The sequence below is a fragment of the Poseidonocella sp. HB161398 genome (genome assembly GCF_005870025.1).
Lineage (GTDB): Bacteria > Pseudomonadota > Alphaproteobacteria > Rhodobacterales > Rhodobacteraceae > Mangrovicoccus.
Genome location: NZ_VATA01000020.1, coordinates 1 through 51,071, shown reverse-complemented (window position 1 = coordinate 51,071; position 51,071 = coordinate 1). Strand labels below are relative to the sequence as shown.

Here is a 51,071-nt window from a genome sequence, read left to right as displayed (position 1 = left end):
TAGGCCTCTTCGCCGGTGGCGCAGCCGGCCACCCAGACGCGGACCGGCCCCGCAACCGAAGACAAGGTGACCGACGAAATCGTGATCTCTCCCGTCCCGGCCCCGACCTTGGTCGAATGGCCCCGGCGCCGCGCCGCGTGCAGCCTGCCGCCATGATCCGGGCAGCGACCATAGCATTCCTCACCTGGCTGGCCTGCCTGCATCCAGGCCCCGCCCGCGCTTTCGAGCCGCTCTCCCCGGACCAGCTCGCCGCCCGGATCATGCCGCCCTATTCGCTGGGACACCCGGTCGGCGGAAAGGGCGTCCACGAGCTGCTGAATTCCGGAGGCGCGCTTGCCGGCTATGTCTTCGAGACCGAGCCGCTGGCGTCGCTCCCCGGCTTCTCCGGCGCGCCGATCGACCTTCTCGCCGTGATCGACCTCGAGGGCCGGTTTCTCGATGTCCAGCTCATCCGCCATAACGAGCCGATCTTCGTCTCGGGCCTCGGCGAGGCCCCGTTCCACGCCTTCTTCGAGCAGTATCGCGGCCTCTCGATCAGCACTCCGATGGTGGTCGGCACGCCCTATGGCGAAGGCTCGGGGCCGCTCACCTATCTCGACGGGGTGACCAAGGCCACGGCCAGCGTGCGCATCGCCCATGAGAGCTTGCTGGCCGCCACCCGCGCCGTGGCACAGGACAAGATGAAGGGCATCGCCGCCGCCCCGCCCGCGCATCCCGACATGGCGCATGACGAGGCGCTCGACTGGGAGGAGATGATCGCCGAGGGCATCGTCGGACGGCTCGAGGTGACGAATGCCGGGATCGAGGCCCGCTTCGCCGGAACCCTCTGGGCGGAGGACGATCCCGAGGCCGCCGCCGATCCAGAGGGGGCCTATCTCGACCTCTACCTGGTCGATCTCGGCCCGCCCGCCATCGCCCGCGCCGTGCTGGGCGAGGACACGGCGGCGGAGCTCGAGGCCTTCCGCGCGATCTCGCCCGAGGACGAGCCGATCCTGGTGATCGATGCCGGGCGGCACGGGCTCGTCAGCGCGGATTTCGTCCGCAACACCGCGCCCGACCGGCTGACGGCCGAGCAGGACGGGCTGCCGGTTGCGCTGCGCGACGCCGATCTCTCCGTGACCCTCTCGGACGACCTGCCCGCCGCACTGTCGGACGCCACCGCGATGATCCTGCGCACCGACCGGCGGCTCGGCTTCGACCCGGCCCGCCCCTGGACCCTGACCGTCGAGGCCGAGCGCGCCCATGGCGTCTTCCGCCCAGAGACCGGCACGGTCGAGCTGCCGCTCGAGCACCGCACCCCCGCCCGCTTCTTCACCCGCCCCGCACAGGCGCGCGAGCTGCCGCCCTGGCGCGTCGCGGCGGCAAACCGGCAGGGCGACCTGATCGCGCTCGGCCTCGGCCTCGCGGTCCTCCTGCCGCTTCTCGGCGCCGGGCAGAGCCGCCTGGCCGCCCATCCCCGCTTCGGCGCGATCCGGCTCGGCATCCTGGCGGCGGTGCTCGGCTTTGCCGGCTGGTGGGGCCAGGGCCAGCTCTCCATCGTCACGCCGCTGGCGGTGCTCTCGGCCACGCTGCGCCAGGGCAGCCTCGCCTTCCTCGCCTATGACCCGTTCTCGCTCCTCCTCTGGGCGGCGGCGCTGCTCGGGCTCGTGCTCTGGGGGCGCGGGCTCTTCTGCGGATGGCTCTGCCCCTTCGGCGCGCTGCAGGAATTCGCCGACCGGCTCGGCCGCCTGCTGCGCCTGCCGCAGCTCGAGCCCTCCGCCCGCTGGGACCGCCGCCTGAAGGGCGTGAAATACGTCCTTCTCGCAGCGCTCGCAGCAACGGCGGTGCTGGCGCCCGGCCAGATCGACAAGGCCGCCGAAATCGAGCCCTTCAAGACCGCGATCACCACCTATTTCCTGCGCGACTGGCCCTATGCCGCCTATGCTCTCTTCTGGCTGGCGCTCGGCATGGTCACTTTCAAGGGCTTCTGCCGCTATGCCTGCCCGCTCGGCGCGCTGATGGCCCTCGGCGGGCTTTTGCGGATCCGCCGCTGGATCCCCCGCCGCGCCGACTGCGGATCGCCCTGCCAGCTCTGCCGGGTGCGCTGCCGCTACGGGGCCATCGAGAAGACCGGCCGCATCGCCTATGACGAGTGCTTCCAGTGCCTCGACTGCGTCACCATCCATGACGACCCGCGGCAATGCGTGCCGCTGGTGCTGGCCGCGAAGCGCCAGGCGACGAGGACCGCCGCCGAATGACCCTGACCCGCCGCCGCTTCCTCTCGATCGCCGCCGCCGCGGCCGTCCTTCCGGCAGGAGCGCGGGCCGCCGCCTGGCAGGGCCGGGCCTTCGGCGCCGAGATCGCCCTCACCCTGCGCGGCGGCCCGGAACGCACCGGCCCCGCATTAAAGGCCGCGCTCAAAGAGATCCGCGCGCTCGAGCGCCGCTTCAGCCTCTACGATCCCGGCTCGGACCTCTCGCGGCTGAATGCGGCGGGACGGCTCGACGCCCCGGATCCGGACATGGTGGCGCTGCTCGCGACCTGCGGCCGGCTCCACCGCCTGACCGGGGGCCGCTTCGACCCGACGGTGCAGTCGCTCTGGACCTCGCCGCCCGGGATCCCGGGCTGGGAGCAGGTCGCCCTCGGACCCGGAAGCATCCGCCTCGGCCCGGGCCAGGCGCTGACCCTGAACGGCATCGCCCAGGGCCATGCCGCCGACCGGATCAGCGCGCTTCTCGCGGCCCATGGCTTCACCGACACGCTGGTCGATCTGGGAGAGTTCCGCAGCCGCGGCGGCCCCTGGCGGATCGGCATCGCCGACCCCGCCGCCGGGCTCCTGGGACAGCGCAGCCTGGGCGACGGCGCGCTCGCCACGTCCTCGCCCGACGCGATGCAGCTCGCCGACGGGACGGGCCATATCCGCGATCCGCGCGATCCGGGCCGCCGCCCGGCCTGGTCGACCGTCAGCGTCGAGGCCGCGAGTGCCACGCTCGCCGACGGGCTCTCCACCGCCTTCTGCCTGATGGCGCGCGCCGAGATCGCGGCGCTCCTGCCCGATCTGCCCGAGGTCGCGCGGGTGGTGCTGGTCGATGCCGAGGGCAGCCTCTCCACGATCGCGCCGCCGGGCTGAGACCGGCCGCTGCCGCGCGCGGACGCGGCTCCCGGAGGGAGGCGCCAGGATCGTGCCGCGGGCGCAGCGCGCCCGCGTCCGCTGGATCACCTTTCCGGCGCGGTCCAGGTCAGGCCGTACTCGGCGAAGACCGCCGCGATCCGCCCGTCCTCCAGCGCCGCTGCAATCGCGTCATCGACCGCATAGGCCAGCGGCCGGTAGGCGAAATGCACGCCGACCCCCACGGTCCAGCGCCCGGCGCCGAAGCCCGGCAGCGGCGGCACATGCACCGCGACGCCCGCGGGCGCGGCATATTCCAGCTCGCCCATCGGCCCCATCGCCGCCTTCACCTCTCCCGTGCCGATCGCCGCCACCGCATCGAGCGTCGAGGGATAGCGGTGGATCTGGTTCAGGAGCTGCCCGCCCGCCAGCGAGGACAGGTAGAAATCCGAGATCGTGTCATTCTCCACTCCCACCGGATCGTAGCGGAAATAGGCCGTGCCCGGCAGCTCGTCGGGATAGGCCGCCTGCGAATAGGCGATGGCGATCTGCTGGCGGTAGGCCTGGCCGGTGAAGACCACCTGCTCCACCCGGCAAGTGAAGTCGCGGTTGACCGGCACATGCAGCATCACATTGGCGACCTTGCCGCCCGTCACCGGCCCTTTCCACAGCCAGTTCCGCAGATCCGCCTCCAGGTTCTCCCCCGCGGCCACCAGGCGGAAGCGCGGCTCGACGCCCAGATCGGCGGCGATGATCCGGCCGATCTCGATATCCACGCCGCGGATCTCGCCCTTCTCCTCGAAGGACCAGGGGGCGAAATCCTCGAAGGCGGCGAATTCGATGAAGCCCTGTTCCAGGATCGCATCCAGATCCCGGCCGACGATGTCGCGGCTGGCATTCTGCGGCTTCGGCTGGGGGACATAGTCCCCGCAACGGCTCCAGGCGGCGGTCGCCATCGCAACCGCCGCCCCGGAGAGGACCGCGCCCAGCCAGGCGCGGCGCCCTATATGTCTCCTCCCCATGGCGGGCCTAATGCGCCGCCGACAGGCCGACCGTCAGGATCTCCACCGCCCTGTGGGTGTTCTCCGGATGGCTGGCCAGCGACATCTGCGCCTTGCGTGCCACGCTGTCGGCCACCGGCGCGCCCGAGAGCGTCTCGATCTGCCCGGCGATGTCGCCGAGCTGCGCGGAAATCGCCGGGATGTCCGGGGCCTCGCCCTCGAGCTGGCCCTTCAGCGCCATCAGCTCCGGCGTCAGTTCGGTGACCATCGCGTCGTCGGGCCGGGTCTCGATATAGGTGCGGATCGCCCAGGCCGCCTTCTGGCCCAAGAGCTCGCCGAAGGCCGGCATCTTGGTGGTGCCGTTCTGGGTGTAGCCGTGGCGGAACCGCTCGACGAACCACTCGTCGCCATACTCCTCGGCCTCGAGGAAGCGCAGGTCGGGCGCCAGCCCGCCGGAGATGACCTCCAGCCCGTGGCAGCGCGCGCAGTTCTGGGTATAGCCCGAGGAGCCGATCTCGATCGCCTTCTGGTAGACCTCGTCGCCCATGCCGCGATAGGGGTTCTCGGTCATCCACTCCTCCGGATCCGCGAGATCGGGCAGCGCATCGGTATTCACCGGCTGCGGCGCGACATCGCCGTGGGCCAGGGCCAGCGAGGTCGTGGCAGCAAGAATGGTCGCGCCAAGCGCGGTCAGTCGGAACAGCATCCGGGGGTCTCCTCCACAAGCGGTCTTGTCTTGTTCGCTGCCCGGAACGCTACCGGCCGGGGCGCGCCGCCACCATTCGACCTTTGGCGATAAGCCCCCCCGGGGGCGCTCCGACCATGGTCTAGTATCGGCCCGCGCAGGGCCTCCCTACTCTCGGGGAGCCTTGAGGGAGGAGACCATGAGGCTGGCTTTCGCATCGATCCTGCTCGGCCTCTGGGCGGGCAGCGCGCCCGCGCTGGAACTGGGCGTGACCTGGCTGCACCGCGTGGTGCCGCCGCCCCCGACCCTGTCCAATCTCGACCCCGTTCCCGGGGATCTGGGCCGCGCCGGGGCAGAGCTGGGGCTGCGCGACAACCGCACCACCGGCCAGTTCCTCGGCCATGGCTACGCGCTTTCCGCCGCCGACGTGCCCGCGGAGGGCGACATCCTCGCCGTGGCGCGCGACGCGCTGGCCGCCTCGCCCTTCCTGATCGTCGACGCCCCCGCCGCCGACCTCCTGGCCATCGCCGACCTGCCCGAAGCGCAGGGCGCGCTCCTCTTCAACGCCGCCGCGCCCGAGACCGCGCTGCGCTCGCAGGACTGCCGCGCCAACCTGTTCCACACCCTGCCCTCGCGCGCGATGCTCGCCGATGCGCTGATGCAGGGGCTCGCCTCGAAGCGCTGGACCGATCTGGCGCTGATCACCGGGCCGCGTCCCGGCGACCAGGCCTGGGCCGCGGCGCTGAAGGCCTCCGCCGCCAAGTTCCGCCTGCGCCCGCGCGGCGAGGCGGTCTGGGACGAGGCCGCCGACATGCGCCGCAACGCCGCCCAGGAAGTGCCGCTCTTCACCCAGGAGCTGCGCGACCATGACGTGCTGCTCGTCGCCGACGAAGCCCGTGATTTCGCCCGCTACATCGCCTACAACACCTGGCTGCCGCGCCCCGTGGCCGGATCGGCGGGGATGATGCCCGTCGCCTGGTCGCGCGTGGTCGAGCAATGGGGCGCCGCCCAGCTGCAGTCCCGCTTCGAAGATATGGCCGGCCGGCCGATGCAGGACCGCGACTATGCCGCCTGGGCCGCCTTCCGCGCGCTCGGCGAGGCGGTCACCCGCACCGGATCGGCCGATCCCGCCACCCTGCGCGCCTACCTGCTGGGCGGGGAATTCGAGCTGGCGGGTTTCAAGGGCAGCCCGCTGTCCTTCCGCCCCTGGAACGGCCAGCTGCGCCAGCCGATCCCGCTGGTGACCGACACCGCCGTGGTCGCCACCGCGCCGATGGAGGGGTTCCTGCACCAGGGCAACGAGCTCGACACGCTGGGGCTCGACCGCCCCGACAGCGCCTGCACTGCCTTCGACTGATACCGGGCAGGCAAGACCGCCCCCCCTGAAAGGACCGCCGCCATGACCCGCTGCCTGACCGCGCTCTGCCTGATTCTCGGCCTGCCCGCCTTCGCCGGCGGCGAGATCTGGGTGACGAATGAAAAGGACAACACGATCAGCGTGATCGACATCGACAGCCTGGAAGTGACCCGCACGATCCCCACCGGCGAGCGGCCTCGCGGCATCACCTTCAGCCACGATTACAGCCGCGTCTATATCTGCGCCTCCGACAGCGACACGGTGCAGGTGATGGATCCGCAGACCGGCGAGATCCTCCACGACCTGCCCTCGGGCGAAGACCCCGAGCAGTTCATCCTGCATCCCGACGATCGCCACCTGTGGATCGCCAACGAGGACGACGCGGTGACGACCGTGGTCGATGTCGACAGCCGCACCGTGGTCGCCCAGATCAATGTCGGCATCGAGCCCGAGGGCATGGCGGTCAACGAGGCCGGAAGCATCGTCATCACAACCTCGGAAACCACCAACATGGCGCATTGGATCGACACCGCGACCCACGGGATCATCGCCAACACGCTGGTCGATTCGCGCCCGCGCCACGCCGAATTCGTCAAGGACGACACCGAGCTCTGGGTCAGCTCCGAGATCGGCGGCACGGTCACGGTCTTCGGCACCGAATCGAAGGAGGAGCGCGCGAAGATCACCTTCGAGATCCAGGGCGTCCATCCCGACCGGATCCAGCCCGTGGGATTCGAGTTCACCCCCGACGGCAGGACCGCCTTCGTCGCGCTCGGGCCCGCCAACCATGTCGCCGTGGTCAATGCCGAGACCTACGAGGTCGAGGAGTACATCCTGACCGGCCGCCGGGTCTGGCACATGGCCTTCTCGCCCGACCACAGCCAGCTTTTCACCACGAACGGCGTCTCGGGCGACGTGACGGTGATCGACGTCGCCTCGCGCAAGCCCTTGAAGTCCATCAAGGTCGGCCGCTTCCCCTGGGGCGCGGCGATGCGGCCCGGCGCCTCTTGAACTCCCGCCCCGGCCCGGCGACAGTGGCCCCGGAGCTTTGGGAGGAGCGCATGAGACATCACCGGGGCGGGGCCGCATGAGCCTCGCCGTCACCGACCTGACCTATGCTTTCGGGGCGAAGACCGCGCTCGACCATGTCAGCTTCTCCGTCGGGCGCGGCCAGTTCTGTGCGCTCCTGGGCCCGAACGGCGCGGGGAAATCGACGCTCTTCAACCTGCTCACGCGGCTCTACACCACCCGCGGCGGGCGGATCGAGATCGCGGGCCATGACATGGGCCGCGCGCCGCGCCAGGCGCTGGCGCGGATGGGCGTGGTGTTCCAGAGCCAGACGCTGGATCTGGACCTGACCGTGCTGCAGAACCTGCGCTATTTCGCGGCCCTGCAGGGGATTTCCGGGGCGGAGGCCACGCGCCGCTGCGAGGCGGCGATGGACCGGCTCGACATTGCCGACCGCGCGAAGCAGAAGGCGCGCGACCTAAATGGCGGCCACCGGCGGCGGCTGGAACTGGCCCGCGCGCTGCTCCACGACCCGGCGGTGCTGCTTCTCGACGAGCCGACGGTGGGGCTCGATGCGGCGGCGCGCGCGGCGCTGACCGGCCATGTCCACGATCTGGCGGCGGATCAGGGGCTGACCGTGCTCTGGGCGACGCATCTGACCGACGAGGTGCGGCCCGAGGACCGGCTGGTCATCCTGCACCAGGGCCGGATCCTGGCCGACGGGATCGCGGGCGAGATTGCCGGGCCGCGCCCGCTGGCCCAGACCTTCCTGTCGCTGACCTCGCCGGAGGCCGCGGCATGACCCGTCCCGCCCCCACCCCGGCGCCTTCCGCCGACGGCGCCCCGCCGGTTGCCGGGCTGACCGCCCGCGCCTGGGGCATCGCGCTTTCCGCCATCGTCCGGCGCGAGGCCTACCGGTTCTGGCAGCAGCGCGCGCGGCTGCTCTCGGCGCTGGTCCGGCCGCTGGTGTGGCTCCTGGTCTTCGCCGCCGGGTTCCGCGCCGCGCTTGGCCTGTCGATCATCCCGCCCTACCAGACCTACATCACCTACGAGACCTACATCATCCCCGGGCTCTGCGGGATGATCCTGCTCTTCAACGGCATGCAGTCCTCGCTGAGCCTGGTCTATGACCGCGAGATGGGCTCGATGCGGCTCCTGCTGACGGCGCCGCTGCCGCGCTGGTGGCTGCTCTTCGCCAAGCTGGTGGCGGGCACGGCGATCTCGGTGATCCAGGCCTATGCCTTCCTCGCCGTGGCGGCGGCCTTCGGCATCACGATGCCCTGGTACGGCTACATCTTCGTGCTGCCTGCGCTGGTCGTCACCGGGCTGATGCTGGGCGCGCTGGGGCTGGCGCTGAGCTCCACCGTCAAGCAGCTGGAGAATTTCGCCGGGGTGATGAATTTCGTCATCTTCCCCTGCTTCTTCCTGTCGACCGCGCTCTACCCGCTCTGGCGCATGGCCGAAAGCTCGCGGCTCCTGCGGGACATCTGCGCGGTGAACCCGTTCAGCCACGGGGTGGAGCTGATCCGCTTCGCGCTCTACGGACAGATGAACTGGGCCGCCCTCGGCTGGACCTGCCTGGCCTTCGCGGTCTTCGGCGCGCTGGCCGTCTGGGGCTACGATCCGGCCCGCGGCATGGTGCGGCGGAAGGGCTGACGGCGGCTCAGGCCGCCGCCGCCACCTTGCCGGTGATCTGCGCCAGGCTCGCCAGCTCGGCCTCGCCCCAGGCGGCGGTCAGCGAGCGGAACAGGTTGGCCTGGCTGGCATGGATCGGATCCTCGCCGAGGATCTTCAGGTGGTTTGCGCGCAGGGTCTCGCCGGTCGAGGTGATGTCGGCGATCGCCTCGGCGGTGCCGTTCTTCACGGTGCCCTCGGTCGCGCCCTGGCTGTCGACCAGCTGGTAGTCGGCCACGCCGTGATGGCGCAGGTAGTCGCGCACCAGCCGGTGGTACTTGGTCGCGATCCGCAGCCGGTGGCCATGCGCGGCGCGGAAGGCCGCGGCCGCCGCGTCGAGATCCGACAGCGTCTCCACGTCCAGCCAGAATTTCGGCACGGCGAGGATCAGGTCGGCATGGCCGAAGCCCATCAGCGCCAGGCTCTCGACCTTGGTCTGCCAGGCGGCCAGCTTCTCGCGCACCAGATCCGAGCCGGTGACGCCCAGATGGATGCGCCCGGCGGCCAGCTCGCGCGGGATCTCGCCCGCGGAAAGCAGCACCAGCTCCACCCCGTCGACCCCGGTCACCGCGCCCGCGTATTCGCGGTCGGACCCGGTCCGCGCCAGCGAGATGCCGCGATCGGCGAACCAGTCGAAGGTCTGCTCCATCAGCCGGCCCTTGGAGGGCACTCCGAGCTTCAGCATTGGGCTTCCCTCAGCTTCAGGACCTGTTCGGGACGGATCACGCCGCCTACGGCCGGCGCGCCGCGGCCATTGCCAAGCACCCGGGTCATCGCGTCATAGCGCCCGCCCGAGGCCACCGGCGGCCAGTTGTCCGGGCGCTGCCCGTCGACCAGGAAGCCGAAGACGAACCCGTCATAGTATTCCAGCGTGGTGCGGCCGAAGCTGCCCTCGAATTCCAGCGTGTCGAGATCGATGCCGCGCGCCTCCAGCGCCGCCAGCCGCGCTTCCATCCGGGCTGCCGCCTCGGCCAGGGACGGGATCACGCCGGCCAGCTCGCGCAGCGGCGCCGCCATCGCCCAGGCCGCCCCGCGCAGGCGCAGGATGCGGTCGAGCAGCGCCACCTGTTCCGCCGGGATCGGCGGTTCGGCGGCATCGGCGACCAGCCGGTCGAGCCGCGCCATGACCTCGGCCTGCGAGCGCAGCCCGATCTCGGGACCGGCACCGGCCAGCACGTCCTCGCCCGCCCGGACCCGCGCCAGCAGCCCGCCGCGCAGCGCGTCGAGATCGGTCCCGGCCGAATAGCGCGCCAGCAGCGCCTTGAACCGCTCGGGCCGCCAGAGGTGGCGGCGCAGCGCGGCCTTGCGGATCGCCGAGGTTTCCAGCCCCTCCACCGCGGCGATCAGCACGCCGATATCGCCGGTGACGGCGCGGACCGGCAGCCCGTCGAGCTGGGCGGAAATCGCGGCGAAGACCTCGGCATCGGCCTCGGCCGGATCGCCGCCGAAGATCTCCAGTCCGGTCTGGAAGTACTCGCTCGGCCGTTCGGGATGCTCGTCCTGCTGGCGGAAGATCAGCCCGGAATAGGCATAGCGGCCGGTGTCGCGGCCGCTTTCCATATGCGCCTGCACGACCGACACGGTGAAGTCCGGCCGCAGCATCTGCTCGCCCCGGAGCGGATCGGCGGTCACATAGGCGCGGCCGCGGATATCCTCGCCATAGAGGTCCAGAAGCGTGTCCGCCGGCTGCAGGATCGCGCCCTCGAAGGGCTCGGCCCCGGCCGCCTCGAAGACGCGGCGGATGCGGTGCGCCTCGTCGCGGATCGCCGCGCGGTCAGGCATTGCCGCCCCCGAGGATCCTGCGGACCTCCGCCACCAGGTCGGCCCGGCTGATCTCGAACTGCGCGGGCTGGGACTTCCACTCTTCGAGCGACGCCTCCTGCGCGATCTTCGCGCCGAGGATCAGGTCCTTGATCTGCACCACGCCGCGATCGGCCTCGTCCGAGCCCTGGATGACGGCGACGGGCGAGTTGCGCTTGTCCGCGTATTTCAGCTGGTTGCCGAAGTTCTTCGGGTTGCCCAGATAGACCTCGGCGCGGATGCCCGCATTTCTCAGCTCGGCCACCATCTCCTGGTAGGCGCCCATCCGGTCGCGGTCCATCACGGTGACAATCACCGGCCCCGTGGTCTCGCCGCCCATCCGGCCCTTGGCGCGCAGCGCCGCCAGCAGCCGGTCGACGCCGATCGAGACGCCGGTCGCCGGGACCTCCTGGCCGGTGAAGCGCTTGACCAGGTCGTCATAGCGCCCGCCGCCCGAGACCGAGCCGAACTGGCGCGGCCGGCCCTTCTCGTCGAGGATCTCGAAGGTCAGCTCGGCCTCGAAGACCGGGCCGGTGTAATATCCGAGGCCGCGCACCACCGAAGGGTCGATCTCGATCCGGTCGGCGCCATAGCCCTGCGCATCAAGCAGCTCGGCCATGGTCTCGAGCTCGCCCACGCCCTCGGCGCCGATCTGCGACGCGCCGATCGCGTCGCGCAGATTGGAAAGCGTCTTGGCGGCATCCGCGCCCTTCGAGGTCAGGAAGGCCAGCACCGGTGCTGCCTGGCCGTCCGACAGGCCCACGCCGTCGATATAGGCGCCCGAGGCATCGAGGCGGCCCTTGCCCAGCAGCTCGCGCACGCCCGCCTCGCCGACCTTGTCGAACTTGTCGATGGTCCGCAGGACTGCGTCGCGCTGCGCGTCATCGGCCAGGCCCATGGTCTCCAGCACGCCGTTCAGCACCTTGCGGTTGTTGACCCGCACCTGGTAGTCGCCGCGCGGAATGCCGACGACCTCCAGCACGTCCGAGAGCATTGCGCAGATCTCCGCATCCGCGGCGACGGTCGGCGCGCCCACGGTATCGGCATCGCACTGGTAGAACTGGCGGAAGCGGCCCGGACCCGGCTTCTCGTTGCGCCAGACCGGCCCCATCGCGTAGCGGCGGTAGGGGGTCGGCAGGTCGTTGCGGTGCTGGGCATAGACCCGCGCCAGCGGCGCCGTCAGGTCGTAGCGCAGCGCCACCCAGCCGGAATCCTCTTCCTGCCAGGCGAAGACGCCCTCGTTCGGCCGGTCCACATCGGGAAGGAACTTGCCGAGCGCCTCGACCGTCTCGACCGCCGAGCTTTCCAGCGCCTCGAAGCCGTAGAGATGGTAAACCTCGGCAATCTTGTCGAGCATGGCCTTGCGCTCGGCCACGTCCGCACCGAAATAGTCGCGGAATCCCTTGGGGGTCTCGGCCTTCGGCCGGGGAGCTTTCTTTTGCTTGGCAGCCATGACGCACCTCACCCTTGTCTCGCGCGCCGCTCTAGCCCAAGGGGGCGTGAGGGGCAAGGCGCGCCCGGGACACGGAGACAGCTATGACCGATACTCAGGCACTGGAAGAGAAGATCGCCCATCTGGAGCGGATGGTGACGGACCTGTCCGACGAGGTCGCCCGGCGCGGGCTCGAGATCGACCGGCTGTCGCGGCTCGTCGGCATGCTGGCCGAACGCGAGGCCGCCCGAGAGGCGGATGCCTCGGATTCGATCCCGCTGGCGGACCAGCGCCCGCCGCACTGGTAGGCGCCGCTCACGCCCGGCGGATGCGGATATCGATGGCAAAGAGCCGCTCGGGCGCCTCTTCGGCCGCCAGCTTCCGCAGATTGGCGGTGCCGGTCCAGGGATCGCGCAGGGTCAGCACCCCGCGGCGCATCGGCGCGAAGGGCGCGTCCGAGAAGCGCATCTCGGTCAGCACCATGGAATGCCCGGTCACGCCGACGATCAGCGGACGGCGGCGCAGCGTGTCGACCAGCGGCTGGATCGCGCCCGCCGCGCCGCCGCTGCGGCGGATGTCGCCGAGCCGCCGCACCGAGAGCCAGAAGCGCCGCCCGGCATCGTCGGTCCAGTAACCCGCCGCCGCCATGATCGCCCGGGCATCCCCGCCCGTCCCGGCCCGCTCCATCCGGCGGAGCACGGACGCGGCCGAGATCCGGGCCCCGTAGCCCTCCAGCACATAGGCGAGGCAGCCGGCCCAGCAGTCGGCCCGGCTCTCCAGCGCCGCAATCTCGGGCGCGTCGGGGAAGCCCACCGCGCAGCTGACCTCGCCCGCCCGGCCCTGGTAGCAGCCAAGCGCAGCCCCGGCCCGCGCCAGCCCCGGCCCGAACCCTGCCATCACCGCGGCAGCCCCGCTGCGCAGAATGTCACGTCTCTTCATCAGGCCCCTCCCTCCGGAGAAGCCCCCACACAATCCCTGACTAGCATCCGCCGCTTAACCCCCGGTTTGCGCAACCCGGCCCGGGTTGGCGAAATAGGCGCAACTTGAGGGGCTTTCGCGCCAAACCCGCCGCATCCCCGGCCACCGGTCCGGCAGTGCCCCCGGTCACGGCCCTCCGCAGGTACTGGCAGCCAATGACGCGCAGGCGCCGCGGCAAGCTTCCAAGGGCGCATATCGGTCGCGGCGGAACGCGATGCCCTGCCTTGATCTGCAATCCCGTCCGGGAGGGACGCGGGGCAGCGCAGCATGCAGGAGCGGAACAGCCCCACCGCCGCAGGCCGCCACGGGCCAACACGGGCCAACACGGGCCAACACGGGCCAACACGGCGATGTTGGCGATATGACCCGGGTCTGCAACCCGGAGCCCTTCGCACCAACCGCATCTTGCGCGATCGCCGCCTTTCTCTGGCTGAGTTGCCCGACGGTGGAGCTGCCGCGGAGACCCCGTCCCCACTGGGGCCCGCGTCCATGCGGAAGCCCGCACGGCCTCCGCGTCGCCTCCATGCCGGACATCTGGCCGGGCCGCCGGCCTCCCGCACGCCATGGACGAGCACCATCACCGCGCAACGGCCCATCAACGTCCTAGACTTCGGGCGCGGCTGACCCGACACCCGAAGTCCACCGCAGACACCGCCAGACGCATCGCCAGCGCCAGGTCGGCCCCAACGCCCGGATGGACTCGCGCGCCATGCAGTGCTTGCGCGAGAGGATGACCTGAGCGTCTTCGAAGCCGTCTGCGGCCCCTGTCGCAAACCTTGCCGACCGCGACCCGCCCACTGCCCGGAGCAATCCCCGCAGCGCCGGGGAGTCACGCGCATCACCGGCGCGCAGGCCAGGACCGTCCGGGTCGGCACCTGTATCCTGGCCTGGACGCCGCTGCACCTGCGGCTGGCAATCAGAACGCCCGTCGGTCCCGCCCGGCTCCGGAACGCCGATCTTCCGCGCAGCCAAACGCCGTTGGCCGCGATCTCCGCGATGATCGCGGGCCTGCACGCCCTGCGGCGTCAAAGGAACCAGCTCGGCCCGATCCGGCAACCTGGGTGCCGGGTGCCGGGTGCCGGGTGCCGGGTGCCGGGTGCCGGGTGCCGGGTGCCGGGTGCCGGGTGCCGGGTGCCGGGTGCCGGGTGCCGGGAAGAACTGGCCTCGCCGAGGGCGCCTGCCAAGAGGCCGGACATGGAAGCGGCCGGGCCCGCGCGTCGGGATGCGAGGGCGCGCGCCTTCGCCAGCTGGATCGGCCGGCCATCCCGCGCCGCCCCTCCGCGGACACGGGCGCAGCGGGGCCTTCAGCCCTAGCAGCCTCGCACCAGCTCCGCCCTTCGCAGTCCCGGGCCGCGGAAGTTCGGACCGGCCGTGAGAAGAGCCCGAACGTTCGTCTGCCTTTCGCAAAAGGGGGGCGACCAGCTTGGCCACTGCCGCACCGGGCCCAGTCGAAGCCGAGATGGATCGCGCCGGGGCGGCGCTCCAGACCCGCGCGGGTGCCATGTCGGGGCAGGTTCGCTGGTCCCGGCCCCGGGCCTCGACCCGGCCATGGAGCCAGGGCGGGTTGATATTCGTCAGCCGGTCCCCGGTGCCGCTCTTGCAGGCGACCCTTCCGCCAAATCGGAGCTTCGCATCGCGGAGCCGCTGCCGTTCGGCAAACAGGAACCGTTCTCGGCGGGACCGGACTGAACCCGGCATTGCCGAGCCGCGATCCCGTTGCGCGGCAACCGGGCCGCAGGCACGTCCCCCGGCGAATGCCGGGCTCCGGACGAGTGCCGCGAACGAGCAGGTTCGCCCCTGCCACCGACCAGAGACCCGCATGCGCCATGGACGTTCGGAGCGATGGTGCGACATCGCTCATTCGACTTTGACATGGCCGGGCGGACTCGCGTTTCCGCCTGGTCGCGCCGCCGCCGGGGGAACCGGCTGATGCTTTCTCCTTCGGGCGCGGACCAATGGCGCCTTGATGCCTGATCCTCGCAGGCACCGGTGCCGGGACGCGCAGATCGAAGCGAGGATCGAGGGCCCGAGCGCAAAAGGGCCGCAGGGCATTGCGCAGAAGCGCCAGCGCCGCGGCCGCCGCCTCCGGTGCCGCCCGGGCATCCCGATCCGCGCCCGATTGGCCATGACCGCGCCATCGCAGGGGGCTGAAACAGCCCGCTCGGCCAGGGAGGTTGCAGGAAAACCGGGATGGTGGACCTGAAGGCGGATAGACTCGCTCAAATCCGGCGGCAGTCCTGGCCAAATCCGGAACGACCTCCGACACGACAACGCCCTGGAATCTTTTCCGGCACCTTGCTGGATGCCGGGCTTCCGGTTCAGCGCCGCGTTCGGAGCATTCGCAACCGACAGGGGCGCCCCGGAAACGCGCCGGGCCGTGGCACCGCCGGGAAGAACGTCTCCCGCAGGGCATCCGTCAGGCGGTCGCGGAATGGCGGACCGCGACACGCCGGGACCGTGCGGCTAGAGGTCCTCGACCAGCTCGACCCCGGGCAGCGACTTCACCGCGCCCTTGATCTGCGGCGTCACCACGAACTCGCCGAGCTCCACCACGCCGTCGCCCTGGTAGCCCTCGCGGTTCATCCGCAGCAGGAGCTGCACCGGCGCGCGGCGCTGGCGGCGGGCCTCTTCGGTGGCGCGGCGCAGCAGGTCGGCGATGGTCATGGCCGGTCCGCCCGGATCGGCCTCGGCATCGAGATAGACGCGCATGCCCACCGGCCCGGCCTGGGCGGCAACGTCGTCGACCGGCGTCACCGAACGGCAGAGCAGCTTCAGCTGGTCCGACTCGCTCTCCGCCTCGACGGTCAGCACCACGTTCTGCCCCGGTTCCAGCAGGTCGCGGCTCTGCTCCAGCGTGTCGGAGAAGACCGTCACCTCGTAGAGACCCGTCGGGTCGGAGAGCTGGACGAAGGCGAAGCGGTTGCCACGGCTCGATTTCCGTTCCTGCCGCGCCGAGACCGCGCCCGCCAGCTTGGCGATGGCCTTGCCGTCGCGGCGGGCAAGCTGGGCGACCTCGGCCAGGGTCTGCACCTTCTGGCGGCGCAGCGGCGCCATGTAGTCGTCGAGCGGATGACCCGAAAGGTAGAAGCCGATCGCCTTGTGCTCCTCGCCCAGCCGCTCGGTCGGCAGCCAGTCGGAGACGTCGCGCAGCCGCGGCTCGGGCAGATCCTCGCCGGCCTCGCCGAAGAGCGAGACCTGGGCGGAGGCGCGCTGCTCGTGGATGGCGGCGGAATAGGCGACGAGCTGGTCGAGCGCGGCGAAGACGCGGTGGCGGTTGCGGTCGAGCTGGTCGAAGGCGCCGGCCCGGGCGAGCATCTCCAGCGGGCGCTTGCCGATCTGCTTCATATCCACCCGGCGGGCGAAGTCGAAGAGCGTGGCAAAGGGTTTCCCCGTCCCGCCCCGGGCTTGACCCGGGGCCTCCTGGCTGTCGGGGAGGTCCCGGGTCAAGCCCGGGACGCCGCGGGCTTCGGTGATCAGCCGCATCGCCTCGAGACCCACGTTCTTCAGCGCGCCGAGTCCGTAGATGATCTTTCCGTCCTTCACAGTGAAGGTCTCGGCCGAGCGGTTGACGCAGGGCGGCACGATCTCGATCTCCAGCCGCCGCCGCGCCTCCTCGGCATAGGTCGAGAGCTTGTCGGTCAGGTGGATATCGCAGTTCATGACGCCGGCCATGAACTCGACCGGGTGGTTCGCCTTCAACCAGGCCGTCTGGTAGGAGACAACCGCATAGGCGGCGGCGTGGGACTTGTTGAAGCCGTAATTGGCGAATTTCTCCAGAAGGTCGAAGACCTCGGTGGCCTTGCGCTTGTCGACGCCGTTCTTCGCCGCGCCCGACTCGAATTTCGGCCGCTCGGCATCCATCGCCTCCTTGATCTTCTTGCCCATGGCGCGGCGCAGAAGGTCGGCGCCGCCCAGGGAATAGCCCGCCATCTCCTGGGCGATCTGCATCACCTGCTCCTGGTAGACGATGATGCCCTGGGTCTCGGCCAGGATATGGTCGATCAGCGGGTGGATCGAGGTGATCTCGCGCAGCCCGTTCTTGACCTCGCAATAGACCGGGATGTTCTCCATCGGGCCGGGGCGGTAGAGCGCCACGAGCGCGACGATGTCCTCGATGCAGGTGGGCTTCATGCGCCGGAGCGCATCCATCATGCCCGAGCTTTCCACCTGGAACACCGCCACCGTCTTGGCATCGGCATAAAGACGGTAGGTCTTCGCGTCGTCGAGCGGGATGGCGTTGATCTGCCCCTCGGTCCCGGGCTCGGGCACGTAGAGCGGACTGCCGTCGGCGGCGACATGCAGCACCCTCCCCTGCCCCTCGATCAGGTCGATGGCGTTCTGGATCACCGTCAGCGTCTTGAGCCCGAGGAAGTCGAACTTCACCAGGCCCGCCTGCTCCACCCATTTCATGTTGAACTGGGTCGCGGGCATGTCCGAGCGCGGATCCTGGTAGAGCGGCACCAGCGCATCCAGCGGCCGGTCGCCGATCACCACGCCCGCCGCGTGGGTCGAGGCGTTGCGCAGGAGCCCCTCGACCTGCTGGCCGTAGGTCAGCAGCCGGTCGACCACCTCCTCGGATTTCGCCGCCTCGGCGAGCCGCGGCTCGTCCTTCAGCGCCTGCTCGATCGAGACCGGCTTCACCCCCTCGACCGGGATCATCTTCGACAGCCGGTCGACCTGGCCGAAGGGCATCTGCAGCACCCGGCCGACATCGCGCACCGCCGCCTTCGACAGGAGCGCGCCGAAGGTGATGATCTGGCCGACCTTGTCGCGGCCGTACTTCTCCTGCACGTAGCGGATCACCTCCTCGCGGCGGTCCATGCAGAAGTCGATGTCGAAGTCGGGCATCGAGACCCGTTCGGGGTTGAGGAACCGCTCGAAGAGCAGGCTGTAGCGCAGCGGATCGAGGTCGGTGATGGTCAGCGCATAGGCCACGAGGCTGCCCGCGCCCGAGCCCCGGCCCGGCCCGACCGGGATGTCGTGGTCCTTGGCCCATTTGATGAAGTCGGCCACGATCAGGAAGTAGCCGGGGAAGCCCATCCCCTCGATGATGCCCAGCTCGAATTCCAGCCGCTTCTCGTACTCCTCGACGCTGACCGCGTGGGGAATGACGGCAAGGCGGGCTTCCAGCCCGGCCTTGGCCTGGCGGCGCAGTTCCTCGACCTCGTCATCGGCGAATTTCGGCAGGATCGGCGCGCGGGTCGAGGCGGCGAAGGCGCAGCGGCGGGCGATCTCGACGGTATTCTCGATCGCCTCGGGCAGGTCGGCAAAAAGCGCGGCCATCTCGGCCGGCGATTTCAGGTAGTGCTGCGGCGTCAGCCGGCGGCGCGGCTGCGACTGGTCGACATAGGCGCCCTCGGCGATGCAGATCAGCGCGTCATGCGCCTCGTACATCGCCGGTTTCGGGAAATAGACGTCATTGGTCGCGACCAGCGGCAGGTTCATCGCATAGGCCAGCTCGACATGGCCGCGCTCGGTCAGCCGCTCCGCCTCGGGCTGGCCGTCCTCGCCGGGATGGCGCTGCAGCTCGACATAGAGCCGGTCGGGATAGGTCCGCGCCAGGACGCCGAGGAAGGCCTCGGCCTTCGGGCGGTGCCCGGCCTGCAGGAGCCGCCCCACCGGCCCGTCCGGTCCGCCGGAGAGGCAGATCAGTCCCTCGGCATGCGCGGCGAGCTCCGCGGGGGTGACGTGCGGCTCCTCGCCCGGGCGCGCGAGGTAGAGCGCCGAGTTCAGCTTCATCAGGTTTTCGTAGCCGGTCTCGTTCTGCGCCAGGAGCACGACCGGCGCGGGCGGCAGCACCCTCTCGCCGGGCACTTTCGGCGCGTATTCGACGGAGACCTGGCAGCCGATGATCGGCTGCACCCCGGATTTCGCCGCCCCGATCGAGAATTCCAGCGCGGCGAACATGTTGTTCGTGTCGGTCACCGCGACGGCGGGCATGTCCATCGCGGCGATCTGGTCCGGCAGCTTCTTGGTGCGCATCGCGCCTTCGAGAAGCGAGTATTCGGTATGGAGGCGGAGATGGATGAATCGGGGGGCACTGCTCATGCCGCGAAGCTACGCCCTGCGCGGTCCGGGGAAAAGGCCCAAGGCCCGACGCGGGGCCGCAGGCGGGGGCGCCGCCGCCATCCGCCTCTGCCGCAGCGGAAACCGTGCCGCGGCCCGCCCTGCGGCACGGGCGGCAGCCTGCCGCCCGGCGCGGGGCGCTCCTTTTACCGCTTCCCTTCCGGCAGCGCCCGCGGATATACAGCCTGCGATGTGCAGATGCCGGGCCCGCGCCCGTCCATGCGAGCGAGGTCCGCGTGTCCAGTAACAGCTTCCCGCCGGGTGTTCCGGCGGATCACGAAGATCGGCTCAAGGATCCCGACCGCCTGACCGCGCTGGAACGCAGCGCGCTTCTCGACACCCTTCCCGAGGAGGCCTTCGACCGTGCCGTGCGGCTCGCCACCAGCGTGATCGGCGCGCCGGTCGGACTGCTGTCGCTGGTCGACAGCGAGCGGCAGTTCTTCAAGGCGCAGACCGGCCTGCCCGAGGCGGTGGCCTGCAACCGCGGCACGCCGCTGTCGCAGAGCTTCTGCCAGTATGTCGTCACCTCCGGCCGGCCGCTTTCCGTCTCCGATGCGCGCATCCATCCGCTGCTGTCGAAGAACGGCGCGGTCTCCGGGCTGGGCGTGGTCGCCTATATGGGCGTGCCGATCCGCGGGCCGGACGGCCAGGTGCTGGGCTCGTTCTGCGGCATCGACAGCCAGCCCCGCCAATGGGGCGCGCGCGAACTGGCCGTGCTCGAGGATCTGGGCGCCATCATCGAGAGCGAGATCCGCCTGCGCCAGGAGATCTCCACCCGCCAGCTGCTGGTCGGCGAGCTGAACCACCGGGTGAAGAACCTGTTCTCGGTCGTCTCCGGCATGATCGGCATGACCGCGCGCGGCGCCGAGAGCCCCGCCGAGATGTCCGAGGCGCTGCGCGGGCGGATCAACGCCCTGGCGCGCGCCCATGACCTGATCCGCCCGGTGGTCACGCAGCAATCCGAAGGCCGCGCCGATGTCTCGCTGCAGGCGCTGGTGGTGACGCTGCTGGAACCGCACCTGATGCGCCAGGACGACCATGTCACCGTCACCGGCCCGACCCTGTCGCTGGGCGCGGGCGGGGCGACGAACCTGGCGCTGGTGCTGCACGAATTCGCCACCAATGCCGCGAAATACGGCGCGCTCTCGGTCCCCGAGGGCCATCTGGCAGTGACCTGGACGACCGAGGGCGGGCGGCTGCTGCTCGACTGGACCGAGACCGGCGGCCCGGCGGTCGAAGTGCCGGCCGCGGCGGGCTTCGGCTCGCGGCTGGTCGACATGACCGTGCGCGGCCATTTCCGCGGCTCGATGGAGACCGACTGGCGCCCCGACGGGCTGCACCGCCAGCTGGTCCTGCCGCTGGGCCGCGTCGAGATCTGAGCCCCGCCCGCGGGCGCCCAAATCGCAGGCATCCGCCCGGAAAAAAGCCGCTCCGCGGCGCCGGGCGCTTGCATTGAGCGGCAATTCCGACAAGCTGGGACACGGAGATTTCAACGCCGCCCGGGCTTTCCGCCGCATCGGGCCCGGACGGCGCGGGCCCTGCCCTCTTGCAGAGAAAGCGGCGACAGGACGACCATGGCCGACATCTCGTTTCTCCTCAACGGAGAGATCGTGCGCCTCGAGACCACCGACCCTACCGTGACATTGCTGGACTGGCTGCGCGAGACCCGCGGACTGACAGGCACCAAGGAAGGCTGCAACGAGGGCGATTGCGGCGCCTGCACCGTGATGGTGACCGATGGCGACGGACCCAGGGCGCTCAATGCCTGCATCCTCTTCCTGCCGCAGCTCCATGGCAAGGCGGTGCGCACGGTCGAGGGCATCGCCGGTCCGGATGGCAGCCTGCATCCGGTGCAGCAGGCGATGGTCGATCTGCACGGCTCGCAATGCGGCTTCTGCACGCCGGGCTTCGTCGCCTCGATGGCGGTCGCCCATACCGCCGGGGCCACCGACTACAATGACCGGCTGGCGGGCAATCTGTGCCGATGCACCGGCTATGCGCCGATCATCCGCGCCGCCGAAGCCGCGGCGGAGGCACCGGTGCCCGGCTGGATGGCGGAGGACCTGTCGGCGCTCGGCCCGCTCGCCTCGGACATGCCCGCGACCGCCGACGCGCTGGCCGAATGGTATCTCGCCCATCCCGAGGGCACGCTGATCGCCGGGGCGACCGATGTCGGGCTCTGGGTGACGAAGCAGTTCCGTTCCCTCGGCCCCGTCGCCTTCCTCAACCGCATCCCCGAGTTGTCCGGCATCTCCATGACCGGAGAGGCGATCCGCATCGGCGCCATGACCACCGTGACCGAGTTCGGCGCCTTCATCGCCGGTCATCATCCCGGGCTGGCGGCGATGATCCGCCGCTACGGCTCGGTGCAGGTGCGCAATGCCGCCACGATCGGCGGCAATATCGCCAATGGCTCGCCGATCGGCGACAGCCCGCCCGCGCTGATCGCGCTCGGGGCGCGGCTGCATCTGCGCCGCGGCGAGGCGCGGCGGGAGATCGCGCTGGAGGACTTCTTTCTCGATTACGGCAAGCAGGACCGGCAGCCCGGCGAATTCGTCGAGGCGGTCAGCATTCCGCGCCAGCCCGACCGGCTGCGCTGCTACAAGCTGTCGAAGCGCTTCGACCAGGACATTTCCGCGGTGATGGGCGGGCTGTCGGTCACCGTCGAGGACGGCACCGTCACCGCCGCCCGCATCGCCTTCGGCGGCATGGCGGGCATCCCGAAGCGCGCCGCAGCGGTCGAGGCCGCGCTGGCGGGCCGGCCCTGGACGCTGGAGACGGCCACCGCGGCCGCCGCCCAGATGGGCAGGGATTTCGAGCCGCTCACCGATATGCGCGCCTCCTCGGCCTACCGGCTGAAGGCGGCCGAGAACATGGTGATCCGCTATTTCCACGAGGACCAGGGCGTCGCCGCCAATGTGCTGGAGGTCTCGGCATGAGCGTGCAGAAACCCCTGCCCCACGATGCCGCCGCGCTCCATGTCACCGGCCGCGCGCGCTATGTCGACGACATCCCTGTCCCGGCGAACTGCCTGCACCTGGCCTTCGGCCTGTCGAAGATCGCAAAGGGGCGGCTCCTGTCGCTCGACCTGGAGGCGGTGCGCGCCGCGCCGGGCGTGGTGATGGTGCTGACGGCGGCGGATTTCGACCATGTCCCCGACTGCTCGCCCTCGGCCCATGACGAGCCGCTGCTCTGTACCGGCGACATCCATTTCGCCGGCCAGCCGCTCTTCCTCGTCGCCGCGACCAGCCATGGCGCGGCGCGGCGCGCGGCAGCGCTGGGACAGGCGGAGGTGGCCGAGGAGCCCGCGATCCTGAGCATCGACGAGGCGCTGGCCGCCGACAGCCGCTTCGAGGACGGGCCGCTGGTCTGGGGCCAGGGCGATCCCGACGCCGCCATGGCAAGCGCGGCGATGACCGCGACGGGCTCAATGGAGATCGGCGGGCAGGAGCATTTCTACCTCGAGGGCCAGGCCGCGCTGTCGGTGCCGCAGGAGGGCGGCGACATGCTGGTGCATTCCTCGACCCAGCATCCCAGCGAGATCCAGCACAAGGTCGCCGACGCGCTGGGAACCGGCATGCATGCCGTCCGGGTGGAGACCCGGCGGATGGGCGGCGGCTTCGGCGGCAAGGAGAGCCAGGGCAACTGGCTGGCCATTGCCACCGCCATCGTGGCGGCGCGGACCGGACGGCCCGCGAAGATGCGCTATGACCGCGACGACGACATGGTCATCACCGGCAAGCGCCATGACTTCCGCATCGACTACCAGGTCGGCTTCAGCCCCGAGGGACGGATCGAGGCGCTGGAATTCTGGCAGTACTGCCGCTGCGGCTGGGCGCTGGATCTGAGCCTCGCCATCGCCGACCGGGCGATGCTGCATGCCGACAATGCCTATCACCTGCCGGACGTCCGGATCACCTCGCACCGGCTGAAGACCAACACGGTCAGCGCCACCGCCTTCCGCGGCTTCGGCGGGCCGCAGGGCATGGTGGCGGTCGAGCGGGTCATCGACCATGTCGCCCATGCCACCGGGCGCGATCCGCTGGAGGTGCGGCGGGCGAACTACTACGCCGCCGCCCCGGCCGTGGCGCAGACCACGCCCTATGGCATGGCGATCGAGGATTTCGAGCTGCACGGCATGACCGACGCGCTGGCGGAAAGCTGCGGCTATGCCGCGCGCCGCGCCGCGATCCGCGACTGGAACGCCGGCAGCCCGGTGCTGAAGCGCGGCATCGCGCTGACCCCGGTCAAGTTCGGCATCAGCTTCACCCTCACCCATCTCAACCAGGCCGGCGCGCTGGTGCATCTCTACCAAGACGGCACGATCGCGATGAACCATGGCGGCACCGAGATGGGACAGGGGCTGTTCCAGAAGGTCGCGCAGGTCGCGGCCAGCCGCTTCGGCGTCGGCATGGGCCGGGTGAAGATCACCGCGACGGACACCGCCAAGGTCCCCAACACCTCGGCCACCGCCGCCTCCTCGGGCTCGGACCTGAACGGCATGGCGGTCAGGGCGGCCTGCGACACGATCGTCGCCCGGCTGGCCGAGTTCCTGGCCGAGCGCCACCAGGCCAGCCCGCGCGACGTGGTCTTCGCGGAGGACCGCGTGACCGTGGGCGGCGAAAGCTACGCCTTCGAGGAGGTCGCCAAGGCCGCCTACGAGGCGCGGATCAGCCTCTCGGCCACCGGCTTCTACAAGACCCCGAAGATCGAGTGGGACCGGATCGCGGGCAAGGGCCGGCCCTTCTACTACTTCGCCTATGGCGCGGCCTGCACCGAGGTGGTGCTTGACACGCTGACCGGCGAGAACCGCATCCTGCGGACCGACATCCTGCATGACTGCGGCCATTCGCTGAACCCGGCGCTCGATACCGGCCAGATCGAGGGCGCCTTCGTGCAGGGTGCGGGCTGGCTGACGATGGAGGAGCTGGTCTGGGACGCCAAGGGGCGGCTCAGGACGCATGCGCCCTCGACCTACAAGATCCCGGCCTGCTCGGACCGGCCGCCGGTCTTCAACGTGGCGCTCTGGGACCAGCCGAACCGCGAGGAGACGATCTACCGCTCGAAGGCGGTGGGCGAGCCGCCCTTCATGCTGGGCATCTCGAATTTCCTGGCGCTGTCGGACGCGGTGGCGGCCTGCGGCGGGGCCTATCCGGCGCTCGACGCCCCGGCCACGCCCGAACGGCTGCTCTGGGCGGTGGAGCGCGTCCGGTCATGAGCTTCGATCTGGAGGAACTGGCCCGCGCCGTGGACCGCCACGGCCGCGTGGCCCGCATCGTCGTGGCCGAGGCCCGGGGCTCGGCCCCGCGCGAGGCGGGGACCGCGATGCTGGTCTGGCAGGACGGCCAGTCCGGCACGATCGGCGGCGGCGCGCTGGAATACCGTGCGGCCGAAGCCGCGCGCGGGATGCTGGCGGCCGGCGGCACGCGGGTCACCCGCCAGGCGCTGGGACCGGCGCTGAACCAGTGCTGCGGCGGCGCCGTGACGCTGGTCACCGAGGTCTATGACGCGGCTGCTCTGCCCGCCGAAGGGCCGGTGCTGCGCCGGGTCGAGGGCCGCGCCGAGCTGCCCTTGGCGCTGCGGCACGACATGAAGGCGGCGCGCGGCCAGGGGCTGGCGCCGCGGCTGCGCCTGCTCGAGGGCTGGCTGATCGAGCCGGGCACGGCGCCGCGTCATCCGCTGTGGATCTTCGGCGCGGGCCATGTCGGCCGCGCGCTGGCCGAGGTGCTGGCGCCGCTGCCGGATTTCGCCCTGACCTGGGTCGATACCGGGCCCGGGCGCTTTCCCGACGCGATCCCCGCGGGCGTCACCGCCCTGCCCGCCCCCGACCCGGTCCGCGCCCTGGCGCTGGCCCCCGCAGAGGCGCAGATCCTGATCCTGACCTATTCGCACGAGCTCGACCTGGCGCTCTGCCATGCCGCGCTTTCCCGCGGGATGGGGCGGATCGGGCTGATCGGATCGGCGACGAAATGGGCACGTTTCCGCACAAGGCTTGGGCAGCTGGGCCATTCGCAGGCAGAAATCGCGAAAATTGCCTGCCCGATCGGCACGCCTGCCGCAGGGAAGCATCCGCAGGCGATTGCCGTCAGCACCGCTGCCGCGCTACTCCAGTCGCGGGTTCGTGAAGACACAGCAAGACAGGACCGCACGGGGTGAATTCGACAGACGACCTTCTGGTCATCGACGGGGTGACCAAGGCCTATCCCGGCGTGGTGGCCAATTCCGACGTGTCCTTCCGCATCAGGAAGGGCGAGGTGCATGCGCTTCTCGGCGAGAACGGCGCCGGGAAATCGACGCTGGTCAAGACGATCTACGGGCTGGTGACGCCCGATGCCGGGACCATGACGCTCGACGGACAGGCCTATGCGCCCGCCGAGCCCTCGGCCGCGCGCCAGGCCGGCGTGGCGATGGTGTTCCAGCATTTCTCGCTCTTCGACGCGCTCAGCGTGGCCGAGAACATCGCGCTCGGCATGGAGACCCCGCCGAAGCGCCGCGTGCTGGCCCGCCAGATCCGCGAGGTCTCCGAGGCCTACGGGTTGCCGCTCTCGCCGAACCGGCGGGTGGGCGACCTGTCCGCGGGCGAGCGCCAGCGGGTGGAGATCGTCCGCTGCCTGCTGCAGAACCCGCGGCTTCTCATCATGGACGAGCCGACCTCGGTGCTGACGCCTCAGGAGGTCGAGATCCTCTTCCGCACCTTGCGCCAGCTCTCCGCCGAGGGGACGGCGATCCTCTACATCTCGCACAAGCTCGACGAGATCCGCGCGCTCTGCGACACCGCGACGATCCTGCGCCACGGCAAGGTGGTCGGCGATTGCGTGCCGCGCGACACCTCGGCGCGGGACATGGCCGAGATGATGGTCGCCGCCAAGCTCGACACGCCGGTCAAGCATCCCGGCACCCGCGGCGAGGAGGTCTTCGCCGTCGACGGGCTGTCCCTGCCCGCCGCCAGCCAGTTCGGCACCGCGCTGAAGGACATCGCGTTCTCCGTCAGGAAGGGCGAGATCCTCGGCATCGGCGGCGTCGCGGGCAACGGCCAGGACGAGCTGTTCGCCGTGCTCTCGGGCGAGACCCGCACCGCGCCCGGCAGCGTCGCCTTCCAGGGCGCCCCGGTCGGCCGACTCGGCCCGCATGAACGGCGCGCCATCGGCATCCTCTCCGCCCCCGAAGAGCGGCTCGGCCATGCCGCCGCCCCGGACATGAGCCTGGCCGACAACGCGCTGATGACCGCCGCACTCCGGATGAAGCTGGCGCCGGGCGGCTGGATCGACTGGAAGGGCGTCCGCGCCTATGCCGAGAAAGTCATCAAGGGCTTCGACGTGCGCACGCCGGGCGCCCATACCGCCGCGGGCGCGCTTTCGGGCGGCAATCTGCAGAAATTCGTCGTCGGCCGCGAGGTGATGCAGGATCCTGCGCTGCTGATCGTCAACCAGCCGACCTGGGGCGTGGACGCCGCCGCCGCCGCCCATATCCGCAAGGCGCTGATCAAGCTCGCCGAAGAGGGCGCTGCGCTGATCGTCATCAGCCAGGATCTGGACGAGCTGATGGAGATCTCGGACCGGATCACCGCGATCTGCGACGGGCGCATGGTCCGCCCCCGCCCCGCGCAGGGGCTGACGATGAACGACCTCGGGCTCATGCTGGGCGGCCGGGACCCCGAAGAGGAGGCCGTGGCATGATCCGGCTGGAACGGCGCCCGGCGCCCTCGAAGAACTGGACCTACCTCGCCCCGCTGCTGGCCGTGGCCACGACGATGGCCGTCGGCGCGATCATGTTCGCGCTGCTCGGCAAGGATCCGTTCCTGGCGATCAAGACGATCTTCTGGGATCCCATCTTCTCGCCGCAATTCGGCAGCTATTCGCGGCCGCAGCTGCTGGTGAAGGCCGGACCGCTGATCCTGATCGCCATCGGGCTTTCCCTGGGCTTCCGCGCGGGCATCTGGAATATCGGCGCCGAGGGGCAGTACATCATGGGGGCGCTCGCGGGCGCCGCGGTGGCGCTGGCCGTCTATCCGATGGAGCTGCCGGTGCTGCTGCCCCTGATGGTGATCGCCGGCGCGCTCGGCGGCTGGGCCTGGGCGATGATCCCCGGGTTCTTGCGGACGATGTTCAACACCAACGAGATCCTCGTCTCGCTGCTGCTTGTCTATGTCGCCGAGCAGATCCTCGCCGCGGCCTCGGTCGGCTTCCTGCGGAACCCCGAGGGCGGCGGCTTTCCCGGCTCGCGCAACCTGCAGTCTTATCCGTCGGCGCACAACGCCGAGATCATCGCCAATTCCGGCATCCACTGGGGCGTGGTCGCCGCGCTGATCTCGGTGATCGCGGCCTATGTGCTGCTGCAGCGGCACATCCTCGGCTTCCACATCAAGCTGGCGGGCGAGGCGCCGCGGGCGGCGAAGCTCGCTGGCGTGAACCCGGCGCGGCTGATCCTCTTCTGCATGGGGGTCTCGGGCGCGCTGGCGGGGATGGCCGGGCTCTTCGAGGTCGCCGGTCCCGCGGGCAAGGTCTCGATCGATTTCGGCGCGGGCTACGGCTTTACCGCGATCATCGTCGCCTTCCTCGGACGGCTGCATCCGGTCGGCATCCTGCTGGCCGGGCTGCTGATGGCGCTGACCTATATCGGCGGCGAGCTGGCGCAGCTGATGCTGAGCCTGCCGGCCGCCGCGATCCAGGCCTTCCAGGGGATGCTGCTGTTCTTCCTGCTGGCCTTCGACGTCTTCAGCCACTACCGGCTGCGCCTCGCCCCGGGGAGGGCCGCGTGATGGATATTTCGCTGATCAACCTCGTGCCGCTCCTGATGGCGGCCTCGACCCCGATCCTGCTGGCCGGGCTCGGCGAGCTCGTCGTCGAGAAATCCGGCGTGCTGAACCTGGGCGTCGAGGGGATGATGATCGTCGGCGCGATCACCGGCTTCATGGCGGCGGTGGCGACAGGCTCGCCAACGCTGGGCTTTCTCGGCGGCGCCCTCGGTGGCGCGGCGATGGCGCTGATCTTCGGGCTGCTGACCCAGGGGCTGATGTCGAACCAGGTGGCGACCGGCCTGGCGCTGACGCTTTTCGGGCTGGGGCTCTCGGCGCTGCTCGGCCAGGGCTTCGTCGGGCTGAAGCCGCCCGCCACGCCGAAGCTGCCCGTCCCCGGGCTGTCCGAGCTGCCGGTGATCGGCCCGATGCTCTTCCGCCATGACCTGATGGTCTATCTCAGCCTCGCCGCGGTGGCCGCGGTCTGGGCCTTCCTGCGCTATTCGCGGCCCGGGCTGATCCTGCGCGCGGTCGGCGAGAACCACGCCGCCGCCCATGCGCTCGGCTACAAGGTCACGCGGATCCGCATCTACGCCATCCTCTTCGGCGGCGCGATGGCGGGGCTGGGCGGCGCCTATCTGAGCCTCGTGCGCGTGCCGCAATGGACCGAGGGCATGACCGCGGGCGCGGGCTGGATCGCGCTGGCACTGGTGGTCTTCGCCGCCTGGCGGCCGGTGCCGCTGCTGGTCGGGGCCTATCTTTTCGGCGGCATCACGGTTCTGCAGTTGAACATGCAGGCCGCAGGCGTCAACGTGCCGGTAGAGCTCCTGTCGATGTCGCCCTATGTCGTCACGATCCTCGTTCTGGTCGCCATGTCCGCCGCGGGCGCGGCCGCGGGCGCGCCGGGATCGCTGGGCCGGGCCTTCCATGCATCGCGCTGAGGCCGCTACGGGACGGACGGATGAGACGAGACGAGATCCTGGACGTGCTGGAAGGCACCCATCCCCGGCTTGGACGGTTCGTGGCCTTCGCGCTGAACGGCGCGATCCTGTTCTCGGCCGTGGCGATCACGCTGGAAACCATCGACACGCTGCCGCCGCTCCTGCGCGAGACGATGCGCGTCTTCGAATGGGTGGTGCTGGCGATCTTCACCGCGGAATACGTCACCCGGCTGGTCTGCGCGCCGCATCCGCTGCGCTACGCGCTGAGCTTCTGGGGGATCGTCGACCTGATGTCCTGCCTGCCGGCTCTGGCGGTGCTGCATCCGCAATGGGCCGCCTTGCGCTCGCTGCGCATCGTCCGGCTGTTCCGGCTGCTGAAGCTGCTGCGCGCCGCCCATGCGCTCGACCGGCTCTCCGGCGCGCTCGGCTCGGTCAAGGGCGACCTCGCGGTCTTCGCGCTGATCGCGGGCATCGTGCTCTATATCGCGGCGGTCGGCATCTACATCTTCGAGCACGAGGCCCAGCCCGAGGCCTTCGGCTCGATCCCGGAGAGCTTCTGGTGGGCCATCGTCAGCTTCACCACTGTCGGCTACGGCGACAGCTATCCCATCACGGTCGGGGGACGGATCTTCACCTCGGCCATCCTATTCGTCGGGCTGGGGGTGATTGCCGTCCCCGCCGCCGTCATTACATCGGCGCTCATCGAGCAGTCCCGGCAAGATCGCAGCAGGAAGGAACGACATGAGATTTCCCAGCATTCCCGGCATACTCGCCAGCCTCGCCCTCGCCATGGGCGCAGCGACCGCAGCCCTCGCGGCTGATCCGGTCAAGGTCGGCTTCGTCTATGTCGGCCCGGTGAATGACGGCGGCTGGTCGCAGCACCACCACGAGGCCGCCATGAAGCTGAAAGAGCATTTCGGCGACGCCATCGAGCTGGTCGAGCAGGAAAGCGTGCCCGAGGGCCCGGATGCCGAGCGGGTGATGACGCAGATGGCGCTGACCGGCGCGGATATCATCTTCGCCACCTCCTTCGGCTACATGGACCAGGTCGAGGCCGTCGCCGGCAAGTTCCCGAACGTGAAGTTCGAGCACGCGACCGGCTACAAGTCCGGCCCGAACTTCGCCAACTACTCGGCCCGCTTCTACGAGGGCCGCGCGGTGATGGGCACGATCGCCGGCATGATGACGGAGTCGAACAAGATCGGCTATCTCGCCTCCTTCCCGATCCCGGAAGTCATCCGCGGCATCAACAGCTCCTACATCCACGCCAAGAAGGTGAACCCGGATGTCGAGATCCGCGTCGTCTGGCTGAACACCTGGTACGACCCGGCGAAGGAAGCCGACGCGACCCAGGCGCTGGTCGAACAGGGCGTCGATGTCGTGCTGGCCCATACCGACTCCACCGCGCCGCTGGCGACGCTGGAGAAATCCGGCGGCTACGGCTTCGGCCAGGCGGCGGACATGGCGCAATACGCGCCGAAGCCGCGGCTGAGCTCGATCATCGACGAATGGGCGCCCTATTACGAAGAGCGCGTCCAGGCAGTGATGGACGGCACCTGGGAGACCGCGGCCACCTGGTCGGGCATCAAGGACGGCATGGTCGGCATCGGCGAGTTCTCCGACGCCATGCCCGAAGAGGTGAAGGCCAAGGCAACCGAGGTCATGAACGCGATCGTCGACGGCAGCTACCACCCGTTCACCGGCCCGCTGAACAAGCAGGACGGCACGCCGTGGCTGGCCGAGGGCGAGGTTGCCGATGACGGCGCGCTGGCGGGCATGAGCTTCTATGTCGAGGGCGTGACCGGCGAGATCCCGAACTGATCCGCAAGGGCAGTTGCCGGACAGGACGAAGCGCGCGGGACCTCCCGCGCGCTTTCGCGTTTCACGAGACGCGGATGCCGCGCTCGGCCAGCGGGCGGGGCCCGGCCTGGGCCTCGGCGAAGCGGTCGGCCATCATCCGGTAGTCGGTGGGGATGTCGCGCATCGACAGGATGCCGATCACGCTGCGGCCGGTCGCGCCGGGGCCAAGCACCGGCAGATGGCGCACCCCGCTCTCGCGCATCATCGCCAGCGCCGCGGCGATGCTCTGCCCGCTGCCGATGGCGCAGGGATCGGGGCTCATGATCTCGGCGACCGTGGTGCCGTCCATCCCCCGCCCCTCGCAGACCGCGCGGCGGATCACGTCGGTCTCGCACAGGATGCCGCGCAGCCTGTCCCCCTCGGTCACGGCCAGCGCATCGGCATCGGCGTCCCGCATGGCGCGGCAGGCCTCGCGCAGGCTCCGCTCCGGCCCGATCCGGCAGAGCGGCCGCCCGGCCACCGCCTCCCCAACGGTTCTGATCGTCATCCTCTCCTCCTCCGGGTGATGATAGCACGACTCCGGTTTGTCATGAATTCGTTACAAAACCGCAGCTTTCCCCCGCCCGGCCCCCTCCGCCGGAAAACCTTCCGCCAAGTCCCTCCGGCGCAGGCGGAAATTCCGGCTTTTTCCTGACTCGGGGATGCGGAATTTGCCATGGATCAAGTTTCCCGCATGCGTCCGGAGCTAGAGCGGTGCCGTCAGTCACCATTCCCGGAAAGGGGCCGATCATGACCTGGGCCGACAAGCTCGACGAGATGAGAACCAGCCTGCGCAGCCTGAACCAGGCGGCGCCGGAGATGAGCAAGGGCTTCGGCGCGCTCTCGAAAGCCGCCAAGACCGGCGAGGCGCTGGATAAGAAGACGCTGGAGCTGATCGCCCTGGCCATTGCGGTCGCCGATCGCTGCGAACCCTGCATCGCCTTCCATACCGAGGCGCTGGTGAAATGCGGCGCGACCCGGGCCGAGATCTCGGACATGCTGCAGATGTGCGTGCAGATGGGCGGCGGCCCCTCGCTGATGTACGCGGCCAAGACGCTGGCCTGCTATGACGAGCTTGCCGCCGCCTGAGCGCCGGGCTGCTAGACCAGCAGCGTGACGCGGTCCCCGGCCTCCTGCGCGGCGTCGCGGAATTCCGAGAAGCGCTCTACCAGCAGCCGGTACTGGGTCGGGATGTCCCGCATCGACAGGATCCCGACCAGCTCGCGGCCCAGCATGACCGGCAGGTGGCGGAAATCGCCGTCGGTCATGATCCGCATCGCCTCTGCCAGGCTGGCCGAGACCTCCACGCTCCGCGGCTCGGCGGTCATGATGGCGCTGACCGGGGTTTCCGTGGTCGGGCGCTCGGCGCAGATCGCGCGGGCGATCACGTCATGTTCGGAGAGGATGCCGACCAGCCGCCCCTCGTCGAGGACCGCGACCGCGCCCTCGGGCGAGGCGACCAGCAGATGGCAGGCCTCGCGTACGGTGGCCTGCGGGGATACGGTGCGGACCTTGCGGGATGTCACGATCGTGGCGATGGACTGATGAATCATGTTGTCCTCCCTGTTTGTCCAGAACCATGGCCTTCATTGTAGGCGAATGCGGGACAGTTGCGGCATGGAACCTGCCCGCGCGGTTAAAGAATCCTAACCGCTGGCGCCGCGCTGGACAGGCGGCCCGGCCCGGTGGTTAAGTCTGCGGGCAGCCTGCCGCTAGGGCAGGCGACAGGCAGGGAGGGGCCGGCCATGGCGGTCATGGCGCGCGACTATGTCGAGGTCGCCGGAGAGCTCGACGGGTTCCGCAAGGCGATGCTCGCGAACCGCCGGGTCGCGGGGCTGGCCGATGTCTCGCCCGACCACCAGGCGCAGGCGGCGCTGACCACCGGCGGCACGCTCCTGATCACCGGATCGGACAGCATCGGCGACTATGCCAATTTCAATCTCCGCCCCGGGCGTCGGCTGGCCGAGACCGGCCGGATCTCGCTGCTGACCGGCGCGCTGCCGGTGACGCAGTTCCATGGCGGCTTCCTGCTGCATGCGCTGAAGGTGATGGCCTTCCTCGGGAACCGCCGCCCGAAATTCGTCGCCGGCCATTCGCTGGGCGCAGCCGCCGCGCAGATCATCGGCACCGCGCTGCAGGTCCCCGCCATCGGCTTCGCCTCGCCGCAGGTGATCCGCGACGACCAGCCGAGAGTGCCCGGCGAGGGCTGGGTGATGAATGTCGTCTGGAAGCAGGATTTCGTCACCGAGGGGTACAAGCTGGCGCGGATGCGCAATCTGGGCTCGGTGCAGGAGCTCGACAGCGCGCGGTCGCATTTCGGCATCGACCATGTGGTGAAGGACTATGTCGCGCTCTTGAAGGCCGACCGCGCCGCCGCCGCCCCGAAGCTGAGCGCCGCCTGGCCCCGCCCCGGCAGCCGAACCGCCGTCGCCTGAGCCGCGACGCCTTGCCTGCGCCGTCCGGGTTGCGTATTCCCGGCACCAATACCGGGAGGGTGCCCCATGGAAATCTGCCGAAGCAAGTCCGAGATGCGCCGCGCGACTGCCACGATGCGTGCCGGCGGCGCGCAGAGGATCGGCTTCGTGCCGACGATGGGCGCGCTGCACGAGGGCCATCTGGGCCTTGTCCGCCTGGCGCGGTCGCAATGCGACCGGGTGGTGGTCTCGGTCTTCGTCAATCCGACCCAGTTCGAGGATCCCTCCGACCTGGAGAAGTACCCCCGCGACGATGCCCGCGACATGGACCTCCTGCGCGCCGAGGGCGTGGACGCGGTCCTGCTGCCCGCGGTGGAGGAAATGTACCCGCCGGGCGCGCAGACCATCGTCGAGACCACCGGATTGTCGCGCGTGCTGATCGGCGCGCTGCGCCCGGGCCATTTCCGCGGCGTGGCGACGGTCGTCACCAAGCTTTTCAACATCGTCGGGCCGGATGCCGCCTTCTTCGGCGAGAAGGACTACCAGCAGCTGGCGGTGATCCGCACCATGGTGCGCGATCTCGACATGCCGGTGGAGGTCTTCGGCCATCCGATCGTGCGCGAGCCCGACGGGCTGGCCATGTCCTCGCGCAATGTGCGGCTGCTGCCCGAGCACCGCGTCGAGGCGCCGGTGCTGAGCCGCGCGCTGGAGCGCGCCGAGGCGATGGCCGCCGCCGCGCCGGTCACGATCGACGAGCTGCGCGCCGACATCGCGCTGACCCTGGCCGAGGCGCCCTCGGCCGAGGTCGATGCCATCGACATCCAGGATGCGCAGACCCTCGGCGATCTCGACGGTCCGCTCGACCGTCCGGCCGTGATCCTGCTGGCCGTGCGCTTCGGCGCCATCCTGCTGATCGACAACCGCGTCGTATCCCCCGTCTAAGGAGTTTCCATGAGCACCCAGGCCCCCATCCGCCGCGTCACCGTCCCCCAGATCGCGCGGCGCAAGGGCGGCGAGCCGATCGTCTCGCTGACCTCCTACCATGCCCATACCGCGGCCATCGTCGACGAGGTCGCCGATTTCATCCTGGTCGGCGACAGCCTCGGCATGGTGATGCACGGCATGGACTCGACGCTGGGCGTCTCGCTCGAGCTGATGATCATGCATGGCAAGGCCGTGGTCCGCGGCACGCAGCGCGCGCTGATCGTCGTCGACATGCCCTTCGGCACCTACGAGGAGAGCCCCTCCGAGGCCTTCCGCAACGCCGCGCGGATCATGAAGGAGACCGGCTGCGGCGCGGTCAAGCTGGAGGGGGGCCGCCGCATGGCCGAGACCATCCGCTTCCTGACCGAGCGCGGCATCCCGGTGATGGCGCATATCGGCCTGACGCCGCAATCGACCAACGTGATGGGCGGGTTCAAGACCCAGGGCCGCGACGAGGAAAGCTGGCCGCAGCACGAGGAAGACGCCCGCGCCGTGGCCGAGGCCGGCGCCTTCGCCATCGTGCTCGAGGGCATGGTGGAGCCGCTGGCGCGGCGGATCACCGAGCAGGTCTCCATCCCCACGATCGGCATCGGCGCCTCGGCGCATTGCGACGGCCAGGTGCTGGTGCTCGAGGACATGCTGGGCCTGAACCCCTGGACGCCGAAATTCGTCAAGGTCTACGGCCAGCTCGGCGCGATGATCAAGGACGCCGTGCGCGCCTATGCCGAAGAAGTGCGCGACCGCTCCTTCCCCGGCGAGGACCAGGTCTACCGCTAACGTCAATTTGCTTGACCTGGACAAGCTAAACCGCTTCCATCCGGCCGAGGGAAATCGGGAGGCGGACCGGCGGGTGGCATCATGACGTTGCTCAGCGCTCTGGCACAATTCAGTCTAGTTCATAGCCGCATTGACTCGCTCCTCCAGCAGGAGGCGGCGAATACTGCGGATCTGTCCCTGCTGCTGCGCCAGGCGCAGGATCTGCGCGGCGCGCTGCTGGCGACCGTGCCGCGCGACGAGCGCGAGGCCGCGCAGAAGCTGGCCTGCATCGTCAACCTGATCCGCCGCGACGCGCAGCTGCAGGGCTTCGACAGCGAGCTCTCGGCACTGCTCGAGGCCGCGCAGGAGACCTGCGGCGCCATCGACCGGCCCTATGCGGTCCAGGCTGCGCCGCGCAGCAATGGCCGCGCCTGCCGGGTGCCGTCGCATTTCGGCGGTTCGGTGGCGGATTACGTCGCCTTCGCCCGCGGGCGGCTGTCGCTGATCGACACCGACTACCGCTTCATCGCCACCAGCGAGGACACCGCGCGGCATTTCGGGCGGCAGCAGATCTCGCTGATGGGGCTGCCCCTGGCCGAGGTGATCGGCAGCCACCGCTTCGAGACCCGGGCGCGGCAGCGGCTGGATGCCTGCTTCGAGGGCGCCCCGCAGAGCTACCATGTCGCCCTGCCCGAAGGCGGCAAGGCCAAGATCATGCGCTGCGACATGCGCCCGGTCGCCTCCTGCGAGGGCGGCGTGCTGGGCGCGCTGGTCTACATGACCGATGTCACCAGCCAGGTGAAGCGGCTGCGCCCCGACCAGGATCTCTTCGCCCTCGGCATGCGCCACAACGCCTGAGCTGTCCCGCCGCCAACGGCCGCGGCCCGCACCCGGCCCTTGCGGCGCCGCAGGTCCGTCGCCATCCGTCCCGCCGGGCCAGGCAAGCAGCCGGACTGCGTGCCGCCCCGCGTCGCGGACCCATTGCGATGTCAGGCCGGCCCCGTCCCGAGCCGGGACCGGATCGCCGCCACCGCCTCCGCCACGCCGGTGATGCCCGTGTCGATCCGCAGATCGGCCGCCTCCCAGGGCTCGTAGTCGCGCGCCTCGACCGCCGCCCAGTCCGGCATGGCCAGCCCCGGCACGCCGGTCGCGCGCGTCTCCACCCGGCGGCGGTGCTCCGCCCGGTCCGCGCAGATGGTCTCCACCCCCAGCATCGGCACGCCCGCGCGCTCCGCCGCGGCGGAGAAGATCGCGCGGGTCAGCGGCCAGGGATTCACGCAATCGATGATGGCCGCATGGCCGAGCTCCAGATTGGAGGCCGCCAGCGCCGCCGCCACATGGTAGCTTTCGGGTCCGATATCGCGCCCCGGATCGAGCGCCCAGATCGCGGCGTCGATCTCGTCGACCCGCAGATATACCGCGCCCGCCGCCACCGACAGCGCGCGGGCGATCGTGCTCTTGCCGGTGCCGGGCAGGCCCGCAAAGGCGACGAGAACGGCCATTCCGGCCGCGCCCTGCCGCTCAGAGCATGCCGGGGATCACCTGGTCCGGCGGGCGGTGGCCATCGGCGAAGGTCTTGATGTTGATGATGACCTTCTCGCCCATCTCGATCCGGCCCTCGACCGTGGCCGAGCCCATATGCGGCAGGAGGACGACATTGGGCAGCTCGCGCAGCTGCGGCGAGAATTCCGGCCCGCGCTCGAACACGTCGAGCCCGGCGCCCGCCAGCTCGCCCGCGCGCAGGGCCCGGGTCAGCGCGGCCTCGTCGACCACCTCGCCGCGCGAGGTGTTCACGATCACGGCCGAGCGCTTCATCATCTTCAGCCGCCGCGAATTGACCATGTGGAACGTGTCGGCGGTGGAGGGGCAGTTGATCGACAGGATGTCGGCGCGGCGGATCATCTCGTCGAGATCCTCCCAGTAGGTCGCGCCCAGCTCCTGCGCCACCGCGGCATGGACCGGGCGGCGGTTGTGGTAGTGGATCTCGAGCCCGAAGGCCCTGGCGCGGCGCGCCACGGCGGTGCCGATCCGGCCCATGCCGATGATGCCCAGCCGCCGTCCGCCGAGCCGTCCGCCAAGCAGCGCGGTCGGCGCCCAGCCCTTCCACTGGCCCGACTGCATCAGCGCCAGCCCCTCGGGGATCCGCCGGGTCACCGACAGCATCAGCGCCATCGCCATGTCAGCAGTGTCGTCGGTGACGACATTGGGCGTGTAGCTGACCAGGATGCCGCGCTGCCGTGCGGTGCGCACGTCGATATGGTCCACCCCGGCGCCGTAATTGGCAAAGAGCTTCATCCGCGGACCCGCCTGGGCGATCATGCCGGCGTCGATCTGGTCGGTCACGGTGGGCACCAGGACATCGGCGGTGCGGATCGCCTCGATCAGCTCGGCCTTGGTCATCGGCGTGTCGTCTTCGCGCAGGGTCGTGTCGAAAAGATCCGCCAGGCGCTTCTCCACCGGTTCGGGCAACCGCCGGGTCACAATAACTTTCAGCCGATCCTGCCCCATTCTCTCCACCCTCGGTCTTTCCTTGAACCCCATTCGATGGCAAATTGCGGCATAAGAAGTGGGGACACAAGAACCCCGGTGCGCGCGCGGCAATTTAAACCGCAGCCCAGGCAGAGCAGAGGCATGGCAATGGGACCATTGTACAGGGCTGTCCTTGTGGCGGTCGCGCTGGCCGCAGCGGTTCCGGCCGCCGCGCAGCAGCGCATCGGGCCGGAAACCGGGCAGCCGCTGCCCCGCTGGGTGTCGATGAAGGCGCCCGAGGCGAATGCGCGGCGCGGCCCCTCGATCAACCATCGCATCGACTGGGTGTTCAAGCACCGCAACATGCCGCTGCTGGTGACTGCCGAATACGGCCACTGGCGCCGGGTGGTCGACCGCGACGGCTTCGGCGGCTGGGTGCACTACGTCCTGCTGAGCCGCACCCGCACGGTGATCATCGACCAGGACATGATGCCGATCCACCGCAGCCCGGGGGACTCGCCCGACGACATCCTGGCGGAGGCGCAGGAAGGCGTGATCGCGCAGCTGAGGGAATGCGAGAGCGGCTGGTGCCGCATATCCGCCGACGGCGTGCGCGGCTGGGTGCACGAGGACGGGCTCTGGGGCGCGGGCGATCCGGTGATGCCCGAGCGCTCGGACATCGCGCCGCCGCCCGCCGACCTGGCCGCCGATGCGGCCGCAACCGCGGCCGGGCAGTAGCGGCGGGCCTCAGACCGGCGCGACCACGGTCATCGGCGCCTCGAACCAGTGCTCTTCGAGATTGGCAGTCGTGCCGATCCGGTCCACCACGGCGAAGAGCCCCGGCGCCGAGAGCGGCGTCAGCACGCCGTGCCAGGTGCCGCGATGCAGGTTGATCCCCTGCCCCGGCGCCGTCAGGAAGGCATGGACCCTGCCCGGAACCGGCGCGTCGCCCTCTGCCACCACCACCAGGAAGGGATCGGGCGACATCGGCAGGAAGGCCTGGCTGCCCTCGGGATGGCGTTCGACCATCTCCAGACGGTAGGGCAGCTGCCGCGGCTCGGCCTTGAAAAGGCTGATCCCGGCAGATCCGCCCGGCCCGAAATCGAGCCGCGCAAGATCGTGGTAGCGGCCGCAGAGCCCCTGGTTGATGATCCTGTCCGGCGCCCCCGCGACCTCCAGCACATCGCCGAAGGGCGCGAAAGCCGCCCGGGTGAGCGGCTCCGCGACGATCGTCATGCCGGCCGGCCGAAGAGCCTCAGGCGGCTGACGCCCCCGTCGGGATAGATGTTGAAGCGCACATGCGTCACCGGGCCGAAATCGGGTTCCAGATCGTCGGCGAAGGTGTGGATCGCGTCCGCGCTCAGCCGCTGCTGCGGCAGCAGCTCCTTCCAGAACATCGAGTCGGTGATCAGCGCGTCGGTCAGCCCGTCGCCGAAGGCGCCCATATCCGCCGCCTGGATCGAGCAGCGGTCGGGGAAGTTCCCCTTGAAGTGGTGCGTGTCGACCAGCGCCTTGTGGATATGGCCGCGCGCGCCGAGGGCGATGATCATCCAGTCATAGCCGGGCTCGCGCCGCCGCCGGGTTTCCCAGCCGTCGCCCATGTTGATGCCGCGCCCGGGCGCCAGCAGGCGGTTGAAATCGCCGTAATGCGCATCCGAGAAGGCCAGGATCCGGCCGCCGTTCAGCGCGGCCGCCAGGTCGATCTCCTGCCCGTCGTTGGTCGGGTCGAGCTCGGGCACGCCGTAGACGCGCAGCCGCGCGACACCGCCATCGGGATAGATGTGCAGCCGCAGATGGGTCCACAGCTCGTAGCTCTGGCAGGGGAAGTAGTGATGCGCATCGGCGCCGAGCGCGCGGTGCTTGAGGATCTGCACCCAGGCCGTGTCGGCATCGGGTTCCTTGCCCGCGGGCAGCGAGGCCGCCTCGATCCGGCAGGCCGGCGCGTAGTTGCCAGTGAAATGCGAGGTGTCGATGTCGAAGCCCAGCACCCGGCCGGGCGCGGCGAGCTTGACGATCCCCCAGTCATGGCCGCCGTCGCGGCGCCGCTGGGTTTCCCAGCCGTCCATCCACTTCCCGTGATCGTCGAACTTGTCGGGGATGAACACGGCGGGCGCGTCCGCGAGCATCCGCTCGAGCGGCGCGAAGAATTCATTGGAGCTGGCAATCGCGCGGGCACCGAGGCCCGCCGAAGCAAGGTTGATCCCGGTGCGCGCAAACAGCGGCATGTCCGGGCTGAGGTTTTCGATCGAAGGCATTCCGCCTCTGGTTCCTGACTATGAGAAGAATTCGGATAGGCGAAGGTATGCGATGCGCTCGACCTGCCTGCAAGCCTCTGCGAATTCGGTTTCCGCATCGTGGGAGAGGCGGCGCCGGAACGCGGCCAGAATGGTCTCCTTGGTGTTGTCGCGCACCGCGATGATGAAGGGAAATCCGAATTTCGAGGTATAGGCGCCGTTGAGCTCCTCGAAGGCGGCGCGCTCGGCATCGGTCAGCGCGTCGAGCCCGGCCGAGGCCTGCTCGGCGGTCGACTCCGCGGTCAGCCGCTTCGCCGCGGCGAGCTTGCCGGCCAGGTCGGGATGAGCGCGCAGCACGCCCATGCGCTCCTCGGCGCTGGCCGAGCGGAAGGCGCGGGCCAGGGCGATATGCATCCCGGCCAGCGAATCATGCGCCGGACCCAGCTCCAGCCCCCAGGCGCGCTCGGCGATCCAGGGCGAATGCTCGTAGATGCTGCCGAATTTCGCGACGAAGGCGTCGAGCGGCAGTTCGGTCGGACGGAACGGCTCTGCCGGCGGGTGCTCTGCCGCCCAATGCGCCGCGATCTGGGCGCGGGTGGCGATCCAGACCTGGTCATGGGACTGCACATAGGCGAGGAAGCGCTTCACCGCCTCGGCGCGCCCCGGCCGCCCGGCCAGGCGGCAATGCAGCCCGACGGTCATCATCTTGGCCTTGCCCGCGACGCCCTCGGCATAGAGCCCGTCGAAGGCGTCCTTGAGGTACTGGAAGAAATGCTCGCCGGTATTGAAGCCCTGCGCCGAGGCGAAGCGCATGTCATTGGCGTCGAGCGTGTAGGGGATGATCAGCTGGTCGCGCTCGCCGAAGCGCTTCCAGTAGGGCAGATCGTCGTCATAGGTGTCGGCGATGTAGTCGAAGCCGCCCTCTTCGGCCGCCAGCGGCACCGAATTCATCGAGGCCCGCCCGGTGTACCAGCCGCGCGGACGCTCGCCGGTGACCTCGGCATGGAGGCGGATCGCCTCCATCATCTGGGCGCGCTCGTCTTCCGCGGGCATGTCCTTGAATTCGATCCATTTCAGCCCGTGGCTGGCCATTTCCCAGCCGGCCTCCTGCATCGCCATGACCTGCTCGGGGCTGCGCGCCATCGCCGAGGCGACGCCGTAGACCGTGACCGGGACATCGCTGCGGGTGAAGATCCGGTGCAGCCGCCAGAACCCCGCGCGGGCGCCGTATTCGTAGATCGACTCCATGTTCCAGTGGCGCTGGCCGACCCAGTTGGCGGCGCCGACGATTTCGGACAGGAAGGCCTCGGAATAGGTGTCGCCGTGCAGAAGGCAGTTCTCGCCGCCCTCTTCGTAATTGACGACGAAATTGACCGCGATCTTGGCGCCGCCCGGCCAGCGGGCATCCGGCGGGTTGGCCCCGTAGCCGCGCATGTTCCGTTCATAGCGGTTCGGCATCTCGGTCATTCGGTCTTCCTCGTCTCTCGCCGGTTCCGGCAGTCCCGGGCCGACCTTATGAAGCACGCCCGCGCCGGACAAACGGAAACCGCCTGCCCGGGCGCTGCCTGCGGCGCGGTATCCCGCTCAAAGATGAAATCGAGGGCAGCCGCGCCCGGCCGCCCCTGCCGCGGTCACTGGCCGGCGAAGCGCGCCTGCCATTCGTCGCGCTGGTCGTCGGTGATCTTGGCGAAGAGCACCTCCGGCACGGTGAAGGCATGGCCGGGCTTCAGCGTCTCCGTCATGGTCGCGCGGACATCCTCGGGCCAGTCGATGACCTGCAGCGCGAAGGTCTCGCGCAGCGTCTCGGCGGCATCGGGGATGAAGGGGGCGGAGAGCCCGGCATAGACCACGGCGAGGTTCAGCGCGAAACGCACCTGCGCGGCGGCCTGCTCGGGATCGGTCTTGAAGACCGACCAGGGCGCGGCGGCCTGCAGGTATTCGTTGCCAGCGACCCAGATGCCGCGCAGCTCCTGGCTGGCCTTGCGGACCTCCATCGCCTCCATCAGCGACTCGTAGGTCTTCACCCGCGCCTCGATATCCTTCAGCACGGCCTCCTCGGCCTCGCCCCACTGGCCGCCCTCGGGCACGACTTCGCCGAATTTCGAGCGGCAGAACTTGGTCACGCGGCTGACGAAATTGCCCAGCACATCGGCGAGGTCCTTGTTCACCCCCGCCTGGAAGTTCTCCCAGGTGAATTCGCTGTCGGAGCTTTCCGGCGCGTGGCTCAGCAGCCACCAGCGCCAGTAGTCGGCCGGAAGGATCTCCAGCGCGGCATCCATGAAGACGCCCCGGCCCTGGCTGGTCGAGAACTGGCCGCCGTCATAGTTCAGGTAGTTGAATGACTTGATGTAGTCGACCAGCTTCCAGGGCTCGCGCGAGCCCATGATCGTCGCCGGGAAGCTCAGCGTGTGGAAGGGGACGTTGTCCTTGCCCATGAACTGGACATAGCGCACGTCCTGCGCCCCCATGTCGGTGCGCCACCAGCGCTGCCAGGCCTCGTCGCCCAGCCCCTTGGCCTCGGCCCATTCGGCAGAGGCGGCGATGTACTCGATCGGCGCGTCGAACCAGACATAGAAGACCTTGCCCTCCATCCCCGGCCAGGGCTCGCGGCCCTTCTGCACCGGCACGCCCCAGTCGAGGTCGCGGGTGATGCCGCGGTCCTGCAGCCCGTCGCCGTCATGCAGCCATTTCTTGGCGATCGAGGTGGTCAGCACCGGCCAGTCGGCCTTGGTGTCGATCCAGGCGTCCAGCTCGTCCTTCATCGCGGACTGCTTGAGGAACAGGTGCTTGGTCTCGCGCACTTCCAGATCGGTCGAGCCGGAGATCGCCGAGCGCGGGTTGATCAGGTCGGTCGGGTCGAGCTGCTTGGTGCAGTTCTCGCACTGGTCGCCGCGGGCCTTGTCATAGCCGCAATTCGGGCAGGTCCCCTCGATGTAGCGGTCCGGCAGGAAGCGGCCGTCGGCATTCGAGTAGACCATCTTCTCCGAGACTTCCTCGATGAAGCCGTTCTCGGCCAGGGCGGCGGCGAAATCCTGGGTCAGCTCGCGGTTCTGCACCGAGGAGGACCGGCCGAAATGGTCGAAGGACAGGCGGAACCCCTCGGCCAGCTTCGACTGGATGCCATGCATCTCGGCGCAGAAATCGGCGACCGGCTGTCCGGCCTTGGCGGCGGCCAGCTCGGCAGGCGTGCCATGCTCGTCGGTGGCGCAGACGAACAGCACCTCGTTGCCGCGGGCGCGGTTGTAGCGGGCATAGAGATCCGCCGGGAGCTGCGACCCGATCAGCGTGCCGAGATGCTTGATGCCGTTGATATAGGGGAGCGCGGAAGTGATCAGGATGCGTGCCATGGATATCGCCTTTGTCTCGTCCCGCCTCCCTTAGCCGAAGGCCCGGCCGAGTTCTAGCACTGCCATGGGGCGGCATGCGGAAAGGGACCGGGCACGGCAGGGCGATGCCGCCTGCCCGGGCAGCCCCGCCGGCCTCGACCGGCCGGCGGGGCGGCGCTCAGGCGCTCAGGCGCCCTGCGGCGCGAGAAGCCGCGCCTTCATGGTGATTTCGGCGGCCATCAGCTTGGAAATCGGGCAGTTCGCCTTGGCCGTCTCCGCCGCCTCGAGGAAGGCCGCCTCGGTGGCGCCGGGCACTTCCGCCTCGACCTCGAGCGCGAGCCCGGCCACGGCGAAGCCCGCCTCCTGCTTCTCCAGCTTGACGGTCGAGCGGGCGCGGATCTCCTGCGGGGTCAGCCCGGCCTGGCCGAGGATCATCGACAGCGCCATGGCAAAGCAGGAGGCATGCGCCGCGCCGACCAGTTCCTCGGGATTGGTGCCCTTCTGGCCGTCGAAGCGGGTGTTGAACCCGTAGGGCTGGCCCTCCAGCGCGCCGCTTTCGGTCGCGACCTGCCCCTTGCCGGTCTTGAGATCGCCGTTCCAGATGGCTGAACCGTGTTTCTCGATCATGGGACGCTCCTTTCGGTTGCTGTTCGCATCCGGTCAACGGGCCGACCCGGCGGATGTTCCGCCCCGGGTCAGCGGCCGATCAGCCGGAGCGCCGCGCGGATCCGCAGGTCCACCCGGTCGGCGACCAGATCGGGATAGCCCGAGGCGCCGAACGCGCTGCGCTGGATGCTGCCGGTCAGGAGCACGGTCAGCCGGTCGCGGTCGCCGGGATCGCTGTCGGGCGGACGGTAGAGCCGCGCCGACAGCACCAGCGGCCGCGTCACGCCGCGGATCGTCACCCGCCCGGAGATGCGCGCCCCCTCGGCGACCGAGCCGGTCACGCTGTCGGAGCGGAAGGAGATCTCGGGATGGGCGGCGGCATCGAGCACGCTCTCGCTCTTCAGCGCGTCGGTGGCGATCTGCGAGGCCGCGCGGGTGCCGTTGACGTCAAGCACGACGACGGCGCGGGAATTGCCGAGCCGCGCAAGGTCGATCACCATCTCGGCCGATTTGACCGGCATCGTGCCCTCGGCCGGTATCCCGCCGATCTTGTAGCCGAAGCGCAGCTCCGACCCGGCGGGATCGAGCCGGTAGTTCAGCGGCTCTGCCATCCCGGCCAGCGCCGGGAGAAGCAGTCCGAGGATGAGAAGCAGCCGGACCATGCCCTGAACATAGCACGCTCCGGGCGCTTGCCATGTTCAGATCTGCGAGGGCCAGTCGCGATGGGTGCCCGCAAGCGCATAGTCCGGGCGCTTGGCCAGCGGCCAGGCGGCGCCGAGCGCCCGCCATTCGGCAATCGCCGGATCGGCAAGATGGGCATTCACGTAGTCGCGCGCCGCGCCCTCCGCAGGCAGGCAATAGCCCGCGATCCGCATCGCCACCGGGGCGAAGAAGGCATCGGCGATGGTGTAGCGCCCGAAAAGCCAGGGCCCCTCGCCGCCCCAGCGCTCCCGCGCGGCCGCCCAGAGCACCGCGATCCGCTCCAGATCGGCCTGCACGTCGGCGGGCACGGGGAAATCGGTGCGCTGATGGGTGACGACCATCGGGCAATGGCCGCGCAGCGCGCCGAAGCCCGAGTGCATCTCGGCGGTGATCCAGCGCGCCAGCGCCCGCGCCGCCGGGTCCCCGGGCCAGAAGCCGGCATCGGCATGGCGCTCGTTCAGGGTCTCGGCGATGGCCAGGCTGTCGCCGATCACGGTGCCGTCGGCCAGCCGCAGGACCGGCACGGTCCGGGCCGGCGCCACCGGCGCCAGATCGGCCATCTTGCCGCCTTCGTAGATGTCGACATGGACCAGCCCGAAATCCAGGCCGAACCGGTGAAGCAGGAGCCAGGCGCGCAGCGACCAGCTCGAATAGGACGCGTGTCCGATGAAAAGTTCGTAGCTCATGGCAGGACCTTAGCGGCCCGCCTCCCATCACGGAAATTGCATTTTGTGGGGCCAGGCATCAGGGCTGGTGATTGGCGGAGAGCTCCTCCCAGCCGCTGGCGCCCAGGTGCAGGCTGGTGACCGAGAGCGGCTCGATCTTCTGGGCGAAGACCTCCGGGGCGGCGATGCCGCGGGCGCGCTCGATCTGGGTCAGGATGGCGCCGAAATGGGCGACGACGATGATCTCGCCGCCGAGCGCCGCCAGCCGGTCGGCCGCCGCCGAGACCCGCGCCGAGAGCGCGTCCCAGCATTCCCCCCCGGTGGCATGCGACGGGCCGGGGCGCTGCCAGAAGGCGGCGATGGCCTCGGGCTCCTCGGCCTCGATCTCGGCGAAGCTGCGGTTCTCCCAGGCGCCGAAATGGATCTCGCGCAGGTCCGGCTCATGCGGCAGCCTCTGGCGCGCCGCGCCCGACAGCGCATCCGCCGTCGCCACCGCGCGGCAGAGATCCGAGGAGACCAGCCGCGCCGCGGCGGGCAGATGCGCCGAAAGCCGCGCGACGCGGGCGCGGTCCGACAGGTCGGCCGGCAGGTCGGTCCAGCCGATCATCGTGCGGGCATGGGTCGGGCCGTGGCGCACCCAGTGCAGAACGGTCATGGCAGCACCCCCTTCAGCGCCATCGGCAGCCCCGCCGTCACCATCACGACCAGCTCCGCCTGCGCGGCCAGCCTCTGGTTCAGCCGCCCCTGCGCGTCGCGGAAGCGCCGGGCCAGCGGATTGTCGGGCACGATCCCCTGCCCGACCTCGTTCGAGACCACCACAACCGGCCCCGGCGCGGCATGGAGCCCGGCCAGAAGCGCCGCCTCCGCCGCGGCCAGATCGGCCTCCGCCAGCATCACGTTCGTCAGCCACATCGTCGCGCAGTCCAGCAGGATCCCCGCCCCCGCCGGACAGCGGCGCAGCGCGTCGCCCACCGCCATCGGCGCCTCGATCGTGGTCCAGCCGGGGCCGCGCTGCTGGCGGTGCGCCTCGACCTTCAGCGACATCTCGTCATCCCAGACCTGTGACGTCGCCAGGTAGATACGATCCAACCCGCTGTTTTCAATCAGGCTTTCTGCGTATCTCGACTTCCCCGAGGCCGCGCCGCCTAGCACGAGCGCAAGATTTGGCAACATTTTTTAGCTCCCTAGATGAACCAAAAGCCGGTCTCGCGCGTAGTCAGGGGGACAAGAGGAGACCGATGTCCATGGCCCTTGATGCTATCCCTGCCGAGCAGACTTTCTCGCGCCGTGCGATGAAAGCGGAACTACTCGATGCGGAGACCGAACTCAAACTCGCCTATGCCTGGCGCGATCAGCGTGACGAACGGGCCCTGCACAGGCTGATCACCGCCTACATGCGGCTGGCAATCTCGATGGCGTCGAAATTCCGCCGCTACGGCGCGCCGATGAACGACCTCATCCAGGAGGCCAGCCTCGGCCTGATGAAGGCCGCCGACAAGTTCGACCCGGATCGCGGCGTGCGCTTCTCTACCTATGCGGTGTGGTGGATCAAGGCCTCGATCCAGGATTACGTGATGCGCAACTGGTCGATGGTGCGCACCGGCTCCACCTCCTCGCAGAAGTCGCTGTTCTTCAACCTCCGCCGGGTCCAGGCGCGGCTGGAACGCGAGGCCGAGGCCCGCGGCGAGAGGCTGGACAGCCACCAGCTTCGCCATATGATCGCCACCGAGGTCGGCGTCCCGCTGCAGGATGTCGAGATGATGGAGGGGCGGCTCTCGGGATCAGATTTCTCGCTGAACGCCACCCAGTCCAGCGACGAGGACGGGCGCGAATGGATCGACACGCTGGAGGACGAGGCCGGGCAGTCCTCGGAACAGGTGGAGCTGGCGCACGATGCGGCGCATATGCGCGACTACCTGATGGCGGCGATGGACGCGCTGAACCCGCGCGAGCAGTTCATCATCCGCGAGCGCAAGCTGCGCGACGAGACCCGCACGCTGGAGAGCCTCGGCCAGGAGATGAGCCTGTCGAAGGAGCGCGTGCGCCAGCTCGAGGCCGCCGCCTTCGCCAAGATGCGCCGCGCGCTCGAGGCCCGCAACGTGGTTCTGCAGGACTTTCTCTGACGGCGCTCGGCGCCGCGCTCCTCTGCCTCGCCGCCGCCTGTCCGGCGGCGGCAGAGCCCCTGCCCGATGCCGCCCGGTCGGCGCAGATCGTGCTGCTGGGCGAAACCCACGACAATCCGCGCCATCACGCGCTGCAGGCGGAGTTCACCGCCGCGCTGGCGCCCAGGGCCCTGGTCTTCGAGATGCTCTCGCCTGCCCAGGCGGCGGCGCTTGACGGGCTCGAAGACAGATCCGAACCCGCGCTGCGCGAGGCGCTCGGCTGGGACGCATCGGGCTGGCCGGATTTCTCCATGTACTATCCCATCTTCGCCGCCGCGCCCGGGGCCGCCGTCCTCGGCGCCGCGCTGCCCCGCGACGCCCTGCACCAGGCGATTTCCGAGGGCGCCGCGGCCGCCTTCGGCGCGGAGGCCGGGCAGTACGGGCTGGCCGCGCCCCTGCCCGAAGCCGAGCTGTCCGACCGGCTCGATCTGCAGCGCGACGCCCATTGCGGCGCCCTGCCCGAGGAGATGCTGCCCGGCATGGTCGAGGCGCAGCGACTGCGCGACGCCGCCTTCGCCCGCACGGCGCTCGGGGCGCTGGAGCGCTACGGCCCGCCGGTGGTGGTGATCGCCGGGCGCGGCCATGTCCGCCGCGACTGGGGCATCCCCGCTGCGCTGGCCTCCGCCGCGCCGGAGGTCCCGGTCGCCGCCATCGCGCTTTCGGAAGCCGGCTCCGAAGAGCCTTCCGCGCTCTTCGATGCCCAGATCGCGACCGCCCCCGCCCCCCGCGACGATCCCTGCGCCGCCTTCGAGTAGCCCGGCCATTGTGTCCGGGCCGCGGCTGCCCTTACATGCGCCCGGAAGCCGGAGGACCGATATGCTGGCAGGCAAGCGCATTCTGTTGATCATCGGCGGCGGCATCGCCGCCTACAAGGTGCTGGAGCTGATCCGGCTCTGCCGCAAGGCCGGGGCCGCGGTCACGCCGGTGATGACCCCCGCCGCGAAGGAATTCGTCACGCCGCTCTCGGTCGCCGCGCTGGCGGGCGAGACGGTGCACGAGGCGCTCTTCGACCTCACCTCCGAGGCCGAGATGGGCCATATCCAGCTCAGCCGCGTCTCCGACCTGGTGGTGGTGGCCCCGGCGACGGCGAACCTGATGGCGCGGATGGCCCATGGCGCGGCCGACGACCTGGCGACCACGCTGCTGCTGGCGACCGACACGCCGGTGCTGATCGCCCCCGCGATGAATGTCCGGATGTGGGAGCACCCGGCCACCCAGCGCAACCTGGCGATCCTGAAGGCCGATGGCGTCGCCGTCGCGGGCCCGGACGAGGGCGACATGGCCTGCGGCGAATACGGGCCCGGGCGGATGGCGGAACCCGGGGCGATCCTCGCCGCGATCACGGCGCATCTGGGGCCGAAGCCGCTTTCGGGCAAGACGGTGCTCGTCACCTCCGGCCCGACGCATGAGCCGATCGACCCGGTGCGCTACATCGCCAACCGCTCTTCCGGGGCGCAGGGCACGGCGATCGCCGCGGCGCTGGCCGCGCTCGGCGCGCGGGTGCGCTTCGTCACCGGCCCGGGCGAGGTGCCGCCGCCCGAGGGCGTCGAGGTGATCCGCGTGGAGACCGCCCGCGAGATGCTCGACGCGGTCGAGGCCGCGCTGCCCGCCGATGCCGCCGTCTTCGCAGCCGCCGTGGCCGACTGGCGCGTCGCCAATGCCAGCGGCTCGAAGATGAAGAAGGACGGCACCGGCCGCGCCCCGGCGCTCGACTTCGCCGAGAACCCCGACATCCTGCGCAGCATCTCCCAGCGCAAGACCGGCCGCCCCTGCCTGGTGGTGGGCTTCGCCGCCGAGACCGACGATGTCGTCGCCCATGCCACCGCCAAGCGCGAGCGCAAGGGCTGCGACTGGATCCTCGCCAATGACGTCTCGCCCGCCACCGGCATCATGGGCGGCAGCGAGAATGCCGTGACCCTGATTACCGGCAATGGCGCCGAGACCTGGCCGCGCATGGGCAAGACCGAGGTCGCCCGCCGCCTGGCTCAGCGCATCGCCGACCGGCTGACCGACTGAAAGGACCCCCCATGACCGCCATCAAGTTCCGCCGTCTCGACGGCAACGACCTGCCGCTGCCGCATTACGCGACCCCGGGCGCCGCCGGGATGGACCTGCGCGCCTTCCTGCCCGACGGGCCGGTGACCTTCGCCCATGGCGACCTGAAGATGATCTCGACCGGCTTCGCCGTGGAGCTGCCGCCCGGCACCGAGATGCAGGTCCGCCCGCGCTCGGGCATGGCGCTGAAGCACGGGTTCATCATCCCGAACAGCCCCGGCACGGTGGACGAGGACTACCGCGGCACGGTGATGGTCGGGCTCTACTACCTCGGAAAAGAGCCTTTCACGATCTCCCATGGCGACCGGATCGCCCAGGCGGTGATCGCGCAGGTCTCCCGCTTCGAGACCGTCGAGGCCGAGGAGCTGTCGGACACCGCCCGCAGCGAGGGCGGCTTCGGCTCGACCGGCCGAAGCTGATCCGGCCCGCCCCGCGCGCCGGGGACCGGCCGTCCGCAAGCGCGCGGCCCCTGGGCCCGCGGCCCGCGGCCGTTCCCGGCAGCGCGGAGGACGATGAGCCGCCCGGTCCGCCGAGCATGGCCGACAAGCTGACGGGCTACCCCACCGGCGCGACGGGCAAGATATCGTAGTCGACGCTCGGACAGGGGTCGTTGTCGAAGAGCCATTCCTCCCGCTCGAAGCCATTCCAGGTCCTGCCGCGGACCGGCGCGCCCAAACGGGCGGCGCGCCGGGCTGCCCGCGAGCGCCTCCAGCCCAAGATCCGGAAGATTTTCAAGACGAGCCTCCGGCGCTACGGGGCTCCTCGGATTCATGCCGAGTTTCGCGACCGGGGTATCCACGTGACCAGGAAGACGGTGGCCAAGCGAATGAAAGACCGAGCCATTGTCCGCCATTGCCCGAGGACAATGGCGCGGGGACGTCATCCCCCACGACGTGGCTGCGGCATCCCCCGCACGACAGATAGCCGACACAATCTGGGCATTGCGCCAAACCTTCTGCGGAAGAATTCCAAAGCCGCCGCGCTCGACCGCATCTGGCTGGCCGACATCAGCTCCGTGCCCACTGACGAAGGATGGCTCCATATCGCGGCGGTGAAGGAGTTCGTCATCGTGTCGCCACTGGTTCGAGACCGATGGCGAACGCAACCATGGAGATCGTCGCCCCCCTCTCGGCGATTGCAGGCAACCGCCTGCCGGGCAGCGGGTCGATGTCCGACCGTCTGAAAAGCAGCCCCGCGGCGGGGCGATGCGCATGGCGCTGCAGAACCGGCGGCCGGCGCCGGGACTGATCTGCCATTCAGATAGGGGCGTCCAATATGCTGCCGGGGACCACCGGCGCCTGCTGGAGGCCTGGAAAGCCGCGGCTTCCATGAGCAGCAAGGGGAATGGACTTGAGTTCAAGCTGGTCCGCGCCAGCGGATCGGATGATCCAGGGGATCATCCGAAGACGCAGAACGCGCCGATGGAGAGCCTCTTCTGCTCCCTGAAAAGCGAGCTGGTCCATCGAACCAGGTTCAAATCGCGCCGCGAGGCCAAGGCGGCCCTGTTCGAGTACATCGCCATTTTCTACAACCGGCAACGCCGCCACTCCAGCATCGCCTACCGGACGCCCGGGCAGGCAAGGATCGACATGGCCGCCACGATGGCCGCATAGTGAATATCGCCCTAGTCCGGAATCCGGCGGCAAGGTCAGTTCCCAAGTCGCGTAGGTGTAGAGGGTTCTCTGATTTCGTCCTTGTCAAGCATGGGAGGGTGACGCCGGTCCTGTTGCACAAATCAGGTGATAGCCGACCTACCCCCCTTCCCCGGACAGACTTGTTCCACGATCTCTGTGACGGGCGCGGCGTCGCCGACGAGCACGGCAATGCGGACCTGACGTTCCGCAACCTGGCGGTCGAAGTCCCGCGCCATGAGACGCTGCCCCGGCAGTTTCAAGGAGTGCATCCTGGTTTCGAGGCGGCTCCGGCGATGGTATCCGCTCCATCGTCGCCAAAGTGCTCGACCAAGGTGTTTCGAGGCTCGCAGGACCTCGTTTCCTGCAATCGCACCGGCGGTGACAGTCTTCCATGGCCTGGCATTCCTGCGCGGTGGGATGACGGCATGGACGCCACGATGGGCGATTGCATCATGGCATTT

General features: G+C 69.9%; 49 protein-coding genes. 28 read left to right on the top strand and 21 right to left on the bottom strand.

Features of this window, described 5'->3' with window-relative positions; translation table 11 throughout:
• Positions 1-152: 152 nt before the first annotated feature.
• Together FGX59_RS16830 and FGX59_RS16825 are read left to right on the top strand one after the other, a co-directional pair.
• Positions 153-2,237, top strand: a complete 2,085-nt coding sequence (locus FGX59_RS16830; protein WP_138468306.1) for a 4Fe-4S binding protein — start codon at positions 153-155, stop codon at positions 2,235-2,237.
• Positions 2,234-3,109 carry an FAD:protein FMN transferase gene (locus FGX59_RS16825; protein WP_138468305.1) on the top strand — a complete coding sequence of 292 codons (876 nt, stop codon included), beginning with the start codon at positions 2,234-2,236 and terminating at the stop codon, positions 3,107-3,109. Before FGX59_RS16830 ends, FGX59_RS16825 begins: the two co-directional genes overlap by 4 nt.
• A gap of 86 nt (positions 3,110-3,195) precedes the next feature.
• Here the strand turns inward: FGX59_RS16825 and FGX59_RS16820 are convergent, their stop codons facing one another.
• The gene (locus FGX59_RS16820; protein WP_138468304.1) at positions 3,196-4,044 is read right to left on the bottom strand and encodes an ABC transporter substrate-binding protein; all 849 of its coding nucleotides are present in this window, start codon (positions 4,042-4,044) and stop codon (positions 3,196-3,198) included.
• Positions 4,045-4,117: 73 nt separating this feature from the next.
• Positions 4,118-4,795: a cytochrome c-550 PedF gene (pedF, locus tag FGX59_RS16815; protein WP_138468303.1), complete on the bottom strand. Its 678-nt coding sequence runs from the start codon at positions 4,793-4,795 to the stop codon at positions 4,118-4,120.
• Between the two features lie 178 nt (positions 4,796-4,973).
• Between pedF and FGX59_RS16810 the strand changes: the two genes are divergently transcribed.
• The 4 genes from FGX59_RS16810 to FGX59_RS16795 all read left to right on the top strand — a co-directional run bounded on the left by FGX59_RS16810 (position 4,974) and on the right by FGX59_RS16795 (position 8,795).
• The gene (locus FGX59_RS16810) at positions 4,974-6,131 is read left to right on the top strand and encodes an ABC transporter substrate-binding protein (protein WP_138468302.1); all 1,158 of its coding nucleotides are present in this window, start codon (positions 4,974-4,976) and stop codon (positions 6,129-6,131) included.
• 42 nt (positions 6,132-6,173) lie between these two features.
• Positions 6,174-7,142 carry a YVTN family beta-propeller repeat protein gene (locus tag FGX59_RS16805; RefSeq protein ID WP_138468301.1) on the top strand — a complete coding sequence of 323 codons (969 nt, stop codon included), beginning with the start codon at positions 6,174-6,176 and terminating at the stop codon, positions 7,140-7,142.
• Positions 7,143-7,218: 76 nt separating this feature from the next.
• Entirely contained in the window at positions 7,219-7,941 is a 723-nt protein-coding gene (locus FGX59_RS16800; protein ID WP_138468300.1) for an ABC transporter ATP-binding protein, read from the top strand.
• Positions 7,938-8,795 carry an ABC transporter permease gene (locus FGX59_RS16795; RefSeq protein ID WP_138468299.1) on the top strand — a complete coding sequence of 286 codons (858 nt, stop codon included), beginning with the start codon at positions 7,938-7,940 and terminating at the stop codon, positions 8,793-8,795. The genes FGX59_RS16800 and FGX59_RS16795 overlap by 4 nt, the downstream gene beginning before the upstream one ends.
• A gap of 7 nt (positions 8,796-8,802) precedes the next feature.
• Here the strand turns inward: FGX59_RS16795 and hisG are convergent, their stop codons facing one another.
• Genes hisG through hisS form a run of 3 tightly spaced genes read right to left on the bottom strand, consistent with a single transcriptional unit; the run spans position 8,803 to position 12,066 of the window.
• The gene (gene hisG / locus FGX59_RS16790) at positions 8,803-9,498 is read right to left on the bottom strand and encodes an ATP phosphoribosyltransferase (RefSeq protein WP_138468298.1); all 696 of its coding nucleotides are present in this window, start codon (positions 9,496-9,498) and stop codon (positions 8,803-8,805) included.
• Positions 9,492-10,595 carry an ATP phosphoribosyltransferase regulatory subunit gene (locus FGX59_RS16785; RefSeq protein ID WP_138468297.1) on the bottom strand — a complete coding sequence of 368 codons (1,104 nt, stop codon included), beginning with the start codon at positions 10,593-10,595 and terminating at the stop codon, positions 9,492-9,494. The genes hisG and FGX59_RS16785 overlap by 7 nt, the downstream gene beginning before the upstream one ends.
• Positions 10,588-12,066 (bottom strand): histidine--tRNA ligase, encoded by a 1,479-nt coding sequence (gene hisS, locus FGX59_RS16780; RefSeq protein ID WP_138468296.1) that lies wholly within the window; start codon positions 12,064-12,066, stop codon positions 10,588-10,590. Before hisS ends, FGX59_RS16785 begins: the two co-directional genes overlap by 8 nt.
• A gap of 83 nt (positions 12,067-12,149) precedes the next feature.
• Between hisS and FGX59_RS16775 the strand changes: the two genes are divergently transcribed.
• On the top strand, positions 12,150-12,353 hold the full coding sequence (locus FGX59_RS16775) for a SlyX family protein (protein WP_138468295.1): 204 nt from the start codon (positions 12,150-12,152) through the stop codon (positions 12,351-12,353).
• A gap of 7 nt (positions 12,354-12,360) precedes the next feature.
• On the opposite strand, the gene FGX59_RS16770 is transcribed toward FGX59_RS16775, so the two are convergent.
• Positions 12,361-12,984, bottom strand: a complete 624-nt coding sequence (locus tag FGX59_RS16770; RefSeq protein WP_138468294.1) for a hypothetical protein — start codon at positions 12,982-12,984, stop codon at positions 12,361-12,363.
• Between the two features lie 2,502 nt (positions 12,985-15,486).
• A complete protein-coding gene (gene dnaE, locus FGX59_RS16760) occupies positions 15,487-19,071 on the bottom strand; it encodes a DNA polymerase III subunit alpha (RefSeq protein WP_138468292.1) in 3,585 nt (1,194 codons plus the stop codon).
• 254 nt (positions 19,072-19,325) lie between these two features.
• Here dnaE and FGX59_RS16755 point away from each other — a divergent pair, with 254 nt between their 5' ends.
• The 9 genes from FGX59_RS16755 (at position 19,326) to FGX59_RS16715 (ending at position 30,585) form a co-directional block, all read left to right on the top strand.
• Positions 19,326-20,468, top strand: coding sequence for an HWE histidine kinase domain-containing protein (locus tag FGX59_RS16755; protein ID WP_138468291.1), 1,143 nt, complete (start codon positions 19,326-19,328; stop codon positions 20,466-20,468).
• 195 nt (positions 20,469-20,663) lie between these two features.
• Entirely contained in the window at positions 20,664-22,028 is a 1,365-nt protein-coding gene (gene xdhA, locus FGX59_RS16750) for a xanthine dehydrogenase small subunit (protein WP_138468290.1), read from the top strand.
• Positions 22,025-24,307 carry a xanthine dehydrogenase molybdopterin binding subunit gene (gene xdhB, locus FGX59_RS16745; RefSeq protein WP_138468289.1) on the top strand — a complete coding sequence of 761 codons (2,283 nt, stop codon included), beginning with the start codon at positions 22,025-22,027 and terminating at the stop codon, positions 24,305-24,307. The genes xdhA and xdhB overlap by 4 nt, the downstream gene beginning before the upstream one ends.
• A complete protein-coding gene (gene xdhC / locus FGX59_RS16740; RefSeq protein WP_138468288.1) occupies positions 24,304-25,245 on the top strand; it encodes a xanthine dehydrogenase accessory protein XdhC in 942 nt (313 codons plus the stop codon). The genes xdhB and xdhC overlap by 4 nt, the downstream gene beginning before the upstream one ends.
• A complete protein-coding gene (locus tag FGX59_RS16735; protein WP_138468287.1) occupies positions 25,242-26,765 on the top strand; it encodes an ABC transporter ATP-binding protein in 1,524 nt (507 codons plus the stop codon). Before xdhC ends, FGX59_RS16735 begins: the two co-directional genes overlap by 4 nt.
• The gene (locus tag FGX59_RS16730; protein ID WP_138468286.1) at positions 26,762-27,847 is read left to right on the top strand and encodes an ABC transporter permease; all 1,086 of its coding nucleotides are present in this window, start codon (positions 26,762-26,764) and stop codon (positions 27,845-27,847) included. Before FGX59_RS16735 ends, FGX59_RS16730 begins: the two co-directional genes overlap by 4 nt.
• Positions 27,847-28,764, top strand: a complete 918-nt coding sequence (locus tag FGX59_RS16725) for an ABC transporter permease (protein WP_138468285.1) — start codon at positions 27,847-27,849, stop codon at positions 28,762-28,764. Before FGX59_RS16730 ends, FGX59_RS16725 begins: the two co-directional genes overlap by 1 nt.
• Positions 28,765-28,784: 20 nt before the next feature.
• The gene (locus FGX59_RS16720) at positions 28,785-29,585 is read left to right on the top strand and encodes an ion transporter (RefSeq protein WP_138468284.1); all 801 of its coding nucleotides are present in this window, start codon (positions 28,785-28,787) and stop codon (positions 29,583-29,585) included.
• Positions 29,506-30,585 carry a BMP family ABC transporter substrate-binding protein gene (locus FGX59_RS16715; protein WP_138468283.1) on the top strand — a complete coding sequence of 360 codons (1,080 nt, stop codon included), beginning with the start codon at positions 29,506-29,508 and terminating at the stop codon, positions 30,583-30,585. Before FGX59_RS16720 ends, FGX59_RS16715 begins: the two co-directional genes overlap by 80 nt.
• A 61-nt stretch (positions 30,586-30,646) precedes the next feature.
• On the opposite strand, the gene FGX59_RS16710 is transcribed toward FGX59_RS16715, so the two are convergent.
• Positions 30,647-31,111, bottom strand: a complete 465-nt coding sequence (locus FGX59_RS16710) for a cyclic nucleotide-binding/CBS domain-containing protein (protein WP_138468282.1) — start codon at positions 31,109-31,111, stop codon at positions 30,647-30,649.
• 242 nt (positions 31,112-31,353) lie between these two features.
• On the opposite strand from FGX59_RS16710, the gene FGX59_RS16705 reads away from it, so the two are divergent.
• On the top strand, positions 31,354-31,692 hold the full coding sequence (locus FGX59_RS16705; RefSeq protein WP_138468281.1) for a carboxymuconolactone decarboxylase family protein: 339 nt from the start codon (positions 31,354-31,356) through the stop codon (positions 31,690-31,692).
• An 11-nt stretch (positions 31,693-31,703) separates the two neighbouring features.
• On the opposite strand, the gene FGX59_RS16700 is transcribed toward FGX59_RS16705, so the two are convergent.
• Positions 31,704-32,156: a CBS domain-containing protein gene (locus FGX59_RS16700; protein WP_138468280.1), complete on the bottom strand. Its 453-nt coding sequence runs from the start codon at positions 32,154-32,156 to the stop codon at positions 31,704-31,706.
• A 192-nt stretch (positions 32,157-32,348) separates the two neighbouring features.
• Here FGX59_RS16700 and FGX59_RS16695 point away from each other — a divergent pair, with 192 nt between their 5' ends.
• The 4 genes from FGX59_RS16695 (at position 32,349) to FGX59_RS16680 (ending at position 35,615) form a co-directional block, all read left to right on the top strand.
• Positions 32,349-33,038: a hypothetical protein gene (locus tag FGX59_RS16695; RefSeq protein ID WP_138468279.1), complete on the top strand. Its 690-nt coding sequence runs from the start codon at positions 32,349-32,351 to the stop codon at positions 33,036-33,038.
• 66 nt (positions 33,039-33,104) lie between these two features.
• Positions 33,105-33,959, top strand: a complete 855-nt coding sequence (gene panC, locus FGX59_RS16690) for a pantoate--beta-alanine ligase (RefSeq protein ID WP_138468278.1) — start codon at positions 33,105-33,107, stop codon at positions 33,957-33,959.
• A 9-nt stretch (positions 33,960-33,968) separates the two neighbouring features.
• The gene (panB, locus tag FGX59_RS16685) at positions 33,969-34,778 is read left to right on the top strand and encodes a 3-methyl-2-oxobutanoate hydroxymethyltransferase (protein WP_138468277.1); all 810 of its coding nucleotides are present in this window, start codon (positions 33,969-33,971) and stop codon (positions 34,776-34,778) included.
• Positions 34,779-34,859: 81 nt separating this feature from the next.
• Positions 34,860-35,615, top strand: coding sequence for a PAS domain-containing protein (locus tag FGX59_RS16680; RefSeq protein ID WP_138468276.1), 756 nt, complete (start codon positions 34,860-34,862; stop codon positions 35,613-35,615).
• Positions 35,616-35,746: 131 nt separating this feature from the next.
• Here the strand turns inward: FGX59_RS16680 and FGX59_RS16675 are convergent, their stop codons facing one another.
• Together FGX59_RS16675 and FGX59_RS16670 are read right to left on the bottom strand one after the other, a co-directional pair.
• Positions 35,747-36,259 carry an AAA family ATPase gene (locus FGX59_RS16675; protein WP_138468275.1) on the bottom strand — a complete coding sequence of 171 codons (513 nt, stop codon included), beginning with the start codon at positions 36,257-36,259 and terminating at the stop codon, positions 35,747-35,749.
• A 19-nt stretch (positions 36,260-36,278) separates the two neighbouring features.
• Entirely contained in the window at positions 36,279-37,265 is a 987-nt protein-coding gene (locus FGX59_RS16670; protein WP_138468376.1) for a D-glycerate dehydrogenase, read from the bottom strand.
• A gap of 129 nt (positions 37,266-37,394) precedes the next feature.
• Between FGX59_RS16670 and FGX59_RS16665 the strand changes: the two genes are divergently transcribed.
• Entirely contained in the window at positions 37,395-37,964 is a 570-nt protein-coding gene (locus FGX59_RS16665) for an SH3 domain-containing protein (protein WP_240722516.1), read from the top strand.
• Between the two features lie 9 nt (positions 37,965-37,973).
• Here FGX59_RS16665 and FGX59_RS16660 read toward each other — a convergent pair whose 3' ends face one another.
• From FGX59_RS16660 to cobU, 9 genes are all read right to left on the bottom strand, one after another.
• The gene (locus tag FGX59_RS16660) at positions 37,974-38,462 is read right to left on the bottom strand and encodes an ureidoglycolate lyase (RefSeq protein ID WP_138468273.1); all 489 of its coding nucleotides are present in this window, start codon (positions 38,460-38,462) and stop codon (positions 37,974-37,976) included.
• Positions 38,459-39,481 carry an allantoicase gene (gene alc / locus FGX59_RS16655; RefSeq protein WP_138468272.1) on the bottom strand — a complete coding sequence of 341 codons (1,023 nt, stop codon included), beginning with the start codon at positions 39,479-39,481 and terminating at the stop codon, positions 38,459-38,461. Before alc ends, FGX59_RS16660 begins: the two co-directional genes overlap by 4 nt.
• An 18-nt stretch (positions 39,482-39,499) precedes the next feature.
• Positions 39,500-40,918: an allantoinase PuuE gene (gene puuE / locus FGX59_RS16650; protein WP_138468375.1), complete on the bottom strand. Its 1,419-nt coding sequence runs from the start codon at positions 40,916-40,918 to the stop codon at positions 39,500-39,502.
• Between the two features lie 173 nt (positions 40,919-41,091).
• Positions 41,092-42,807, bottom strand: a complete 1,716-nt coding sequence (gene metG / locus FGX59_RS16645; RefSeq protein ID WP_138468271.1) for a methionine--tRNA ligase — start codon at positions 42,805-42,807, stop codon at positions 41,092-41,094.
• Positions 42,808-42,972: 165 nt separating this feature from the next.
• Positions 42,973-43,413, bottom strand: coding sequence for an OsmC family protein (locus tag FGX59_RS16640; protein WP_138468270.1), 441 nt, complete (start codon positions 43,411-43,413; stop codon positions 42,973-42,975).
• A gap of 68 nt (positions 43,414-43,481) precedes the next feature.
• The gene (locus FGX59_RS16635; RefSeq protein WP_138468269.1) at positions 43,482-44,054 is read right to left on the bottom strand and encodes a YceI family protein; all 573 of its coding nucleotides are present in this window, start codon (positions 44,052-44,054) and stop codon (positions 43,482-43,484) included.
• A gap of 36 nt (positions 44,055-44,090) precedes the next feature.
• Positions 44,091-44,780, bottom strand: a complete 690-nt coding sequence (locus FGX59_RS16630; RefSeq protein WP_138468268.1) for a glutathione S-transferase — start codon at positions 44,778-44,780, stop codon at positions 44,091-44,093.
• 58 nt (positions 44,781-44,838) lie between these two features.
• Positions 44,839-45,414, bottom strand: coding sequence for a histidine phosphatase family protein (locus tag FGX59_RS16625; RefSeq protein WP_138468267.1), 576 nt, complete (start codon positions 45,412-45,414; stop codon positions 44,839-44,841).
• Complete coding sequence (gene cobU / locus FGX59_RS16620; protein ID WP_138468266.1) at positions 45,411-45,932, bottom strand: bifunctional adenosylcobinamide kinase/adenosylcobinamide-phosphate guanylyltransferase; 522 nt, start codon at positions 45,930-45,932, stop codon at positions 45,411-45,413. The genes FGX59_RS16625 and cobU overlap by 4 nt, the downstream gene beginning before the upstream one ends.
• Positions 45,933-46,003: 71 nt before the next feature.
• On the opposite strand from cobU, the gene FGX59_RS16615 reads away from it, so the two are divergent.
• From FGX59_RS16615 to FGX59_RS16590, 6 genes are all read left to right on the top strand, one after another.
• The gene (locus FGX59_RS16615; protein ID WP_138468265.1) at positions 46,004-46,882 is read left to right on the top strand and encodes an RNA polymerase factor sigma-32; all 879 of its coding nucleotides are present in this window, start codon (positions 46,004-46,006) and stop codon (positions 46,880-46,882) included.
• Positions 46,879-47,676 (top strand): ChaN family lipoprotein, encoded by a 798-nt coding sequence (locus tag FGX59_RS16610; protein WP_138468374.1) that lies wholly within the window; start codon positions 46,879-46,881, stop codon positions 47,674-47,676. Before FGX59_RS16615 ends, FGX59_RS16610 begins: the two co-directional genes overlap by 4 nt.
• Before the next feature lie 61 nt (positions 47,677-47,737).
• On the top strand, positions 47,738-48,937 hold the full coding sequence (gene coaBC, locus FGX59_RS16605; RefSeq protein WP_138468264.1) for a bifunctional phosphopantothenoylcysteine decarboxylase/phosphopantothenate--cysteine ligase CoaBC: 1,200 nt from the start codon (positions 47,738-47,740) through the stop codon (positions 48,935-48,937).
• Between the two features lie 11 nt (positions 48,938-48,948).
• Entirely contained in the window at positions 48,949-49,395 is a 447-nt protein-coding gene (gene dut, locus FGX59_RS16600; protein WP_138468263.1) for a dUTP diphosphatase, read from the top strand.
• 191 nt (positions 49,396-49,586) lie between these two features.
• Positions 49,587-50,159 carry an IS3 family transposase gene (locus FGX59_RS39705; protein ID WP_138468262.1) on the top strand — a complete coding sequence of 191 codons (573 nt, stop codon included), beginning with the start codon at positions 49,587-49,589 and terminating at the stop codon, positions 50,157-50,159.
• Between the two features lie 28 nt (positions 50,160-50,187).
• The gene (locus FGX59_RS16590) at positions 50,188-50,589 is read left to right on the top strand and encodes an IS3 family transposase (RefSeq protein WP_171060677.1); all 402 of its coding nucleotides are present in this window, start codon (positions 50,188-50,190) and stop codon (positions 50,587-50,589) included.
• Between the two features lie 122 nt (positions 50,590-50,711).
• On the opposite strand, the gene FGX59_RS16585 is transcribed toward FGX59_RS16590, so the two are convergent.
• The coding region (locus FGX59_RS16585) for a transposase (RefSeq protein WP_370296069.1) at positions 50,712-51,071 on the bottom strand (360 nt) is incomplete at its 5' end.

What these genes read in the sequence shown, in the direction of transcription:
- FGX59_RS16675 (WP_138468275.1), bottom strand. Translation starts at nt 36,259, where the DNA reads ATGGCCGTTCTCGTCGCCTTTGCGGGCCTGCCCGGCACCGGCAAGAGC.
- FGX59_RS16710 (WP_138468282.1), bottom strand. Translation starts at nt 31,111, where the DNA reads ATGACGATCAGAACCGTTGGGGAGGCGGTGGCCGGGCGGCCGCTCTGC.
- FGX59_RS16640 (WP_138468270.1), bottom strand. Translation starts at nt 43,413, where the DNA reads ATGATCGAGAAACACGGTTCAGCCATCTGGAACGGCGATCTCAAGACC.
- metG (WP_138468271.1), bottom strand. Translation starts at nt 42,807, where the DNA reads ATGGCACGCATCCTGATCACTTCCGCGCTCCCCTATATCAACGGCATC.
- xdhC (WP_138468288.1), top strand. Translation starts at nt 24,304, where the DNA reads ATGAGCTTCGATCTGGAGGAACTGGCCCGCGCCGTGGACCGCCACGGC.
- cobU (WP_138468266.1), bottom strand. Translation starts at nt 45,932, where the DNA reads ATGTTGCCAAATCTTGCGCTCGTGCTAGGCGGCGCGGCCTCGGGGAAG.
- FGX59_RS16630 (WP_138468268.1), bottom strand. Translation starts at nt 44,780, where the DNA reads ATGAGCTACGAACTTTTCATCGGACACGCGTCCTATTCGAGCTGGTCG.
- hisG (WP_138468298.1), bottom strand. Translation starts at nt 9,498, where the DNA reads ATGCTGAAGCTCGGAGTGCCCTCCAAGGGCCGGCTGATGGAGCAGACC.
- FGX59_RS16715 (WP_138468283.1), top strand. Translation starts at nt 29,506, where the DNA reads ATGAGATTTCCCAGCATTCCCGGCATACTCGCCAGCCTCGCCCTCGCC.
- FGX59_RS16700 (WP_138468280.1), bottom strand. Translation starts at nt 32,156, where the DNA reads ATGATTCATCAGTCCATCGCCACGATCGTGACATCCCGCAAGGTCCGC.
- hisS (WP_138468296.1), bottom strand. Translation starts at nt 12,066, where the DNA reads ATGGCTGCCAAGCAAAAGAAAGCTCCCCGGCCGAAGGCCGAGACCCCC.
- FGX59_RS16775 (WP_138468295.1), top strand. Translation starts at nt 12,150, where the DNA reads ATGACCGATACTCAGGCACTGGAAGAGAAGATCGCCCATCTGGAGCGG.
- FGX59_RS16680 (WP_138468276.1), top strand. Translation starts at nt 34,860, where the DNA reads ATGACGTTGCTCAGCGCTCTGGCACAATTCAGTCTAGTTCATAGCCGC.
- coaBC (WP_138468264.1), top strand. Translation starts at nt 47,738, where the DNA reads ATGCTGGCAGGCAAGCGCATTCTGTTGATCATCGGCGGCGGCATCGCC.
- FGX59_RS16615 (WP_138468265.1), top strand. Translation starts at nt 46,004, where the DNA reads ATGGCCCTTGATGCTATCCCTGCCGAGCAGACTTTCTCGCGCCGTGCG.
- FGX59_RS16665 (WP_240722516.1), top strand. Translation starts at nt 37,395, where the DNA reads ATGGGACCATTGTACAGGGCTGTCCTTGTGGCGGTCGCGCTGGCCGCA.
- FGX59_RS16635 (WP_138468269.1), bottom strand. Translation starts at nt 44,054, where the DNA reads ATGGTCCGGCTGCTTCTCATCCTCGGACTGCTTCTCCCGGCGCTGGCC.
- alc (WP_138468272.1), bottom strand. Translation starts at nt 39,481, where the DNA reads ATGCCTTCGATCGAAAACCTCAGCCCGGACATGCCGCTGTTTGCGCGC.
- FGX59_RS16730 (WP_138468286.1), top strand. Translation starts at nt 26,762, where the DNA reads ATGATCCGGCTGGAACGGCGCCCGGCGCCCTCGAAGAACTGGACCTAC.
- FGX59_RS16720 (WP_138468284.1), top strand. Translation starts at nt 28,785, where the DNA reads ATGAGACGAGACGAGATCCTGGACGTGCTGGAAGGCACCCATCCCCGG.
- FGX59_RS16805 (WP_138468301.1), top strand. Translation starts at nt 6,174, where the DNA reads ATGACCCGCTGCCTGACCGCGCTCTGCCTGATTCTCGGCCTGCCCGCC.
- dnaE (WP_138468292.1), bottom strand. Translation starts at nt 19,071, where the DNA reads ATGAGCAGTGCCCCCCGATTCATCCATCTCCGCCTCCATACCGAATAC.
- FGX59_RS16625 (WP_138468267.1), bottom strand. Translation starts at nt 45,414, where the DNA reads ATGACCGTTCTGCACTGGGTGCGCCACGGCCCGACCCATGCCCGCACG.
- FGX59_RS16590 (WP_171060677.1), top strand. Translation starts at nt 50,188, where the DNA reads ATGGCGCTGCAGAACCGGCGGCCGGCGCCGGGACTGATCTGCCATTCA.
- FGX59_RS16795 (WP_138468299.1), top strand. Translation starts at nt 7,938, where the DNA reads ATGACCCGTCCCGCCCCCACCCCGGCGCCTTCCGCCGACGGCGCCCCG.
- FGX59_RS16695 (WP_138468279.1), top strand. Translation starts at nt 32,349, where the DNA reads ATGGCGGTCATGGCGCGCGACTATGTCGAGGTCGCCGGAGAGCTCGAC.
- panB (WP_138468277.1), top strand. Translation starts at nt 33,969, where the DNA reads ATGAGCACCCAGGCCCCCATCCGCCGCGTCACCGTCCCCCAGATCGCG.
- xdhA (WP_138468290.1), top strand. Translation starts at nt 20,664, where the DNA reads ATGGCCGACATCTCGTTTCTCCTCAACGGAGAGATCGTGCGCCTCGAG.
- FGX59_RS16810 (WP_138468302.1), top strand. Translation starts at nt 4,974, where the DNA reads ATGAGGCTGGCTTTCGCATCGATCCTGCTCGGCCTCTGGGCGGGCAGC.
- FGX59_RS16770 (WP_138468294.1), bottom strand. Translation starts at nt 12,984, where the DNA reads ATGAAGAGACGTGACATTCTGCGCAGCGGGGCTGCCGCGGTGATGGCA.
- FGX59_RS16800 (WP_138468300.1), top strand. Translation starts at nt 7,219, where the DNA reads ATGAGCCTCGCCGTCACCGACCTGACCTATGCTTTCGGGGCGAAGACC.
- FGX59_RS16660 (WP_138468273.1), bottom strand. Translation starts at nt 38,462, where the DNA reads ATGACGATCGTCGCGGAGCCGCTCACCCGGGCGGCTTTCGCGCCCTTC.
- puuE (WP_138468375.1), bottom strand. Translation starts at nt 40,918, where the DNA reads ATGCCGAACCGCTATGAACGGAACATGCGCGGCTACGGGGCCAACCCG.
- xdhB (WP_138468289.1), top strand. Translation starts at nt 22,025, where the DNA reads ATGAGCGTGCAGAAACCCCTGCCCCACGATGCCGCCGCGCTCCATGTC.
- dut (WP_138468263.1), top strand. Translation starts at nt 48,949, where the DNA reads ATGACCGCCATCAAGTTCCGCCGTCTCGACGGCAACGACCTGCCGCTG.
- FGX59_RS16670 (WP_138468376.1), bottom strand. Translation starts at nt 37,265, where the DNA reads ATGGGGCAGGATCGGCTGAAAGTTATTGTGACCCGGCGGTTGCCCGAA.
- FGX59_RS16785 (WP_138468297.1), bottom strand. Translation starts at nt 10,595, where the DNA reads ATGCCTGACCGCGCGGCGATCCGCGACGAGGCGCACCGCATCCGCCGC.
- FGX59_RS16820 (WP_138468304.1), bottom strand. Translation starts at nt 4,044, where the DNA reads ATGGCGACCGCCGCCTGGAGCCGTTGCGGGGACTATGTCCCCCAGCCG.
- FGX59_RS16705 (WP_138468281.1), top strand. Translation starts at nt 31,354, where the DNA reads ATGACCTGGGCCGACAAGCTCGACGAGATGAGAACCAGCCTGCGCAGC.
- panC (WP_138468278.1), top strand. Translation starts at nt 33,105, where the DNA reads ATGGAAATCTGCCGAAGCAAGTCCGAGATGCGCCGCGCGACTGCCACG.
- FGX59_RS16830 (WP_138468306.1), top strand. Translation starts at nt 153, where the DNA reads ATGATCCGGGCAGCGACCATAGCATTCCTCACCTGGCTGGCCTGCCTG.
- pedF (WP_138468303.1), bottom strand. Translation starts at nt 4,795, where the DNA reads ATGCTGTTCCGACTGACCGCGCTTGGCGCGACCATTCTTGCTGCCACG.
- FGX59_RS16725 (WP_138468285.1), top strand. Translation starts at nt 27,847, where the DNA reads ATGGATATTTCGCTGATCAACCTCGTGCCGCTCCTGATGGCGGCCTCG.
- FGX59_RS16825 (WP_138468305.1), top strand. Translation starts at nt 2,234, where the DNA reads ATGACCCTGACCCGCCGCCGCTTCCTCTCGATCGCCGCCGCCGCGGCC.